Below are 57,671 nucleotides of genomic sequence, written 5' to 3'. Positions count from 1 at the left end.
GCTCACCATCATCTCCAACATCTACGGCAATCCTGCGGTGTCGATCCCTGCCAGGACACTCGACGGGCTCCCGATCGGGATGCAGGTCCTCGCCCGCCACCATCGCGACGCCGAGCTGTTCGACGTGGCGCTGGCCTACGAGCGCGAGATCGGCTGGCCCAAGGTGGCGCCAGCGGTGAGTGGCGTGGCGCCGAGCAGCGTCTGAAGCTCCACCCGGGCCCGAGCGGCGAACCCGCGCCGGCGTCGCCGCGGCGGGTGCACGGCCGCTCGACCCCGGCCGGTACACTCACCAGCCTGTGAAAAGCACCGTCGAGCCCCTCGAGGGCAACAAGGTCAAGCTCTCGGTCGAGGTCGACGAACAGGAGTTCGAGAAGGCGATCGACGACGCCTTCCGCAAGATCGCCCGTGAGGTCCGCATCCCCGGCTTCCGACCGGGCAAGGCGCCCCGCAAGGTGCTCGAGGCCCGCATCGGCAAGCAGACCGCCAGGGTGCAGGCGCTGAACGACGCCATCCCCGACTACTTCGCGCAGGCGGTGGTCGAGCACGACGTCGATGTCATCGCCGCCCCGGAGATCGACATCGTCGACGGCCAGGAGCACGGCGCTGTCGCGTTCGACGCGGTGGTGGAGGTCCGCCCGCAGGTCACCGTGCCGGGCTACGCCGGCCTGCGGGTGGCCATCCCCTCTCCCACGGTCACCAGCGACGAGATCGATGCCCAGCTCGAGCGGCTCCGAGCGCAGTTCGGCGAGCTGGCCGCCGTCGACCGTCCCGCCGCCGCCGGCGACTACGTCACGATCGACATCGCCGGCTCCCAGGACGGCGAGCCGCTGGAGGGCCTCACCGCAGACGACTACCTCTACCAGGTCGGCAGCGGGCTGATCGTGCCCGAACTGGACGAGCAGCTCCGGGGGGCGAAGGTGGGGGAGATCTTCGAGTTCGACGCCCCGCACCCGAGCGGCGAGCTCGAGGGGGACCTGCACTTCCGGGTGCTGGTGAAGGAGATCAAGGAGCGCCAGCTGCCCGAGCTCGACGACGCGTTCGCGTCGGAGGCGTCGGAGTTCGACACGCTCGACGAGCTCCGAGCCGACTACGCCACCAGGATCGGCACGGTGAAGAAGGCCCGGGCGAGCATGGCGCTGCGGGAGAAGGTGGGCGAGGCGCTCGCCGAGCTGGTCGAGGACGAGATCCCCGAGGCGCTCGTCACGGCGGAGATGCGCGAGCGCCTCAACGACCTGCTGATGCGGCTACAGGCCCAGGGCATGGGTCTCGAGCGCTGGCTGGAGCTCAGCGGCCGCACCCAGGAGCAGCTGCTCGAGGAGCTCCGCCAGACGGCCACCGTGTCGGCCAAGGTCGACCTGGCGCTGCGGGCGGTCGCCGACGCAGAGGGCCTGGAGGCCACCGAGGAGGATCTCGACGCCGAGTACGAGGCGGCGGCATCGCGGCTGGGTGTGGACCCGGCCAAGATGCGGGAGGAGTTCGCGCGCGGCGGCCAGGAGCAGGCGGTACGCTCCGACATCAAGAAGCGCAAGGCCCTGGACTGGCTGGTCGAGCGGGTCGAGATCGTCGACGAAGAGGGCCATCCGATCGACCGGGCCGACCTCGAGTACCCCGCCGACGAGCCCACGGACCACGACGGCGAATCCGAAGCGGCCGACACCGACACCCACCGCGACGAAGAGGACGACTCGTGATGGAGCCGATCTACGACTACATGCCCTACGTCGACGAGAAGACGGCGATGGGCGAGAAGCGCTACGACCTGTTCTCCAAGTTGCTGAAGGAGAACATCATCTTCGTGGGCTGGCCCATCGACGACGTGGCTGCCAACCTGATCTGTGCTCAGTTGCTGCACCTCGAGTCGGAAGACCCCGACAAGGACATCTCCCTCTACATCAACAGCCCAGGGGGCAGCATCACCGCGCTGCTGGCCATCTACGACACCATGCAGTTCGTGAAGAACGACATCGCCACGATCTGCTTCGGGCAGGCTGCGTCCGCAGCCGCGGTGCTGCTCGCCGCGGGCACCAAGGGGAAGCGGCTCGCCCTGCCCCACACCCGCATCCTCATCCATCAGCCCTACTCGCAGGCGTTCGGGCAGGGCACCGACATCGAGTTGGCCGCGAAGGAGATCCTGCGCCTCCGCACGCTCCTGGAGGAGATCCTCTCCCGCCACACCGGCCAGCCGGTGGAGAAGATCCACCGAGACACCGACCGCGATTTCGTGATGTCCGCGGAGGAGGCCCGCGAATACGGCATCATCGACGAGGTGATCACGGCCAGGCAGCTGGCCGACAAGTCCGGTCCGATCTCGGCCGTCCGGTAGGGAACGCAGGAATCGCAGGGAACACGGGGGAGGCGAGGTGGCCAAGTTCGGAGACGGCGGTGAGCTCCTCAAGTGCTCGTTCTGCGGCAAGTCACAGAAGCAGGTCAAGAAGCTCATTGCCGGGCCCGGCGTGTACATCTGCGACGAGTGCATCGACCTGTGCAACGAGATCATCGAGGAGGAGCTGGCCGAGTCTTCGGACCTGCGCTTCGATGAGCTCCCCAAGCCGCGTGAGATCTACGAGTTCCTGAACGACTACATCATCGGTCAGGACGCGGCGAAGAAGATCCTCTCGGTCGCGGTCTACAACCACTACAAGCGGGTGCAGTACGGGGCCACCCACAACGACGACGTCGAACTCTCCAAGAGCAACATCATGCTCATCGGGCCGACGGGCTGCGGCAAGACACTGCTCGCTCAGACGCTGGCTCGTATGCTGAACGTACCGTTCGCCATCGCGGATGCCACCGCACTCACCGAGGCCGGCTACGTCGGCGAAGACGTCGAGAACATCCTGCTGAAGCTCATCCAAGCGGCTGACTACGACGTCAAGAAGGCCGAGACGGGCATCATCTACATCGACGAGATCGACAAGATCGCTCGCAAGAGCGAGAACCCGTCCATCACTCGTGACGTGTCGGGTGAGGGGGTGCAGCAGGCGCTGTTGAAGATCTTGGAGGGCACCACGGCCTCCGTGCCACCGCAGGGTGGGCGAAAGCATCCCCATCAGGAGTTCATCCAGATCGACACCACGAACATTCTGTTCATCTGCGGCGGTGCCTTCGCCGGGCTCGACAAGATCATCGAGAGCCGCATCGGCAAGAAGGGCGTCGGTTTCGCCGCCGAGATTCGCTCCGGTGACGAAAAGGACCTGGGCGAGATCTACGCGAAGGTGCTCCCGGAGGACCTCCTCAAGTTCGGGCTCATCCCCGAGTTCATCGGACGGCTACCCGTCCTCGGGGCGGTGAGCAACCTCGATCAGGAGGCGTTGATCCGCATCCTGGTGGAACCCCGCAACGCCCTCGTCAAGCAGTACCGGAAGTTCTTCGAATTCGAGGACGTGGAGCTCGAGTTCACCGACGATGCGCTCGCCGCCATCGCCGATCAGGCCTTGCTGCGGGGCACCGGGGCGAGGGGCTTGCGGGCCATCCTGGAAGAGGTCCTGCTCAACGTGATGTACGACCTCCCGAGCCGCACGGATGTCGGGAAGGTGGTCATCGACCAGGGGGTCGTACTCGAGAAGGTGAACCCGACGCTGGTGCCGCGTGCCAGCGGGCAGACCGCCCAGGCCCGGCCACGGCGAGCGGCATCCTGATCACCGAGCAGCGGGTGGACTACGCCGGCGCGCTCGACTACCTCGATCGCCACATCAACCGCGAGGCGACGGCCGGCCACGTGGAGGGGCTGTCGCTCGAACCCATCAGGCGGCTGGCCGGTGTGCTCGGCGACCCGCAGCGGGCGTTCAAGGTCGTGCACGTGACAGGCACCAACGGCAAGGGCTCGGTGGCGCGGATGGTCTCGGCGCTGCTGGTGGAGCACGGGTTGTCGGTCGGTACCTACAGCAGCCCGCACCTCGAGCGCATCAACGAACGGCTGATGTGGAACCTGGAGCCGATCTCCGACCACGACTTCGCCGCACTGATCACCGACATCGCCGAGCTCGAGCCGCTGGCGGGGGTCACGCCGTCGTACTTCGAGTTGCTCACCGCGGCGGCACTCTCGTGGTTCGCCCACAGCGCAATCGACGTCGCGGTGGTGGAGGTGGGGTTGCTCGGGCGCTTCGATGCGACCAACGTCGTCGACGCCGACGTGGCGGTGATCACCAACATCGGCTTCGACCACACCGACGGGGTGGGGGATTGGCGGGCCGCGATCGCGTCCGAGAAGGCCGGCATCATCAAGCCGGGGTCGTTCCTTGTGCTGGGCGAGACCGAACCGGAGCTGCGGGAGATCTTCGAGCGCGAGCCGCACGTAGGGACCTGGGTCCGGGGCGAGGACTTCGACGTCGAGCAGGACCGGGTGGCGGTCGGTGGCCGCTTGCTCGACCTCCGCACCCCGGGTGGGGTCATCGAGGACGTGTTCGTACCCCTGCACGGCCGGCACCAGGCCGACAACGCCGCGCTGGCGGTGACGGCCGCCGAGGCGTTCTTCGCTCGGGCGCTCGATGCAGAGGTGGTGCGGGCCGCGTTCGCGGGGCTGAGGGCGCCCGGCCGCTTCGAGGTGCTGGGCCACCTCCCGCTGGTGATCGTCGATGGCGCCCACAACCCCGACGGCGCCTCCGCGCTCGCCGACACCATGAACGACGAGTTCGACGTCGGTGGCCGGCGCATCCTCGTGGTCGGCATGCTGGCGGAGCGTGACGTCGGGGCGATGCTCGAGGCGCTCGACGCCGGGCGAGCGGACGTGCTGATCGCGTGCACGGCGCCCTCGCCTCGGGCGGTGCCCGCCGAGGTCATCGCGGAGGTTGCACGGGAGCGTTTCGCTGGTCTCGACGTGGAGGTCGTGGCCGGCGTCGAGGCGGCGGTGAGCCGTGCGCTCGCGATCGCCAGCGAGGACGATGTGGTCCTGGTGACGGGCTCGATCTACGTGGCCGGTGCGGCCCGAGCCCACCTCACCCGCTGACCCCGCCCGCTCGACCCCACGCTTTTCGGGATCGCGTTCTGGCAGGTCGAACGCGTGCTGCGGCACGCGTTCGACCTGCCGGTTGCGAGGTGGCGGCCGGGTTGGGGTCGGGGTCGTCCGCCCCTGTTGCGTTTCGGCCTGTCAAACGCGTGCTGAGGCACGCGTTCGACAGGCCGGTTGCGCGGCTGGGGTGGGGTGGCGTCGGGGCTGGGGTGGGGTGGCGTCGGGGCTGGGGTGGGGTGGCCTGGGGAAGGGCGGTTCGACCGGCCGGCCGGCGTACGCCTAGCCTGCTGCGCTCATGGATCGCACCCTCGTCATCTGCAAGCCCGACGCCGTCGAGCGTGGTCTCGTCGGTGAGATCATCAGCCGCTTCGAGCGACGGAACCTGAAGATCGTGGCCATGGAGCTGCGCCAGGTCGACGAGGAGACCGCTGCCCGTCACTACGCCGAGCATGCGGAGAAGCCCTTCTACGGTGAGCTGATCGAGTTCATCACCCGCAGCCCGGCCGTGGTGATGGTCGTCGAGGGTCCGGAGGACACCTGGCAGGTGGTGCGCACGATGATGGGGGCCACGAACCCCCGCGAAGCTGCGCCCGGCACCATCCGGGGCGATCTCGGGATCCTGTTCACCGAGAACCTCATCCACGGGTCGGACTCGGCCGAGTCCGCAGCCCGTGAGATCGGCATCTGGTTCCCTGGGCTGGGCTGATCCAGGCGAGCCGGGCCTCCGCCACCGGATACCCCACGGCGTGCGGCCTTCCCGGCCCGGGCGGCGACACTGTTGCGATCACGTTACAGAGGGGTAGGCTGACAAGTTGAGAAGGGCCCGGGGCCCACCGGGCAACGGTGGGCAATCTGGCCTAGCCTGCGATCACACCTCGCCCGCCTCTTCCCGGAGCCAGAGCGGAACCAATGGCCGCACAAGTCCTGTCGTCGCTGTCATCCTTCGTGGGTCGCGACATGGCCGTCGACCTCGGTACGGCCAACACGCTGATCTACGTACGCGGGGAAGGCATCGTCCTGAACGAGCCGTCTGTCGTCGCGGTCAACGTGAACGACGGTCGGCCGGTGGCGGTGGGAGCCGAGGCCAAGCGCATGATCGGTCGCACCCCTGCCCACATCCGGGCCATCCGCCCGCTGAAGGACGGCGTCATCGCGGATTTCGACTACTGCGAGAAGATGCTGCGCTACTTCATCCAGAAGGTGCACCGCTCCAAGTGGGCCAAGCCCCGCATGGTGATCGCGGTGCCTTCTGGCATCACGCCGGTCGAGCAGCGTGCGGTGCAGGAGGCTGCGGAGTTCGCCGGCGCCCGCAAGCCTGCCTACATCATCGAAGAGCCAATGGCCGCCGCGATCGGCTCGGGTCTGCCTGTCCAGGAGCCGACCGGCAACATGATCGTCGACATCGGGGGCGGCACCACCGAGGTCGCAGTGATCTCCCTCGGTGGGGTGGTGACCAGCCAGTCGATCCGCGTGGGCGGCGATGAGCTCGACGAGGCCATCATCAACTTCATCAAGAAGGAGTACAGCCTGGCGGTGGGCGAGCGCACGGCCGAAGAGGTGAAGATGGCACTGGGCTCCGCCTGGCCGCTCGAGCAGGAGCTCCACGCCGAGATCCGCGGCCGTGACCTGCTGACCGGGCTCCCGAAGACCATCGTCACCTCGACCGAGGAGATCCGCGACGCCCTCGAGGAGCCCGTATCGGCGATCGTCGACGCGGTCAAGGTCACCCTCGACAAGACCCCGCCGGAGCTGGCTGCCGACATCATGGAACAGGGCATCGTCCTCGCCGGAGGCGGCGCGCTGCTCAACGGCATCGACGCCCGGCTCGAGCACGAGACGGGCATGCCCATCGTCATCGCCCCCAATCCGCTGTACGCGGTGGCGATCGGTTCCGGACAGTCACTCGAGGAGTTCGAAGCCCTGAAGGGCGTGCTGTTCTCGGCCAACGTGAGCGGCTGACGGAGCGGCCGCCGTGGCTGTCTCCCGGCGCACCGGGCGCTCCCGTTTGACGCTCCTGCTGCTCATCCTCACCTCCATCACCCTGCTCACCCTCGACTTCCGGGGCTTCGAACCGCTCGACCGGGCCCGCTCTGCGGTGCTCTCCGCGTTCGAGCCTGTCGGCTCCTTCGCCTCCGACACCTTCGAACCGGTACGCAACGCCTGGAACGGGGCCTTCTCCTACGACGAGTTGGCGAAGGAGAACGAGGAGCTGCGCCAGCGGGTCGACGAGCTCGAAGGGCAGATCACCAGCGGCGAGGTGGCCAAGCAATCGCTGCGCCAGCTGCTCGAGCAGGCCGACATCCAGTTCGTCGGCGACCTCCCCACCGCCCGGGCGCGGGTCATCTCGGGTGCGGTGTCGAACTTCGACCGCACCATCGAGATCGACCGGGGAGAGAACGCGGGGGTGCGTCGGGGAATGCCGGTGGTGACCGGCCAAGGGCTCATCGGGCGGGTGGTGCGCGTCTCCGGTGACCGGGCCGTGGTGGACCTCCTGTCAGGCGGCAACTTCTCCGTCGGCTTCAGCGTCGTGGGCACGAACGTCCTGGGGGTGGCCCGCGGTCGGGGGGACGGGACCCGGCTGAGCGCCACGGTCGACGTCGATCGGGTCGTGCTCCCGGGTCAGATCCTCGTCACCAGCGGCGTGGCGGGCTCCACGTTCCCGCAGGGCATCCCGATCGGCACGGTGGCGGAGGTGGGTGACGGCAAGGGATCGCTGCAGCGCGAGCTGGCTGTCGACATGCTGGCCCGCCAGTCGGATCTGTCGTTCGTGACCGTGGTGTTGTGGGAGCCGACCCAGCCATGAAGAGCGCGGCCCGCTTCGGGCTGTTGCTGCTGACCGCCGCGGTGCTCCAGCGCGGCCTGTTCTCGCAGCTGCGGGTGGCTGACGTGTCAGCGGACCTGTTCCTCCTGGTGGCCGTGGTGGCAGGGATGACCGGCGGGCCCGACCGGGGGGCGGTGATCGGGTTCTTCTCCGGCTTGGTGCTCGACCTGCTGGTGCAGACCCCGCTCGGCCTCTCGGCGCTCGTCTACTGCCTGGTGGGCTTCGGAGCTGGCCGGCTCCAGGGCAGCGTGTTGCGCACCGGCCGGGTGCTCCCCGCGATGCTCGCGGCCATGGCCAGCGCGGGCGGCGTCGGTCTCTACGCCGTGGTCGCCGAGGTGGTGGGCCAGGTGAGCGCGGTCACCGCACGTCTCCCGGTCGTGATGATCGTGGTGGCGGGGACCAACCTGCTCCTGTACCCGCTGGTCCGGCCGGTCGTGGCGTGGGCCTGGGACGATCAACCGGGCTTGCGGCCCGCGACGAGGTGACGGGCCCGATCTGATGGACTGGTTCCGCTGATGGACCGCGAGTCTCCCCGCCTTCGCCTGAGCATCCTCGGTGTGGTCGTGGTGTCCCTCATCGGGACCTTGTTCGCCCGCCTGTGGTACCTGCAGGTCATGGCCGCGCCCGAGTACCAGGTGGAGGCGCAGGCCAACCGGGTGCGCACCATCGCCGAGGAGGCCCCCCGTGGCCGGATCCTCGATGCCAAGGGTCGGGTCATCGTTGACAACCGGACCTCGCTGGTGGTCACCGTGAACCCGCACGACCTGCAGGCAGTCCCCGACAGCGCGGCGCTCAAGCGTCGCCTCGCCGAGACCCTGACCCGCTTTGGGGTCCCCACGAAGGTGTCCACCATCGAACGGCGCCTCGGTGACAAGCAGTACAACCCCCTGCAGCCGGTGCCGGTGGCGATCGATGTGCCCGAGGAGCTGTTCCTCTATCTGAGTGAGCGAGCAGACGAGTTCCCCTCGGTTGGTGTGCGCCGGGAATCGGTGCGCGCCTACCCCTACGGCGAGACCGCCGCGCATCTGCTGGGCTACGTGGGCCGCATCTCGGCGAAGGAGCTGGCCGACAAGCAGGGCACGCCGGAGAGCCCCAAGCCGAACGACAAGCCGTATCAGCCCGACTCGAACATCGGGAAGAACGGTGTGGAGCGCAGCTACGAGGACGATCTGCGGGGGCGTCCAGGCATCAAGACGGTGGAGGTCGACGCCCAGAACCGGGTGGTGCGCACCATCGACGAGCAGCCACCGGTCCCGGGCCATGACATCCAGCTGACGGTCGATCTGGACGTGCAGCGCTTCGCTGAGCAGGCGCTGCGGGACAAGCTCGACTCGATCCGGGGCGGGCGCACCCGGGACGGCCGGCTACGGGCCGCGCCGGCGGGCGCGGTGGTCGTGCTCGACCCCAACAACGGCGATGTGGTGGCGATGGCCTCCGTGCCGACGTACAACCCCGAGGAGTTCGTGAACGGCATCAGCCAGACCCGCTACGACCAGCTCACCGGTGGGGCGGTGTCGGAGAACCCGTTCATCAACCGGGCCATCCAGGGCCAGTACGCCCCGGGCTCCACCTTCAAGCCCATCACCGCCTATGCCGCCCTCTCGCATGGCCTGATCGACCGGACGACCACCTACAACGATCGGGGTTCCTACGATGCCGGCGACCGAGTGTTCGGCAGCCCGTCCGCAGCCGGGCCGGTCAACGTGGCCCGGTCGCTCACCGTGTCGAGCGACGTCTTCTACTACTGGCTCGGCCACCGCTTCTACCGGGAGCGCGATGTCTACGGCGAGCTGGCCATGCAGGATGCCGCCTACGCGTTCGGGTTGGGCCAACCGACCGGCATCCCGCTGGTGGACGAGCGCGCGGGCAACATCCCCACACCGGAGTGGAAGCGCAAGATCTGGGAGTCCCTTCCTCCCGAGGAGCAGGCGATCGGCGATCCGACCTGGTACCCGGGGGACAACATCAACATGTCCATCGGCCAGGGCGACGTGCTCGTAACGCCGTTGCAGCTCGCCAACGTGTACGCCGCGCTGGCGAACGGGGGGACGATCTACCAGCCGAACGTGGTGGCTCGGGTGCTGCGGTCACCGAACGATCCGGTTGACCCGGGCGGGGTGGTGCGGGTGATCGAGCCGGTGGTCGAGCACCAGGTGCCGCTCCCGCCCGAGATCCGCGACCCGATCATCCAAGGGTTGCGGGGGGTGACCGCGGATCCGAAGGGCACCGCCTACGCTCCGTTCCGGGGCTTCGACCAGGCCGCCTTCCCGGTGGCCTCCAAGACCGGCACGGCAGAGGTCAAGGGCAAGGCCGACTCGTCGTGGTTCGCAGCGTTCGCCCCCGTCGACGCCCCCCGGTACTCGATGGTCGCGATTCTCGAGGAGTCCGGGTTCGGGGCCGAGGCCGCCGCGCCGGTGGTGCGCGGCCTGCTCGAGCTGGTGTCCGGGCAGCGGTTGACCGACCCGTCCGAGATCAGCGGGGGTTCCGAGTAGCGGTGGTGCCGTCCCTCGCCCCGTCGGTCGCACGGCCTCGCGCCGATCGGAGCCGCCGTGATCTGTCCGCGCCGTGGCGCCATGTGGACGTCGTGTTGGTCGTGTCGGTGGCCGCTCTCGCGGCGACGGGCGTACTCATGGTGTACAGCGCCACCCGTGGCCCGACCGATCCACCCGATCGTTCGTTCCTGGTGCGCCAAGCTCTGTTCGTCACCATCGGGGCAGCGGTGATGGTGGTGGTCACCCTGGTCGACTACCGGCGTCTGCGTGACTGGGCGTGGACGCTCTACGGCGCCATGATGCTCGGCCTGCTCGGGGTGCTCTCGCCGCTCGGACAGCAGTCGAAGGGAGCCCAGGCGTGGTTCGGGTTCGGGGCGTTCCAGGTGCAGCCGGCCGAGTTCGCCAAGGCGGTGCTGATCCTCACCCTCGCCGCGGTACTCGCCATGTGGGCCGGCGATATCGACCTGCGGCGCCTTGCAGTGCTGCTCGGGGTGTCGGGGGCGCCGATGGCGCTGATCCTGCTGCAGCCGGACCTGGGCACGGTGCTGGTGCTGGTGTCGATCGTGCTCGGGATGCTGCTCGTGGCGGGCCTGCGGCTCCGCTACATCGTGGCGCTGACCCTCGTGGGGCTCATCGGCGTGGTGGGCATCCTGAACTCGAACGTGCTCAAGCAGTACCAGAAGGACCGTCTCACCGCGTTCCTCGACCCCGGCCGGGACACGCAGGGGACCACCTACAACGTCACCCAGAGCCAGATCGCGGTCGCCAGCGGCGGGCTCACCGGGGAGGGGCTGTTCGATGGTCGCCAGACGCAGTTGCAGTTTGTTCCCGAGCAGCAGACCGATTTCATCTTCACCGCCGTGGGGGAGGAGCTCGGCTTCGCCGGCGCGGCGACGGTGCTCGGGCTCTACGGGGTCGTGATGTGGCGGATCTGGCGGACCGCGCAGCTTTCGCGTGACCTGCTCGGCACTCTGCTGTGCGTCGGGGTGCTGTCGATGCTGGCCTTCCAGGTCTTCGAGAACGTGGGCATGGCCATGGGGATCATGCCCGTCACCGGCATCCCCCTGCCGTTGCTGTCCTACGGGGGGTCCTCGACGTTGACGACCTTCGCATCACTCGGGCTGGTGCTGAACGTCCACATGCGCCGCTTCCGCTGAGCCCCGGTCCCGGCCCGCCCGAGCCCCGGTCTCGGCCCGCCGAGTCCCCATCCTTCTCGTTCTGTTCATCGATCCGCGGTCTCGAACCGCGGATCGATGAACAGAACGGGAAGAGGCGGTCGCGGGCAGGGGGAGCCGGGTGGGGGAGCCGGGTGGGGGAGCCGGGTGGGGGAGCCGGGCCGCTGGGGGTGGGCCCGTCCGGTAGGCTGTGGTGCACATGAACGATCTGTGGCCACAGCTCGAACCCCTGCTGGCCAAGGTCCAAAAGCCCGCCCGCTACATCGGTCTGGAGGACGGCGCGATCCGGCCCGAGCACGGGCCCGGAAAGGTCTCGTGGCTGCTCGTCTATCCCGACACCTACGAGATCGGCCTGCCGAACCAGGGCCTGCAGATCCTCTACGAGATCCTCAACGAGCGGGCCGACGCCGTGGCCGAACGGACCTACGCCCCGTGGGTCGACCTCGAGGAGCTGTTGCGCGCTCGCGGGCTCCCGCTGTTCTCGGTCGACTCGCACCGACCCGCCGGGGAGTTCGACCTGCTGGCGTTCAACCTCTCCGCCGAGCTCGTCTACACGAACGTCCTCAACTGCATCGATCTGGCCGGCGTGCCGGTCCGTGCCACCGACCGCCGTCCGGAGCATCCCCTCGTGGTCGCCGGTGGGCACTGCACCTACAACCCCGAGCCACTCGCCGACTTCCTTGATGCGGTGGTGCTCGGCGACGGCGAGGAGGTCGTGGGGGAGCTCACCGAGGTCGTCGGGGCCTGGAAGGCCTCGGGCCGCACCGAGGGATCCCGCGAGCACGTGCTGCGCGAACTGGCCAAGGTGCCGGGGGTGTACGTGCCCTCGATGTACGAGGTCACCTATGACGGCCGTGACCTGGTCGCCATCACGCCGAGGTATCCCGATGTGCCCGAGCGGGTCGAGAAGCGCACGGTGGCCGATCTGGCCGACTGGCCATACCCGAAGCGCCAGCTCGTGCCGCTGACCGAAGTGGTGCACGACCGTCTCAACGTCGAGGTGTTCCGGGGCTGCACCCGGGGCTGCCGCTTCTGCCAAGCCGGGATGATCACCCGCCCGGTCCGGGAGCGCCCCGCGGAGCAGGTGCGGACGATGGTGGCGGACGGCCTGCGCCGCAGCGGGTACGACGAGGTGGCCCTCACCTCGCTGTCCACCGCGGACTACAGCGGCATCGAGGACCTGGTACGTGGGGTGATCGACGACGCGCCCGGTGGCCAGCCCGTGTCGGTGTCGTTGCCGAGCCTGCGGGTCGACGCGTTCACCGTCGGCATCGCCTCGGAGATCCAGCGCTCCAAGCGCACCGGCCTCACCTTCGCGCCCGAGGCCGGCACTTGGCGGATGCGCCGGGTGATCAACAAGTTGATCCGTGACGAGGACCTCTACGCGGCGGTCGAGAGTGCGTACTCGCAGGGGTGGCGACGGGTGAAGTTGTACTTCCTCACCGGGCTGCCCACGGAGACCGACGCCGACACGCTCGGTATCGCCGAGTTGGCCCGCAACGTGGTGCAGATCGGCCGGGCCCACACCAAGCAGGCGTCGGCCACGGTCTCGGTGGGCGGATTCGTGCCGAAGCCGTTCACGCCGTTCCAGTGGTTCGGTCAGAACACCGTGACTGAGCTTCGCCGTAAGATCGGGCTGCTGCGCGACGCGACCAAGCGCGAGCGGGGGGTGCAGCTCAAGTGGCACGACCCGCGGGCGTCGCTGATCGAGGGGCTCGCAAGCCGTGGTGATCGTCGCTTGGGCCCGGTGATCGAGACGGTGTGGCGCAAGGGTGGCACCTTCCAGGAGTGGTCGGAGCGCTTCGACCACGACCTCTGGGTCGACACGATGGCGGCGCACGGCCTGGATATCGACTGGTACGTGCATCGCCACCGTGACGAGCACGAGGTGCTCCCCTGGCAGCACCTGTCCGCGGGTCTGCACCAGGACTTCCTCTGGCAGGACTGGCGTGATGCCCTCGCCGAGGTGGGCCTCCCCGATTGCCGGTGGACGCCGTGCTACGACTGCGGCGCCTGCACCGGCTACTCGATCGAGCACATCGTCGCCTCCGCCGTCCCGCCGGCCGGCGGGAGTCAGGGCACCTGGCAGGACCTGCCCCCCGGAGGCGAGGTGCCGGTCGCCTTGCTGCCGGGGCGCCCGGTGGAGGTGGCGCGCTGGTGAGGATCCGCCTCCGTTTCAGCAAGTTGGGCAAGATCCGCTTCACCAGTCATCGGGACGTCGCTCGCATCTGGGAGCGCACCGTCCGGCGGGCCGGACTGCCCGTGGCCCGCACGGAAGGGTTCGCACCCCGGCCGCGAGTGCACTTCGGCCTGGCGCTGTCCACCGGGTACGAGTCCACGGCCGAGTATCTCGACATCGACCTGGCCGAGCCGGAAGCGGCCGGGGTCGATCTTTCGCTGCTCCCCGAGCAGCTCTCCCACCTGCTCCCTCCCGGGCTCCGTGTCGATGCGCTGGAGGAGCTTCCCCCAGGAGCGACGTCGCTCCAGCAAGCGGTCACGAGCTGTACCTGGCGCATGGAGCTGCCGGGGGTCCCGGCGGCTCACGCCGGCGACCAGGTGCGACGGCTCCTCGATGCGCCGAGCCTGGTCGTGACCCGCGAGCGCAAGGGTCAACCGGTCACCGACGACCTGCGACCCGCCCTGCTCGACCTCACCGTCGAGGCGGCCAGCGATGGCCTGACGGTGCTCGAAGCCGAGCTCGCCACCCAGCCGCGCGGGGTGCGTCCCGCGGAGCTCGTGGCCCTGTTCGACCCACCCCATCCCGATCCGATCGAGGTCGGTGGCCGGGTGTGCCGGACTCACCAGTGGATCAGCGACGACGGCGCCAAGCGCGAGCCCCTGGCCGCTTCGGACGCGACGTCGCCTGCGCATGCCGAGGTGCGTGCGTTGTGAGGAAGGAACGCATCGATGACCGACCCAGCCGTCAACCACGACGGGGAGCCTGCAGCGGGTGGGCCACCGCCGGCGGGACAGACCCTGCCGGCCGCCGACCCCGCGAGCGGCAACCCGGCTCCCGAGAGCCCGAGCGCCACGGCCGCTCGGCCGTCTGAGACCGGCGACCGCACCGCGCCGCGCCGTCGGCGCGGTTCCCGTGGTGGGAAAGGGCGGAGTGGCGGCGGGCGGTCCGAGAGCGCCGGTGCCGCCAGCGAGGCACCGGCGGCGAAGCCCCGAGGGGAGGGGCCCGGCTCCGGTGGTCGTGTCCCCGCCGAGGCCCGCCGGGCCGCGGGGCCGTCGAAGGCCGCGGAGCGCAGCCGGATGCCCGACGAGTTGCCGGAGCGGACGATGGAGGGGCGGCCCAAGTCCCCCGAAGCCGCGGAGCGGGCACTGGTGCGCAAGCCCCGGATCGGCGACACGCGACCGGCTCCGGTGGTACCGCCGGTTGAGGAGCCCGAGCCCAAGCCCAAGCCCCGCCGCCGGCGAGGGGGGCGCGGGCGGGGCGGTGGCAACGGCGCGGCCCCAGTGGTCAAGCCCGTGGAGGCGATCGTCGGTGGTGGGCCGGTGGAGCTGGACGAGGCCGACCTGGAGCGGCGCCGGGGGCGGGAGCGCAAGGGGCGCCCGGTGGGTCGCTACCTGATGGTGGTGAGCGTGCGGCCGCAGGCGACCCAAATCGCGGTGCTGGAGGGCCGCAACCTCATCGAGCACTACGTCTCGCGGCCGGCCGACGACGTCTCGCAGATCCACGGCAACATCTACCTGGGCAAGGTCCAGAACGTGCTGCCGGGCATGGAGGCGGCGTTCGTGGACATCGGCACCCCGAAGAACGCGGTCCTCTACCGGGGTGATGTCCAGTACGACGCCGAGGACATCGAGGAGAAGGGCCCGCCACGCATCGAGCAGCTCCTCCGCCCCAAGCAGACGATCGTGTGCCAGGTGACCAAGAACCCGATCGCGCACAAGGGGGCGCGGCTCACCCAGGAGGTGTCGCTGCCCGGGCGCTTCGTGGTGCTGATCCCGAACAGCTCCACCTATGGCATCTCGAAACGCCTGGCCGACGAGGAGCGCAAGCGGCTGCGGCAGATCCTCGACCGGGTGAAGCCCGTGCAGCACGGGTTGATCGTGCGCACCGCCGCCGAGGGGGTGACCCGGGAGGAGATCGAAGCCGACGTGCTCCGCCTGCTCGACCAGTGGGAGCAGATCGACAAGCTGGCCCGCACGGCCCAGGCGCCCGCCCTGCTGTACCGGGAGCCCGACATGGCGGTGCGTGTGATCCGGGAGGAGTTCAACGACGACTACCGGGGGGTGGTCATCGACGACGAGGCCCTCTACCAGGACGTGCGCGACTACGTGGCGTCGATCTCACCGGCGCTGGCAGACCGCGTGCAGTACTACGACAAGGCGAGCGAACCGCTGTCGGTCTTCGAGCGCTACCACGTGCACGAGCAGCTGCACAAGGCGCTCGATCGGAAGGTGTGGCTGCCGTCGGGCGGCTCGCTGATCATCGAGCACACCGAGGCCCTCACGGTCATCGACGTCAACACCGGCAAGAACGTGGGCACCTCGAGCCTGGAGGAGACGGTCTACAAGAACAACCTGGAGGCGGCGGTGGAGATCGCCAAGCAGCTCCGGCTCCGGGACATCGGCGGCATCATCGTGATCGACTTCATCGACATGGAGGTCCGCGAGAACCGCGACGAGGTCATCCGGGTGTTCCGCGACGCGCTGGCCCGCGACAAGACCCGCACCCAGGTGTTCGACATCTCCGAGCTCGGTCTGGTGGAGATGACCCGCAAGCGCATCGGTGAGGGGCTGCTGGAGTCCTTCTCGTCGTTGTGTCCCAAATGCGACGGCCGGGGGGTGTTGATAGAACAGGCCCTCCTCGAGTAGGGGAGGTTCCTACTCCGGTGGGCTTGGTCGGTGCCGCGCTCGCCCGGTAGCCTGGTGCCCCTATGTACGCCGTGATCAAGACCGGGGGCAAGCAGTACAAGGTCGAGGAGGGCCAGCGCCTCGAGGTCGAGCGCCTCGATGCCGAGACGCCCGAGATCCAGCTCACCCCGGTGCTCGTGGTCGACGGCGACACCGTGCTCGCCACCCCGGCGGACCTCGCCGGTGCCGCGGTCACCGCCCGTATCCTGGGTGAGGTGAAAGGCCCGAAGATCGACGGGTTCACCTACAAGGCCAAGGCGAACCAGCGCCGCCGCTGGGGTCACCGGCAGGGCTACCACACCATCGAGATCACCAGCATCAAGAAGGGCTGACGATGTCCAAGACCAAGGGTGGGGGCTCCACCCGCAACGGACGCGATTCGCAGAGCAAGCGCCTCGGGGTCAAGCGCTTCGACGGTGAGGTGGTCACCGCGGGCACGATCATCGTGCGCCAGCGCGGCACCCGCATCCACCCGGGTGAGAACGTCGGCCGTGGCGGCGACGACACCCTGTTCGCCACCTCGGCGGGCAAGGTGAAGTTCGGCCAGCGGCGCGGTCGCAAGCTCGTCGACGTCCTGCCGGTCTGAGCATCCCTCGACAGATAGTCCCGCCCTCGATCGTCGCCGGTGGTGGCGGGCGGGCTGTCCTAGCCGGCGACGTCGAACCCACGAGGTAACCGATCGACGGTCCAGCCGAGGAGGCGCATCGCCTGCTCGCACGCGAAGCGGTCAGTCATGCCTCCCACGTAGGTGACCGCCGCTTCGATCGTGCTCGTGGCGTCGGCGCTCGCGGGCAGCAGCTCGGGGTGCGCGCCGTAGTGCTCCACCAGGGCTCGGAGCATGTCGATCACCGTTCGAGCCTGCGCGATCGACGCGGGCCGCAGGTAGATGCGCTCGTGGTTGAAGGCCCGGAAGGCTGCGAGGACGTCGGCGTGCTCGTGGTCGAGGCCGATCCGGCCGGTGGTGGTGATGGTGTCGATCATCCGCTGGATGAGCACCGAGATCTGCCGGCTGCGATCGGCGCCGCAGGCCTCGCGGACGACGTCGGGGAGCTCGCCGGGCTGGACGATGCCCGCGTGGACGGCGTCCTCGAAGTCGTGGCAGAGGTAGGCGATGCGATCCGCCCAGCTCACCACCTCGCCCTCCGGGGTGGCGGGCGCGGGCCGTGACCATGAGTGGTTCCGGACGCCGTCGAGGGTCTCCTCGCAGAGGTTGAGCGGGCGGAGCACCACGTCGGCGCCGAACACCGCGTGGTCGTAGCCCCCGGGAAGGAACACCGACAGGGCTTCCTCGCTGGCGTGGCCGCCCGGACCGTGGCCGCAGTCGTGTGCCAGGGCGATGGCCTCGGTGAGGGCGACGTTGAGACGGCAGGCGCGTGCGATGGCGGTGGCCACCTGGGCCACTTCGAGCGCGTGTGTGAGCCGGGTGCGCTGGTGATCGCGGGGGAACACGAACACCTGCGTCTTGCCGGCCAGCCGGCGGAAGGCCTGGCTGTGGAGGATCCGGTCGCGGTCTCGCTCGAAGCAGGTGCGCAGGGGGTCGGGTTCTTCCTCCACGGCCCGACGCCCGGCTCCGGTCGCCAAGGTGGCACCCGTGGCGAGGCACAGGCGCTCCTCGTGTTCCCGCTGCTCACGCCCGCAGGGCTGGGCGAGAGGAGTGACGGATGTCACACAACGTGGGTCGTGGGCGAACCGGAGGGGCTCACCGGCCCCGAAGCCGCGATGCGTTCGGGCCCAGCGCTGGGTCTGCGGGGTCGGTGGGCTGGCGTGTGTGACCAGGGCTTCCATCGCGATCCACCGTACGCAGGCCCAGGGACAGCTTCTCGGACCGCGACCGAGGATCGCCGGAAGCACGCAACGTGAGGGCGCCCTTTCGGAGAGCGACCGTGCGTGGTATCAATGACTAAAGCTATCGCCCGGATCTCCCGATGGGAGATGGGTCGATCGAACCATAGGAGTAGGCCGAGCGACGTGTTTCCATGTCGTAACCGGTCGGGGCGCGAGGGGAGGTGACCGCGTGCGGGTGGATCGAGGCCACAGGCGCTCCTGGCGCGACGCGGGAGCCGCAGCCGCCGAGTATGCGCTGATCTTCGCGGTCTTCGTGGCTGGGAGTGTCGGGGCCTTCGAGTACCTCACCAGGGCCACCACCGCCGAGGTCAACAACCAAGCCGACTGTGTGTCCACTCGGCCCCCACCCCCGAGCTGCAACTATCGGGAGTCCCGGCCGACCACCACGACCACCGCACCACCGAGCACCACCGTGCCCCCGACCGTCACGGTGACCTCGTCGACCACCAGTACCACGACCACCACGCTGCCGCCGACGACCACGACCACGATCCCACCCACCGACGGTGCGTGGGTATCGAGTGGCACGGTGCGGGTCAGCCCCTCGCTGTGGTACGCCCGGGCGGAGATCCAGTTGACCTCGGGCGGTGACCCCGTCGCCGGGGCACGGGTGGTCGGCGCGGTCCGGATCCTCAACCCACCCACAGGCCAGGTGTTCCTCGTCGAGTGCACCACCGCTGCCAACGGGCGCTGCGAGCTGCGCTACGACGTGCCCTACACCGACGTGACCCGCATCGAGCTGAGCGTGCAGTCGGTCGAGTCGGTGCCGCCGGCGGGCACCCTGCCGATGCCCCTGGAGTTCTACCGCCCATGATCCGCTCGGCTCGGCGCGCCCCGTCCTGCCCGGCGCCTCGGCGCTGCCGTGGCGATCGGGGCACGGCGCTCACGGAGTCCGCTTTCGTGGCCCCGGTCGTGCTGCTGCTGATCTTCGGCATCCTCGAGTTCGGCCCGCTGTTCCGCGACTACTTGACCCTCGGTGATGCCGTGGCGGACGGGGCGCGCATCGGCGGCGCGCTCGGGCCCGACACGGCCAAGATCGACCCGACCAACCCGGCCTCGGCCACGGCGACGGCCGACTACTTCATCCTCCGAGCGGCGCTGCAGTCCACGTCGTCGCTCAACGTCGACGATCTGGACCGCATCGTGATCTTCGACGCCGGCCCACCCAGCTCCGGCGCCCCGCTGGATCAGGTTCCCAAGGCATGCAAGACCAGCACCGCCAACGGGGTGATCTCCGGCCGGCGCGAAGGGTCCTGCAACATCTACAACCCGAAGATCGCGCTGAACCAGCTCGCGCTCCCCGACGGCTACCGGTACTTCGACTGCTCCCAGACGCCCGGGAGCCCGGCCTGCTACTGGAACCCGCTGACCCGCAAGAACGGGCCCACCATCGGTGACATCGAGTACCTCGGCGTGTACATCAAGGCCAAGGTGCCGCTGATGACCGGCATCTTCGGCAAGGAATTCACGGTCGAGCAGGCCGCGATCGTCCGCCTCGAGCCGGGGGGCATCAAGTGAACGCCCGGGCGACCGGTCGAACCGGGACGCGGCGTCTGCGGGGTGACGGCGGCGCGGTGATCGTGGAGGCGGCCCTGGCGTTGCCGCTCATCGTGATGCTCGTGCTGGGCACGATGGAGTTCGGGATGCTCTACCAGGACGCGAACCACCTGGAGCGGTCGGTGCAGACCGCCGCCCGAGTGGGGGCCAGCATGGCCACCAACGGCTTCGCGGACTACGAGATCCTCCGCTCGCTGGATTCGTCGCTCTCCAAGCTCAACAAGGCTGAGGTCAAGAAGATCGTCGTGTACCGGTCCACCGCCTCCAACGGAGCGGTGCCACCGGCGTGCCTCACCGCCTCGACCACACCGGCCGCCAGCGCGCACGGGGTCTCCACCTCGAGCGTCCGATGCAACGTGTACGTGCAAGCGCAGATGGTGCAGTCCAACCCGACGGTCGGGTTCCCCTCGACCAGCATCACCCGCCCGTCGTGCGCCGGGGGCTGGGACGTGAACTGGTGCCCGAGCACCCGCCGTCGGAACATCCCTCCGGACTTCTTGGGCGTGTACGTCGAGGTGGAGTACGAGCCGGTGACCAACCTGCTCCATCGCTCCAAGGTCACGATCGCTCGCAAGGCGGTGTTCCAGGTGGAGCCGTGTGCGGCGGGTGACCCGGTCTGCCAGTGAGGAGCCAGTGACATGACCAACGTGAGGAGGTGTGAGCCGGTGAACGATCCCCGCCGTGTCCCCCTGTGCACGTGGCCGCCGCGTCGCCGGCGCATCCGTGGCGAGCGTGGCTACGTCCTCGCCCTCACTGCGCTGCTCATCATCCCCCTGCTCGGGGTCACCGGCCTGGCGGTCGACCTCGGGGCCTGGTACGCGCGTGCTGCGCAGATCCAGCGTGCGGCCGACGCGGCTGCGCTGGCGGGCGTGGTGTACCTGCCGGACGAGTCTGCTGCCAGGTTCCGGGCCCGCGAGGTGGCGGCGCAGAACGGGTTCCCCCACGGGGTGAACGGCATCACGGTCGACGTCCGGCGGGGCGGCGTGCAGAACAATGAGCTGATCGTGACCATCCACGATCCGAAGGTGTCCCAGTACCTCACCACCCCGCTGCGCAGCAACGACGTGTGGGTCGAGCGAGCGGCAACGGCCCGCTACATCGAAGCGGTCAAGATGGGTAGCCCCCGGAACTTCCTCGGCACCGGTGACCTGTCGGGCATCCTGCCGTCGGTGATCGACACCCCCGCCAACCGGCCCGGGTTCTGGCTGGCGATCAGCGGGCAGTGCGCCAGCAAGGAGAACGGCGACCGGATCATGGCCCGCACCACCCGCAACTACACCCAGCAGACCTCCAACCCGCGCCCGGTCGGCGGTAGCGCCGGGTCGTTCCGGTGCGCGATCAACAGCATCGTGCAGAACAATGCCGAGTACGACCCCCGCGGCTACTTCTACGGCATCAAGGTGCCGGTCGGCTACAGCGGCGAGGCGATCTCCATCGAGGTCTACGACGCGGCGGCGTGCAGCAGCAGCTCGATCGATTCCACCGCGGTGTTCCGGACCATCTACGTGATCCGCAACAACGACAATCCGTACCCGCCGGACGCCACGGTGCTGAACACGGTCCCCATTGCGGGCGGGGACAGCAGCGGGACGTGCGGCAGCGGCGGTTACCGTGGCGCCTGGCGGCAGCTCTACAGCATCGCCAACCCCACCCCCGGCACGTACTACGTGCAGATCTTGACCGACACCGCCGGGGATACGAACACCCGGCACGGCTCCAACTCGTTCGCGCTGCGCGCCAATGTGGGCGGCGGCGCCTGGGAGCCCTGCACCAGCGATCCCACCGACCCCGTGAACGGGAAGCCAGGCACCCTGCCGGCGGCGAACTGCCCGAACGTGTTCGGCATCGACAACATGGGCGTGTACGCCAACCTCAGCGGTACCTCCGCGACCTTCCACTTGGCGCAGGTCGAAGCCGAGCACCAGGGCAAGGAGCTCCAGATCGACCTGTTCGATCCCGGTGAGGGCTCCCGCACGCTCGAGGTGCTCGACCCCAACGGCAACCCGGCGGCGTTCGACTGGCAGGTGCTCTGCTACGACGGGACCGAACCGGTGAGCGGGGGCTGCCCGGGCGGCGACGCCGCCCCGACCGGTGGGTGGCGGAGCACCGTGCCCACCACCTCGCTCGACCTGTGGGGCAACCAGGCCGGTTCACCGGCCCAGTCCTGGAACCCGCAGCCCGGACCCTACCGGGTGTCCACCTCGAAGTACTCCGACCGCACGCTGCGGCTGACGGTGCAGCTCCCCTCGGACTTCGCCGCCGTGTACGGCTCTCGGACGTGGTGGAAGATCCGCTACACGGTGGGCGACGCACCGACCGATCGCACGACCTGGGGGGTGTCGATCAAGGGCAATCCGGTCCGGCTCGTGCGCTGAGCGGCCCCTCGCCCGGCGAGGCGCGCCCCCGGCCGTAGGCTTTGGGGTGTGTCGGGGTTCGTCGACGAGTGCCAGATCAACGTGCGGGGCGGCGACGGCGGTGCGGGTTGTGTGTCGTTCCGCCGGGAGGCGCACGTTCCCCGTGGCGGCCCCGACGGCGGCGACGGCGGCCACGGCGGTGACGTGTGGCTGGTGGCCGACCGCAACGTGGCCTCGTTGCTGGCGTTCAAGGACCACCCCCACCGCCGGGCCGCGAACGGCGCGCACGGCCAGGGCAAGCGCCGCCACGGCGCGAGCGGCGCGGATCTCGAGGTCCCGGTGCCCGAGGGCACGGTGGTGCTCGACCGCGACGGCACGGTGCTCGCCGACCTGGTCCACGCCGGCGACCGGTACCTGGCGGCGGCGGGTGGCCGGGGTGGCAAGGGCAACGCCCGGTTCCTCTCCAACCGACGCCGGGCGCCGTCGTTCGCCGAGCAGGGCGAGCGGGGTGAGGAGCGCTGGCTGCGCCTGGAGCTCAAGCTCATGGCCGACGTGGCCCTCGTGGGCCTGCCGAACGTGGGCAAGAGCACGCTGATCTCGCGGATCTCCGCCGCCAAGCCGAAGATCGCCGACTACCCGTTCACCACCCTGGAGCCGCACCTGGGGGTGGTGCGGATGGACGACGGGTTCGAGTTCGTGGTGGCCGACATCCCCGGGCTCATCGAGGGTGCGAGCGAGGGGCGAGGGCTCGGGCATCGCTTCCTGCGCCACATCGAGCGGGCGCGGGTGCTCGTGGTGTTGGTGGATCTGGCGGGTGGCCCCGACGGGACGCTGGCGCCGGCCGACCAGCTCCGGGTGCTGCTGGACGAGCTGGGCCGCTACCAGCCGGAGCTGTTGGCCCGGCCCCGGGTCGTGGTCGGCTCCCGGGCGGACCTCGCCCCGGCAGCCCCCGGCGGAACGGGGGGCGAAGAGGCAGGGGCGGGCGAGGGTGTGGTCGAGTTGCGGATGTCCGCGGTGACCGGCGAGGGTCTGGCGGTGCTCGTGGGGCGGATGGCCGATGCGGTGCGGTCGGCCCGGGAGGCCGAACCGCTGCCCGTGGAAGGCTTCGTCGTGCACCGGCCGGTGGCGGAGGGAGTCATGGTGGAGCGCGAGGCCGACGGCAGCTTCCGGGTGGTGGGCCGCCAGGCCGAGCGAGCGGTCGCCCTGTCGGATCTCACGAACCCCGACGCTCTGGACGTGGCGCAGCGCCGGCTCCGGCGCCTGGGGGTGGACCGGGCATTGGTGCGGGCGGGGGCCCGGGAGGGCGACACGGTCCACATCGGGGAGCTGTCGTTCGACTTCGATCCGGAGGGCTGAGCGGTGATCGTGGTGGCGAAGATCGGCACGTCGTCGATCACCGACGACGAGGGCGACATCGCCCGGGAGGCCATCCGGAAGCTGTGCGGGGAGGTGGCCGAGCTGCGGCGTGCCGGTCACCAGGTTGTGGTGGTGTCTTCGGGCGCGATCGCCGCGGGTCTGCCGGCGCTCGGTCTGGGAGGGTCGAAGCGGCCGCGGGACGCGGTGACGTTGCAGGCGGTGGCCGCGGTGGGCCAGAGCCGCCTGATGCAGGTGTATGGCGAGGAGCTGGGCGGGCACGGCGTGGTGGCCGGCCAGGTGCTGATCGCGCCGCTCGATTTCATGGAGCGCCGCCAGTACCTGCAGGCCCGGGGGACGCTGGCCCGGCTGCTGGAGCTGGGTGTGGTGCCGGTGGTGAACGAGAACGACGCCATCGCCGACGACGAGATCCGCTTCGGGGACAACGACCGGCTGGCTGCGCTGGTGGCCCACCTGGTGGACGCGGAGGCGCTGGTGCTGCTCACCGACACCCCGGGAGTGCTCACCGCCGATCCCCGCCTGGACTCGGCTGCCTCGTTGATCGAGGAGATCGTGGAGGTCGACCACGAGCTGGAGGCGGTGGCCGGCGGCCCGGGGACGGTGCGGGGTAGCGGGGGCATGGCCACCAAGCTGGCGGCGGCGAAGATCGCCTCGTGGTCAGGGGTGCGCACCGTGATCGCCGATGCCCGCCGCGAGCACGTGCTGGCCGACGCGGTGGCGGGGGCGCCGGGTGTGGGCACGGTGGTGGTGCCCCACGATCGCAAGCTGGCGGCCCGGAAGCTGTGGATCGCCTTCGCGGTGGGCTCGTCGGGCACCCTGGTGGTGGACGACGGTGCTCGGGCGGCGCTGCTCGGGGGCAAGGCGTCGTTGCTGGCGGCCGGGGTGCGGGCGGTGCACGGGGATTTCGACGAGGACGACGCGGTGGAGATCGCGTCGGCGGACGGGCGGGTGTTCGCCAAGGGCCTGGTGCGGGTGGACGCGGCCACCGCCAAGGAGATCGCTGGCCGCCGCACCGCGGAGCTGCCGGAGGGCAGCCCCCGCCATGTCGTGCACCGCGACGACCTGGTGATGCTGCCTTGAGCCTGACCACTGCGCCAGGTACCGCTGATGAGGGTGCGGTGGATTTCGTTTACAACCGTGCAGGTTGCTTGGAGGCGGTGTCTGACGCGAACGGGAACCGCACCGGCTATGTGAACCGCCCGGGGCCTGGTGGAGATTGGGGCTATCGGTTTTTGACCCTGGCAGGGGAGCGGCTCGGTGGGCCTCCGTGGGGGGTGCCCATTGTGCGGTCATCCGATCACCCGTTGTCGACCCGAGTGTCCCAGCCTGCCGGATCACCTCGTCGTCAGCCAGTCTGATGACAAGATGCATATCGGTGATGCTAAGATGTCGTCATGCGGACGACGATCCGGATCGACGATGATCTGTACCGCCGAGCCAAGGCCGACGCCGCGCGACGCGGGCAGACCGTCGGCGAGCTGATCGAGGACGCACTCCGGCTCGCGTTGCGCCGACCGGGCGGGACCACCCGGGAGATCCCCGAGCTGCCGACCTTCGGCGGCAGCGGCACGATGCCCGGCGTGGACCTCGCCGACAGTCGTTCCTTGCGCGACCTCATGGACGCGGATCGCGATTTCGATGCGCTGCGTTGACGTCAACGTCCTCGTCGATGCCCACCGCCCCGAAGCACCTCATCACGACACCGTGCGAGCGTGGCTCGACGCCGCGCGCCGGGGACGGGAGCCGCTCGGCGTGCCCGGTGTGGTCTCAGCGGGCTACCTGCGTGTCGTCACCCATCCCCGGGTGTTCCGCGAACCCACGCCGGTCGAGCTCGCCTTGCGGTTCCTCGATGCCCTGCACGCGTCGCCGGCGGTGGTCACGGTCGATCCGGGCGAGCGGCACCGATCGATCTTCCAGGAGCTCTGCCAGCGGCTCTCGTTGCGCGGCAACGACATCCCCGATGCCTACCTGGCGGCGATCGCCATCGAGCAGGGCGTGGTGTGGGTGACCTCCGACCGGGGGTTCGCTCGCTTCCCAGGCCTTCGACTCGAACACCCCGCCGACCGGTGATCCGCCGGTGGCGCCCGGCGCGATGGGGGCTCGCTCGACCTGGCGGTGGCGGAGATCTGCGCTCGAACCGTGATGGCAGGAGGACAACCGCTGCCCTCATGCCATCAGGGTGCCGTCACGAGCCTCCCGCTCCGGACGGCTCGGCCGGGTCCGCCGCCGGCGTGGGAGCAGCCGCCTCGGCCTGCTGGAGCTGCTCGGCCTCCTTCAACAGCTCCTCGCCGCTCGCCGGCGCCAGACCCAGCTCGGCGCGGATCTGCGCCAGGCGGGCTTGCGCCTCAGTGTTCAGCGACGCCTGCTCCACCTCCAGCATGCGAGCCTCGACCGACTCGCCGGTCAGCTCCGCCATGCCCTTCGCCTTCGCGTAGCGGGCCTCGATCTTCTGTTGTACCTCGGCGAAGGTGGGCACATCCTGGCCGACGGTCTCGCTGAGCGTGGCCATGGCCTTGTTCATCTCTTCCTGCATCTTCGCCTGGTCGAGCTGCGAGAGCAGCTTCTGGCGCTCCGCCAGCTTCTTCTGCAGCGCCGCCGCGTTCTGCTGTACCGCCGCTTTGGCCTGCTCGGACGCCTGCGTGGCCCCGAGCACCAGCGTCTTGGTGTCCTCCACCTCGCGCTCCACTGCGATCAGCCGGTTGGCGAAGGACTCCGCGGCCTGCGTGTACTCGGCGGCCTTCTTCTCGTCACCGGCCCGGCGGGCCTCCTCGGCCATCAGCACCGCCTGGCGAGCGTTGGCGTTCAACCGCTCGAACTCCTCCATCGAGCGGTTGAGCCGCATCTCGGCCTGCTTCTGGTTGGCGATGACGTTCGCTGCCTGCTCCTTCAGCCGGCGGTGCTGCTCCTGGGCTTCGGTGATGGCCTGCTCGAGCTGCACCTTGGGGTCGGCCTTCTCGTTGAAGGCCAGGTTGAGCTTGGCGGTGAGGTACTTCCACCAGCGCTTCAGAGACTTGAGCATGGGTCAAGCCTAGGGCATGGTCGTCGAGTCGGGCCTGGTGCCGATCCGGGCGCCGAGCGCCCGCAGCGCCCGCAGGTCGTCGGAGCGCACCAACGCCAGCACCCCCAGATAGGTGAGCCCCCCGGCGGCTCCCCCCACCAACGCCTGGGTCACGTACTCGCCGCTGCCGCCCGGGGTCACCACCCGGATCACCGCGACCATCGCCGCGGCCATGGCCGCCGCCGCCACCCCCTGGCGGACCACCGCCGCCCACAGTCCGTCGACGCCCACCGGGCCGGCCCGCCGGGCGAGCACCGCTAGCGCCGCGACCGCGGCGGCGCTGTACGCCAGGGCGAACGCCGAGATCACCCCCGGCAACCCGAACGTGCGCACCAGCACGACCGCTAGCCCCACCTGCAGCACGTTCTCGCCCAGGTTCAGCAGGAACGGGGTACGAGTGTCGCGAAAGGCATAGAAGCCGCGCATCGTGTAGAGGAACACCGCGAACCCCGGCAGGCCCGCGGCGAACCACACCAGTGCCGAGGCCGTCAGCTCGGTCGACGCTTCGGTGAACGAGCCCCGCTGGAGCAGGAACCCCACGATCGGGGTGGCCAGCACCAGGTAGGCCGCCGCCGCGGGCAGGATCACCAACAAGCCCAGGCGGAGCCCCTGCGCGAATCGGGACCGGAACGCCGGCAGGTCGCCGCGGCTGGCGTGCGTCGCCAGCTCGGGGGTGAAGGTGGTCATGATCGACACCGTGAACAGCCCGTAGGGGAGCTGCACGAACAGCCACGCGTACGTGTAGGCGGACACTGCGCCCTCGCCGGTGCCGTTCGCCAAGGTCAGCACCGCGAAGAACACCACCTGGTTCGCGGCCACGTAGCCCAGCGTCCATCCTGACAGGCGGGCCACGGTCGACACCGCCGGGTTGCGCCAGTCGGGGTTCCAGCGCAGCCGGATGCCCGCCCGGCGCATCGCCGGCCACAGCACCAGCGTCATGGCCACGATGCCCGCGGTGGTGCCGATCCCCACCAATACCAGCAGCCCTGGGTCGTCGCGCACCTGCTCGAGGGTCGGCTTGCCGCCCGCCAGGCGAGGCAGCGCCAGGAACAGCGCGATCACCACCACGTTGTTGAGCACCGGGGCGAACGCCGGCACGGCGAAAGAGCGCCGGGCGTTCAACAGCGCGGTCCACAACGTGGTCAGGCCGTAAAAGAGCACCTGGGGCATGAACATCACCAGCAGCGGCACGGCCAGCGACGCCTGGCGCTGCGCCTCCTCGGCAGGCAGGTCCAGGGTGTAGAGGCGGATGATCAGCGGTGAGGCCGCGGTGGCCAGCACGGTCACCGCCACGAGGGCGATGGTGACGACGGTGGCCAGCGCGTCCACCCCCGAACGGTCGTCGTGCTCATTGCGGTCCACGATGACCGGCACCAGCGTCGCCGCCAGGATCCCGCCGAGCACCAGGTCGTAGACCACGTTCGGGGTGGTGTTGGCCAGGTTGTACGCGTCGGCGAGCACCCGGGTACCGAGCGCGTAGGCGATGGCCATGATGCGCAGCAGCCCGGTCACCCGGCTGAGCCCCGTGCCGGCCGCCACCAGCACGCTGGAGCGCAGCAGGCCACCCGACGAGCGGACCCGGTCGGGCTCGTGGTCGCTCACGCCGACCCGGGCGCGGCGAGTCCTTGCCCCCCGCCCGCCTCATCGGTCTCGGCCAGCCCCAGCCGGAGCGCCTCCAGCTCGTTGACCAGCGAGTCGACGTCCTGGCCGAGCCCGCCCAGCTCGTCCACCCGCTCGGCCCGCGCCGACAGCTCGATCGCCCGGGTCACCGCTTCGTCCAGGCGAGCGTCGAGCAGCCGCAGCCGGGCCCGGGTCTGCTCGATCACCTCGTCCATCCGGCGAGCGGTGTCGATCTGGGCCTCCAACGCCTGGATGGTCTCGTCGAGCGTGCGGTCCGCCTGGCGGCTGCGGTTGCGGGTGTCGTGCAGCTCGATGAGCTGCGCGCCGGCCTGGGCGACGTCGATGCTGCGGCGGGCGTCGGTGAGCGCCTGGCCGGCCCGCGCGATCCGCCACGACTCCTCGACCCCCGTGCCCAACCGCTCGCCGATCTCCGCCAGCCGATCCCGCAGCGGCCCGCCCCGGGCCTGGCGAACCGCCTGTGCGAACTGGTTGCGGGACTGGAGGGCCTCGCGGACGAACTGGCGCCACGGGTCCTGGAGGGTGAAGGGATCGATGCGCTCCGGGCGCGGGTTGCGGGGCACGGCCACCGCCACCCGGGCCGCCCACGCGGCCGCGCCCAGCGCCGCGGCCCCGGCCGCCGGAAGTCCCACCAGGATCCCCGCGGCCACCCCGGCACCCGCCAGCAGGATGCCCGCGGGGGAGGTCATCGCCCGGGCTACCGGCGGGGTGAAGAAGCGGTCGCGCAGCTTCAGGCGGGCCATACGACGAAGACGTTAGGGCGTGGGTGCCCGGCGGCGGCGCAGCGCCGGTCCGGCCAGCGACGCTCGGAGATCTCAGAAGTTGCTGACGACCGCGGTGAAAACCTTGTTGATGCTCTTCGGGTCACTCGCGTTGTACGCGGCGGCGTTGGTCGCCTCGGCGATCTGCTTGAGCACGCTCAGGTCGGCGTCGTTGCCGTAGGCGATGGTGAACACCCGGATCGGGCGCCCCAGCTCGCCCTGGCTCAGTCGCCGCAGCTCGCTCACGGTCCGCTCGAGCTGCGCGGCGTCGTCGGTGACGTTGCCGTCGTCGTTCTTGCCGTCGGTGAGCAGCACCACCGCGTTGATCAGGCTCGGGTCGTACTGGTCGTACATCGTCCGGAACGAGTCGAGGACCACGTCGTAGAGCGGGGTCCCGTTGGTGGGGAAGAGGCCCTCGATGCGTTGCTCCAGCGCCCGCTTGTTCTGGGACATCGGCCCAATCGGCACCAGGTCGTTCCAGAACGCCGTGCCGTCCCCGAGACCGGTGGAGAACTCCCGCAGGCCTACCAGGTCGCTGCTCTTGAACTCCTCCAGCGAGCCGAGCGCGGCCGCTTTCGCCAGGTCGAGCTTGGTGTCGGCGGTATCGCGGGTGGCGCGGTCCTTCATCGAGCCCGATACGTCGACCACCAGCAGCACCCGAGCGCCCTTGCGTTGCTCGCCCCAGCGGCGGAGCAGCTCCACCATCACCGCGGGCTGCGGGGTCTGCAGCAGGGTCTGCGGCTGGTTCGCGTCGACCCCGTTGCTGGCCACGATCGGCGCCTCGATCGGCACCTCGGGGTTGCCTGGCCGGAAGTTGTATTCCAGCACCCGCCGTTGGTTCTCCGGCTGCTGCACGAAGTCCTGGAAGGCCTTGGCCCCCTCGCGGTGGGCTTCGGTGACCCAGGGGGCGTCGAGGATGAAGAACGGGTTGTCCGAGTAGAGGGTGCCTTCCTTCGGGTAGATGGCCACCAGCGGCACTCGCGGGGGTCGCAGCTCCTCACCCGGATCGAGCACCCCGTCGGGGTTGCCGGCGTTGTAGTCGATGACCGACTTCTCCTCCACCGCAGCCGCCGAGACGTACTGGAGTCCGGTGCCCTCCTGGTCGGCCCGGTACCAGTTGTTGAGGAAGGTCAGCGTGGTGTCGCCGTAGTGCACCACCGACGACTCCACCGAGCTGTTGAAGGCCACCACGTCCCGGGTGGCGAGATCCTCGACGGTGAGGTCCCGGGTCTTGCCGGTGGCGGCGTAGTTCTGCGCGATCAGCGCGGACAGCCCGCTGGTAGAGAAGTTGGGGTTGGTCTTGCCCAGCTTGAACGTGCCCCACTCGGGGTGCCCGTAGGCCGCCCAGCCTTGCGCGCTGCGGGCGAGCTGGAGGATGTCGGACCAGCCGATCGGCGTGTCGGGCCAGCCCAGCGCCTCCGCCATCGGCCGGGGCATGGCGATCACCAACGGCGTGTTCATGAACGGCGTGCCCTGGTTGGCCATCGGCGGCTGGCCCGCTTCGGCCCGCCGCTGGTCGAGGATCGCGCCCCAGGCGCTCGACGCCGGCGACCACACGACCGGTAGCGGCCCGTCGCTCTTCTCGTTCCAGCCGTTGGCCAGGGCCTGCATCGCGCCGCCCGACGCCTTGCTCTTCGGGTTGACGAAGATGCAAGTGTCGCCAACCTTGATCTTGGATTGGTTGAAGGTCTGCGCCAGGCTCGTGAGCAGGTCGATCTTCTCCGGGGAGACCGCCATGTCGATCACCAGGCAGTCCCCGGGGTTGCCGAGCCCGCTGTCGGCCTGATCGGTCGACGTGGTCGACGCGCATGACGCGGCGAGCAGCGCCACGATCGCGAGCCCGATCAGCCGGCGCAGGGTTCCGCTCACCGGATGACCTCGATCCACAGGGTGCGCAGGGCCTGGAGCACCCCAGCCCGGGGCAGCCCGCTGTCGGGAGGCAGGGGCGGCTCGCCGGGTACGCCTCCGGCGGGCGGCTGCCCATCGACACGCCAGCCTTGACCCGTCAAAGCGTCGGCGGCGTCATGTGATTCGACCAACCTGCGCAACCGCGCCTCCCCGTCCGATCCGGCCACCGGCGCCAGCACGACGTCCGCGGTGGACAGAGGGGAAGGGTAGATGATCGAGAGTTGGTCGTTGACGCGGCTGCGCGCGATCGGCCCCGCGGCCGCCGCTTCGGTGCTTGCGGCCATGTCGAAGGTGGCGGGGCCCTTGGACAGCATCTCCTCGAGCGCGGTGCGAGGTGGGGGAGGGTAGGACGGCACGCCTCGTTCGAGCTGCTCGAACCACCGGCGGAACGCCGGGTCCTGGAAGTCGTTGGCCGCGAAGTCGGTGCGGCCGAACCACGACCCCGCCGCCTGCGCGAGGGCCAGCCAGCCGGCCGCGGTGCGGTCCGGCGTGGGCTGGCCGGGCTTCACCGCCCCCCACGCCGCGCCCCCACCGAGGTCCACCCACGGTCGCCCCGCCAGCTCGCCGACGCATCGCCAGGTGATCCCACCGGCCGGGCAGGCCGTCTCCAGCACGGCTCGCCGGTCGTTCCACACCGCCATCACCAGTGGGGAGCGGGCCAGCGGCGCGGTCGGGTCGGCCAGGATCGGCTGCAACCCGGCCCGGGCCCGCTGCTCGTCCACCAGCTCCGGGAACGGGGCGAAGGTGAGCCAGCCGTCGACCGCGGAGGCGTCGGCGTCGCTTGCGCTGAGGGAGGCGATGGTGGTGGCCACGTCTTCGGTGCGGACCTGGATGCCCGGTTGGTTGCGGGCGAGTTGGACGCACACCGCCTCCAGCTCGGTGACGCACACCAGCGTGAGCTGGTCCCCCGACGCCGGGCTGCCCCCCCCGCCGGGCTGGTCGCGCTGGTCGAGCCAGCCGCGCACCAGCATCGCAGCCGCGATCATGCCTGCCGCGGCGAGGAGGGCGGCGACCCGCTTCACGGCGCCCGCCCAGCAGTCGGGCCCGCGGTGCCGGGGCCTTCACCGATCGCGGGGATGTCCGCGGCGACCAGCCCGACGAGCTGGTCGTCGGTGGGTTGGTCGATCGCCACCACCCGGGTGGCCTGGCGAGCCACGGCTGCTTCGAACAGGTTGCGCACCAGCCGGCCGTTACCGAAGCCCTTCACCCGGGGCTGGGCGTCGAGCCACGCTCGCACCGCGTCGAGTGCCTCCTCGTCGGGCCGGTAATGGGAGCGGTCGCAGAGGCTCTGGAAGATCTGGACCAGCTCGCCGGTGGTGTAGTCGGGGAAGAAGATCGTCTTCGGGAATCGGGATCGCAGGCCGGGGTTGGCGTCGACGAACGCGTCCATCTCGTCGGGGTAGCCCGCCGCGATCACCACGATCCGATCCCGGCGGTCCTCCACCAGCTTGACGATGGTGTCGATCGCCTCCCGGCCGAAGTCCTGCTCGCTGCCCCGCACCAGCGCGTACGCCTCGTCGATCAGCAGCACCCCTTCGTCGGCCTGGTCGAACACCGCGGTGACCTTGGTCGCGGTCTGGCCAACGAACCCCGCCACCAGCCCGGCCCGGTCGGTCTCCACCAGATGGCCCCGGGCCACCACCCCGAGCGTGCGGTAGATCTGGGCCAGGAGGCGGGCCACGGTGGTCTTTCCGGTGCCCGGGTTGCCGGTGAACACGAGATGGCGGCTCTGCTCGAGTACCGGGAGCTGGCGGGCCCGGCGCAGATTCTGGACCTGGATCAGCGCCGCGACCAGCTTCACCTCCTCCTTCACCGCGTCCATGCCCACCAGCGCGTCGAGCTCGGCGAGCAGCTCCTCCAGCGGGCGGGGTGGGGGCAGCTCCTTCCGCTCGGACTCGGTGTCTCGCTCCTCGCTGCCGGACCGGGGGGTCGACGTTGCGGGCCCGGTGACTGTGGGCTGCGGTGCGGGCCGGGACCGGGCGATGGCATCGAGGAGCATGCCCCGGAACCCCTCTATGGCCACCAGCTCGGCCCGGCTGGGGTGCAGGTCGAGCGACGCCACGATGTGGGCCAGCGCGATCGCCCGCTCGTAGTAGGCGCGGGCGTGCGCGCTGCCCTCGCGGGCGTCCACCCCGAGGAGGATCTCGAACATCGTGGAGGGCTCGTCGAGGAAGGCGCGGGCACCGGCGGTCAGGCCCGCTTCCCGCACGTCCGCGGGAGTGGCCCGCAGCAGCTGGGTGTCGAGCCGGGGCGAGAACGCCTGGATCAACGCCCACAGCTCGTCATCGGTGGCCAGGCCGTCGGCGTCGATGAAGGCCCGGCACAGGTTGTACGCCTCGAGCGTCACGTCCTGGCGGGCGGTGCCGGGGTCGCCGCCGTCGAGCCCCGCCACGATGGCCTCGAGCCGGGGGGTGAGCTCGTCGACGAAGGCGCGCACGGCGGTGTCGAGGCCGGGGTCGATCCGCACGGCGGCGAGGTTAGTGGCGGGTAGCCTGGCTGCTCGTGGCGTCCCCTGACGAGTCGAGCGTGACGATCGCCGAGCTGGGTCGGCGGGTGAAAGCCGCGTCGCGGGTGCTGGCCCGGACGGCGACCGCGGTCAAGGACGACGCCCTGCGTAGCGCGGCCGACCTGTTGGTAGCCCGGGCGAATGACGTGCTGGCGGCCAACGCCGCCGATGTGGAGCGGGCCCGCCGCTCGGGTGCGAGCGCCACGGTGATCGACCGGCTGACCCTGACCGAGGCCCGGGTCGAGTCCATGGCCGAGGGGTTGCGGGACGTGGCTGCGCTGGCCGATCCCGTCGGGGAGGTGCTCGACGGGTGGGTGCGCCCCAACGGGCTGCGCATCGAACGGGTGCGGGTGCCGCTCGGGGTGATCGCCATCATCTACGAGAACCGGCCCAACGTGACCAGCGACGCGGCGGCACTGTGCCTGAAGTCGGGCAACGCCGCGTTTCTGCGAGGCTCGTCGGGGGCGATCGGCTCGAACGTGGCCATCACCGCGGTGCTGCGCGAGGCGATCGGCAAGGCTGGGCTGCCCCCGGACTGCGTGGTGCTGCTGGAGGACACCAGTCACGAGGCCGCGGTCGAGTTCATGCGCCAGCGGGACACGATCGACTGCCTCATCCCCCGGGGAGGCCCGGCGCTGATCCGGTCCATCCTCGAGCACGCCACGGTGCCCTACGTCATCGACGGTGACGGCAACTGCCACGTCTACGTGGACGAGTCGGCGGATCTCGACATGGCCCTGGCCATCGTGGTGAACGCCAAGATGCAACGCCCGTCGGTGTGCAACGCTGCGGAGAGCCTGCTGGTGCACGAGTCGGTGGCCGAGTCGTTCCTGCCCCGGGCGGCCGAGGCACTCGAGGGCGTCGAGCTGCTCGGCGACGAGCGGACCCGGGCGCTGGTCCCCCGCGCCGGGGTGGCCGACGACGGGGCGTACGCCACCGAGTTCCTCGACCTGAAGCTCGCGGTGCGGGTGGTGCCGGATCTCGACGCGGCGATCGACCACATCGCCAGGTTCGGCTCGGGGCACAGCGAAGCCATCGTGACCCGCTCGCTGGAGGCCGCGGAGCGGTTCTGCCGCGAGGTCGACGCGGCGGCGGTGCTGGTGAACGCCTCGACCCGGTTCGTCGACGGGGGCGAGTTCGGCTTCGGCGCGGAGATCGGGATCTCCACCCAGAAGCTGCACGCCCGGGGGCCGATGGGTCTGCGGGAGCTGACCACCGCCAAGTACGTGGTGCGGGGCAGCGGCCAGGTCCGGGGCTGACCCGCCCGCCACGGCGCTGCTCCTGGGCGGTGGCTTCTACCTTGACCGGGCGGTCAAGAGCACCGGTAGGCTCGCAGGATGGACTATCGCTTCGAGTCGCCGGCGTCCGTGCGCGAGCAGCTGCGCGAAGTCAACTACCTCGCGGATGAGGGCATTGCCGGGGTCGTGTACCTCGCGGACCGGCTCGCCAAGCCGGTGCTGGTCGAGGGCCCCGCCGGTACCGGCAAGACCCAGCTCGCCAAGTCGGTGGCCGAGATCCTCGGCGCCCGGCTCATCCGGCTGCAGTGCTACGAAGGCCTCGACGAGTCCAAGGCTCTCTACGAGTGGAACTACAAGAAGCAGCTGCTGCGCATCCAGGCCGACCGCAACCTCGCCCAGGGCGAGACCACCTGGAACGACATCGAGACCGACATCTTCTCCGACGAGTTCCTCCTCACCCGCCCGCTGCTGGAGGCCATCCGGGCTGAGGAGCCGGTGGTGCTGCTCATCGACGAGGTCGACCGGGTCGAGATCGAGACCGAAGCCCTCCTGCTCGAGGTGCTCTCGGACTACCAGGTCTCCATCCCTGAGCTGGGCACCCTGGCGGCCACCCAGATCCCGCTCGTGTTCCTCACCTCGAACAACACCCGGGAGCTCTCCGAAGCCCTCAAGCGCCGCTGCCTGTTCCTGCACATCGACTACCCCGACCTGGAGCGGGAGAAGGAGATCGTGCTGGCCAAGGTGCCCGACATCACCGAGAACCTCGCCGACCAGGTGGCCCGCATCGTGCGCTCCATCCGCCAGCTCGAGTTGAAGAAGGCACCCTCGGTGTCCGAGACCCTCGACTGGGCCCGCACCCTGGTGCTGCTCGGCATCGACTCGGTCACCGAGAAGGAAGCCACCGAGACCATCAACATCCTGCTCAAGTACCAGACCGACATCGCCAAGGCGGTCAAGGAGCTCACCGACGACAAGGACGGCGGCCGGCGCTCCCTCGGCAAGGTGGCGCCGTGAGCGTGATGCGCCCGAGGATCCGGTGAGCGACGTCGCCGTCTCCGCCACCAGCGGCCGGCCGATGCTCGAGCTGCTCGAAGGCTTCATCCGCGAGCTGCGCGAAGCCGGCCTGCCGGTGAGCCTGACCGAGAACCTCGACGCCATGGAGGCGGTCAAGCACATCCCGCTCGAGGACCGGGCCGCGTTCAAGTACGCGCTGGGCGCCACCCTGGTGAAGAACGACGCCCATTGGCGGGCCTTCGAGACCGTCTTCGAGGTGTACTTCTCGTTGCGGGGCAGCCAGTACCGCCTACGCCCCGACAAGGAGGAGGGTCCCGAGGGGGAAGCGCGGCCGGCGGAGATGGCGGGTGCGGGGCAGCTCGCGGGCGCGGGGGGCGAGGCGCTGTCGCCCGAGGAACTGGCCGAGATGCTCTACCAGGCGCTGCTGCACGGCGACGACGCGCTGGTGCGGGCCCTGGCCCGGCAAGCGGTGACCCGCTACGCGGGCATGGAACCGGGACGCCCGGTGGGGGGCACCTACTACCTGTACCGCACCCTGCGGAACCTCGACCTTGACAACATGCTCGAGCGGCTCATGGAGCAGACCCGCCGCGACGCCCCCCAGCCGCTCACCGCCCTGGAGGAACGGCTGGAGCGCGACGAGCTCGAGGCGCGCATCGACCTGCTCAAGAAGGAGGTCGAAGCCGAGATCCGCCGCCGCCTGGTCGCCGACCGCGGCGTGGAGGCGATGGCCAAGACCCTACGCAAGCCGCTGCCCGAAGACGTCGATTTCATGCACGCCTCACGGGAGGAGATGGCCAACCTCCGCAAGGCGATCTACCCGCTGACCCGCAAGCTGGCTGCCCGCCTGGCCCGTAAGCGCAAGCACGGGCGCCGAGGACCGCTCGACTTCCGGGACACCATGCGCCACTCGCTCAGCTACGGGGGGGTGCCCGCCGAGCCGAAGTTCAAGTACCCGCGGCCGGCCAAGCCCGAGATCTTCGTGATCGCCGACATCTCCGGCTCGGTGGCCGCGTTCGCCCGGTTCACCCTGCAGCTCGTGTACGCCATCTCGAACCAGTTCTCGAAGGTACGGGCGTTCGTGTTCATCGACGGCATCGACGAGGTGACCCGCTTCTTCGAGGGCACCGACGACATCGGCGAGGCGGTGCACCGGGTCAACACCGAAGCCGACGTGGTCTGGGTCGACGGACACTCCGACTACGGGCACGCCTTCGAGGTGTTCTGGAACCGCTGGGGCCGGGAGATCGGGCCCAAGACCACGGTGATGATCCTCGGCGACGCTCGCAACAACTACCACGCCAGCCAGGCCTGGGTGATCAAGGAGATGCGCAAGAAGGCCCGCCACGTGTACTGGCTCAATCCCGAGCCGCGGGCCTACTGGAACACGGGCGATTCGATCGTCGGGGAGTACGGCATCCACACCGACGGCACCTTCGAGTGTCGCAACCTCCGCCAGCTCGAGCGATTCGTCGAGAACCTGGCCTGAGGCGCTACGGTCGCCCCGATGCGTGTCACCGTCACCGGCCATGCCGGCCTGTTCGTGGAGACCGAGCACGGGTCGGTGCTGTGCGACCCGTGGTTCGTGCCCGCGTTCCACGGCTCGTGGTTCGTGTTCCCCCGCAACGACGGCCTCGACAAGGAAGGGTTCCGCCGCCCGGACTACCTGTACGTGTCGCACCTGCACTACGACCACTTCGACGCCCCGTTCCTCAGCGAGTGGGTCGACAAGGACACCCCGGTGCTGCTGCCGGAGTTCCCCACCCCCGATCTGGAGAAGGCCCTGCGGGAGTTGGGCTTCGGCAACGTCGTGCACTGCCCGAACGGCGAGCAGCTCGACCTCGACGGCTTGCAGGTGGCGATCTTCGCCGAGACCGCCCCCTCCGACGGGCCAATCGGGGACTCGGCCATCGTGATCGCCGACGAGACTGCCCGCATCCTCAACATGAACGACTGCCGCCCCAGCGACGTGGCGGTGATCCGCTCGCTCGGGCCGATCGACCTGGTTTTCCTGCAGTTCTCGGGCGCGATGTGGTGGCCCGTGGTCTACGAGATGCCCCCGGAGGAGCGCTCGGCGGCGGCTCGGGCCAAGCGTGAGGCGCAGCTCGCCCGGGCGGTCGGCTACGCCCGGGCGGCGGGTGCCCGCCACGTCGTGCCCTCCGCCGGTCCGCCGTGCTTCCTCGACCCGGAGCTGTGGGAGTTCAACGACTTCGACCGGGCCCCCGACAGCATCTTCCCCGACGCCACGGTCTTCCTCGAGCGGCTCGACGCCGAGGGCATCGAAGGAGGAGTGTTGGCCATCCCCGGCACCACCCTCGACGTGCACCACGAGCCCCCCTCGCTCACCTTGACCCACCCGATGCCCGACGGCGAGGTGCGGGCGATCTTCACCGACAAGCGGCGCTACCTGGAGCGCTACCAGGCCGATTGGCTGCCGTGGTTGGAGGTGATGAAGCAGGGCTGGCCTGCACCGCAGCCCGATCTGGCCGACCGGCTCGCCGCCTGGTGGGAGCCGCTCATGGCCCGCGCGCCGAAGACCTGCGCCACCATCGGCCGGGCGGTGCTGATCCGCGCCGGCGACCAGGAGGTGCTGGTCGACTTCGTCAACCAGCGGATCGTGCCCTGGGACGGCACCACCGAGTACCAGTACCGCCTCGATCTGCCGGCCCCGCTGCTGGAGTGGTGCATCCAGAACCGGGTGGTCGACCTGTCGAACAACCTGTTCCTCTCGCTGCGCTTCCGGGCCTGGCGGCCGGGGGAGTACTGCGAGGAGCTGTTCTCGTTCCTCAAGGCCCTCTCACCGGAGCGGGTCGACGTGCTGGAGCGTTCCGTGGCGGCTTCCCACGGTGAGATCGACGAGATGATCCGCCTTGGGGACTGGCTGGTGCAGCGCTGGTGCCCCCACCGCCAGGCGGATCTGTCTCAGTTCGGGGAGATCGGAGAGGACGGCTGCACGCTCACCTGCCACCTGCACGGCTGGACCTTCGATCTGCAGACTGGCGCGTGCGCCAACGCCGCCAACCGCCGAATCGCGGCTCGGCGGGTGGACTGACCGCCAGCGGGCCGACCGGGCGCTCGCTCAGCTCGCCGGCTGCACCCGGGTGTCGCTGCGGCCCATGGGCCGCACGCCGGTGGCGCCGTTGTCCTCACCGTCGATGAGGAACTTCACCCTGGCCACGCCTCGCAGCTCGGTGAGGGTCCACACCACCTGGGCCACCTGGGGCTGGGTGTCGGCGGTCTCGAAGGCCCGGTCGAAGTCCACCACCACCGTGTCACCGTCGACCGTCGCTGATCGGAGTCGCACCCGGGACGAGATCCCGCTGCCCAGCCCGAAGAAGCGGTCGGTGTCGGTCGGCCCGGCGAGGAGCTGCTCGAGCGTCGAGGCCAGCACGTCGGGGCCCTGCACCAGGCGCTCTTCGCCTTGGACCAGGCCGGCGCCGGTCACGAACCACGGCCGGATCGTGAACGTCGCGCCCTCGGGGGCCGCCACCGGTGGCGGCGGGGCCGTCGAGGGCGTGGCGATGTCGGTGGTGGTGGTGGTGGTGGTGGATACCTCGGGCTGGTCGCCGGCCCGTTCCCCGCCCGCGCACCCGCCGGCGAGCACAGCCAGCAATGCCAGCACGGCAACCGGGGGTGCGATGCGACGGCGGTTCACGGGATGGTGTCGAGGACGTCGTCCCAGGGGGCGAAGAGCTGGGGCTTGTTGTGCTCCTCCCGCAGCAGGATGCCCAGCCGGCGGCTGCGAGCCAGCAGCTCCCGGGCGCGCCGCCCTGGCCATGGCCGGGGGAGCAGCTCAGGCGGCAAGAGCGGGTCGAGGTTGAAGCACTCCTGGAATTTGATGCCGATGATCAAGGCGCCCGGGAGGAACTCCGCTTCGGTGAGCCGGCGGCGCTGGCGGCGCATCTGCTCGAGGTCCTCCGGGATTCCCTCGTAGATGTCGATGAAGCGTTCGTAGCGGGCGGCCACCTCCTCGATCGGCCACAGCTTCGCCGCCAGGGCCCGCGGGTCGCGCTCCCCGCCGATCTCCAGATCGTCGGTGGACGCGGCGGTCACGTGCTCGGCCACCCCGAGCCGGCGGGCTTCGCGGAGCGCATCGTCGTGCCAGCGGTGTGGCGAGACGTACAGGCCGTTCTGGATGGCCGCGCCGCCCAACTCGAGCAGGTGGTCACGGAAAGCGTCGCGCGCCGCCCGCTTGGTCTCCGGGATGGCGAAGGCGATCAGGCGCCAGGTGCGGTCCCAGCCCTTGCCCGCCGCGTCCTGGGCGTAGGCCAGGCGAGCCTTCTCCAGCGAGGCCCCGAGCGCTCGCAGTCCCGCGTCGGTGGCGGCAAAGACTGCGTCGCGGCCCTCGCCGCTGCGGACGAAGAGGCCTTCGGCCACCAGGCGGCGCAGGCAGGAGCGCACCTGGTCCGCGGTCTGCCCGCAGGCCTCGGCCACGGGGTAGAGCTCGGAGGCGAGGATGGTCCCGTCGTGATGGGCCATGCCCAGCACGAGCACCCGGGTGGGAATCTCCAGCTCGTCCGGGGTTCCCGCCCGCTCGGCGGTCGATCCAACACCGGTCGATCCAACACCGGTCGATCCAACACCGGTCGTTTCCGCCACGATCGTATGCTGCAACGACTACGACCGGGCCCGCAAGTCGCGCTCGTCGCCCGCCTCTCCTGTCAGAGATGCAGGCCACACTCCGTCTTGTCCCGCCCCGCCCAGCGACCCGAGCGAGGATCGTCTGGGTCGGTCGGGAGCTGCGTGCACGGCATGCAGCCGATCGAGGTGTAGCCCCGCTCGAGCAGCGGGTTCACGATGATCCCGTGATCGGCGATGTAGCCGGCCACGTCGTGGTCGGTCCAGGTGGCGATCGGGTTGACCTTCACCAAGCCCCTTAGATCCCGAGCGACGATGGGTGCGTTGACCCGGGAGTCGGCCTCCGCCCGGCGCAAGCCGGACATCCACGCCGTCTTGCCGGCCAGGGCCCGGTCGAGTTGGCCGACCTTCACCGCCGAGCAGCAGTTCTCCGGGTCCGCCTGCCAGAGCGCCTCGTCGTGCGGCGGCACGGTCATGATGCGCAGGTTCAGCCCGTAGTGGCGCCGCACCCGCTCGACCGTCTCCAGGGTCTCGGGGAAGTGGTAGCCGGTGTCGATGAACACCACCTCGATCGCCGGGTCGACCTTGACCGCCAGGTCGATGAGCACCGCGTCGGTCATCGAGGCGGTCAGGGCCAGGTGAGGGGAGAAGTGGTCGACCGCCCACTGGATGATCTTCGACGCGGGAAGCCGTTCGAACTCGGCGCTCAGCTCCGCGAGCTCCGCGTCGGTGAAGGTGGGGATGTCGGAGGGTGCTGGCATCGTGGCCTCTCGGGTGGGTCGTCCGCTCGTTGCGCTGGTGCTTCCGGGTTCTCGGGCCCTCAGGTCGCGCATTCCGACTCGCCGACCTCGGCCACGTACGGGCCGGTCTCGCCGTAGTCGACGTAGAAATCGGGGTTCTCCTCGGGGGTGGGGAAGCGGTCCAGCTCCTGGAGCTCGGTCGCCACGGCCTTGGCGCCCCCGGAACGATCCAGCCACTGCCGGAAGGTCTCGCCTGCCTCACGCTCGGCGGCGAAGCGCCTCACCACCCGCACGGCGGCCTCCGGGGCGTTCTTCGCCGGCAGCCGCAGTGCCCGGTCACCGAAGTGAATGCGCTCCTGGCCGACGTAGCCGCCGAGGAGCATCTGGTAGCCGGGCGCGGCCTGGCCGTGGGCCCGGCGCTCTGCGCCCGAGAAGCCGATGTCGGCGGCGTGGTGCTGGCCACAGGAGTTGGTGCAGCCGGAGATGTTGATCCGTATTCCGCCCACCTCCGCCAGCCCGGCGGCCTCGAGCGCGGTGCCGATAGCGTCGGCCAGCCCCCTCGACTGGGTGACCGCCAGGTTGCAGGTGTCCGCACCCGGGCAGGCCACGACGTCCCGGGCCAGCTCGGCGCCCGGCTCGGCCATGCCGATCGCCTCCAGGCGGGCGAACAGGGTGGGGAGCTGCTGGTCGGTGAGGCCTCGGAACACGAAGTTCTGCCGGTTGGTGATCCGTACCTCGAGCCCGAGCTCGCGCACGATCGCCGCCAGCGCCCGGAACTGCTCAGCGGTCACGTCCCCCAGCCGGGCGTACGCGTAGGCGGACACCGTGCCCTTGGCCACGCCGCGCACCACGTTCGCGTCCACCCACCGTTCGTAGGGACGGGTGCCCCGGAGGGCCACCGGCGTGCCCTGGCCGATGGTCGTGGGGGTCACCCCGACCGCCGCCCCGGCGGGTGCGTCACCGAGCTTCTCGACCTCCTCGGGGATGCCGCCGGGCCAGCTCGAGGAGGCGAGCAGGAACTTGCGGGTGGTGAGGATGCGCCGTTGCACCTCCTCGAAGCCGAGGGTGTCGATCAGCCACTTCATGCGGGCTCGGAGCTTGTTGTCGCGGTTGCCGGCCTGGTCGAACACCCGTAGGCAGGCCTCGATCGTGGGCAGCAGGTCCTCCCGGGCGGTGAACTCCTCGAGCGCCAGCGCCGGATGAGGGTTCGCTCCCAGGCCACCTGCGATGTACACCCGGAAGCCCGCTTCGAGCCGGCCGTCGTCGAGTCGGCGGGTCACCGCCACGACGCCCACGTCGTTGAACATGGCCTGTCCGCAGTCGGTGCTGCAGCCCGAGAAGTTGATCTTGAACTTGCGGGGCAGCCGCTGGCTGAGGGGGTTGCGCAGGAAGTGGCGGAACGTCGCCTCGGCCCAGGGGCTGATGTCGAGCACCTCGAAGGGGCAGGCGCCAGCGAGGTGGCAGCCCTGGACGTTGCGCACCGTGTCGCCGCAGGCCTCCCGGCTGGTGAGCCCGACGGTGGCGAGGTCGCGCATCAACGCCGGAACCCGCTCGAGGGGCACGAAGTGGAACTGGATGTTCTGCCGGGTGGTGAGGTGGCCCCACCCGCGGGAGTACTCCTCGGCGATGTGGGCGCACAGGTCGAGCTGCTCGGCGGTGATCGCGCCGTAGGGGGCCTTGACCCGCACCATCTGGTGGTGGCCGCCTTGGCGCTGGCCGTAGATGCCGTTGTTCAGGCGGAACACCCGGAACACGTCCTCGGGCAGCTCGCCACGCAGGTAGCGGTCGAGCTGCTCCTCGAACTTGGCGATATCGGCCGCCATCGCGGGGTCGATCTCTCGTTGCAGCATCTCGCTCCCTCAGCTCGGACGCCGGTGCGCCGGCGCAACTTGGACCGGTGCGGGTGATGTGCAGAGGACCCAGGTGGGCAAAAACCCGACTAATCCGATCGGGATTTGACCGTATCAATCCCGACTTGTTCGGTCAACATTCAATCGGCCGCCAGCCGTCGGGCGCACGAGTGCCGAGCCGACTGTTCGATCAGGCAGGTCGCGGTACCTGGGCAGCGCACACACCGTGAGCCTCACGGGAGCTGGGACCGCCGGGCGCGCCCGGCGGTCGCCCTCAGCGCCGGAGCAGCGCCGCCACCTGGAAGGCCAGGTCGAGCGATTGCCGGGCGTTCAGCCGGGGGTCGCACATGGTCTCGTAGCGGGTGTCGAGGTCGGTGTCGAGGATCTCGTCGGCGCCCCCGAGGCACTCGGTGACGTCCTCGCCGGTCAGCTCGATGTGGACCCCGCCGGGCCAGGTCTGCGCGACCTCGTGCGCTCGGAAGAAGCCCGCGATCTCCGCCAGCACCGCATCGAAGTGACGGGTCTTGCGTCCGCTCGGTGAGGTGAAGGTGTTGCCGTGCATCGGGTCGCACGCCCACACCACGGGGTGGCCCGCCTCCTTCACCGCTCGCAGCAGCGGTGGGAGCTGCGACTCGATCTTGTCCGCTCCCATGCGGGTGATGAGCGTCAACCGGCCCGGCACCCGCTGCGGGTTGAGTGCCTCGCACAGTGCCAGCACCTCGTCGGCGGTGGCGGTGGGCCCGATCTTGCAGCCGACCGGGTTGCTGACCCCGGAGAGGAAGTGCACGTGCGCGCCGTCGAGCTGCCGGGTGCGCTCACCGATCCAGAGCATGTGCGCCGAGCACGCGTACCAGTCACCGGTGAGCGAGTCCTGCCGGGTGAGCGCTTCCTCGTAGCCGAGGATCAGCGCCTCGTGGCTGGTGTAGAAGTCCACGGTGTGCAACTGGGGAACCGCCTGGGTGTCGATGCCGCAGGCGGCCATGAACCGCAGCGCCCGGTCGATCTCGTCGGCGACGAACTCGTAGGAGCGGCCCTCCGCGCTGGAGGCCACGAACTCCTGGTTCCAGGCGTGTACCCGTGACAGGTCCGCGAATCCCCCCTTGGTGAAGGCCCGGAGCAGGTTCAGGGTGGCTGCGGACTGGTGGTACGCGGTGATCAGGCGGTCGGGATCGGCCTGGCGGGCGGCTGAGGTGAAGGCGATGTCGTTCACCATGTGCCCGCGGAACGAGGGAAGCTCGACTCCGTCGACTCGCTCGGTCGGCGCGGACCTGGGCTTGGCGAACTGGCCGGCGATGCGACCCACCTTCACGACCGGCACCCCCGCCGAGTACTGCAGCACCACCGCCATCTGCAGGATGACCTTCAGCTTGTCGCGGATCGAGTCGGCCGAGAAGGCGTCAAAGGATTCGGCGCAGTCGCCCGCCTGCAGCAGGAACGCCCGGCCGCCGGCGACCTCGGCGAGCGAAGCGGTGAGGCTTCGGGCCTCACCGGCGAAGACCAGTGGTGGGAGTGCCGCGATGGTCTTGACCGCGTGGTCGAGCGCGCCGGGGTCCGGCCAGTCGGGCTGCTGCATGGCAGGCAGGTCCCGCCAGCTGCTCGGGGTCCAGGTCGCAGGGGTCGTCACCGGTCTCCACGTTGCCGGACGAGCCGGCCGGGCCGCAACGTCATATCTGCCCCGGCCGGCTCGGTCGGCGAGTCGTCAGGCAGCGAAGAACGCGTTCTCGGGTGCCTGGTCACGAACCGTGTTGACCGCCCGCTTGACGAGGCGGCGGGCAGCCTCGGCCGTGACCCCGAGCTCCTCGCCGACCTCGCGGTAGCTGCGCTTGCGGCCGTCGGTGAGGCCGAAGCGCTGCTCGACCGCGTAGCGGGCCCGGGCGTCGAGCACGGAGAGCAGATCGGTGACCATCTGCTCGTCGGCGCGAGCGATGACCTGGGCCTCGGGGCCGGGGTTGGAGTCCGGCAGCAGGTCGATGAGCTCGTTGCTGTCGTCGTCGCCGATGGTGCGGTCGAGCGACGTGGGCGTGGTCAGCCGGTGCAGCCGGGCGTGCTCGTCGTCGAGCTCGTCGCCATCGCCCGACACCTGCCGGAGGGCGGCCCGCAGGCTGGCCGAGCGGTCCCCCGGGAGGCGCACCAGGCTCGCCTTCTGGTCCAGCGCCCGGCCGATGGCCTGCCGGATCCAGAAGGTGGCGTAGGTCGAGAACTTGAAGCCCTTCCGCCAGTCGAACTTGTCGACCGCGTGCTCCAGTCCGAGGTTGCCCTCCTGGATGAGGTCGAGCAGCTCCATGCCCGGGGGCAGCGGGTAGCGGCGGGCGACGCTCACCACCAGGCGCAGGTTCGCCCGGATGAAGCGGTCCTTCGCCGCGGCGGCCTCCCGGACGGCACGCTGCAACTCAGGTCCACGCTCGCCGGCGTCGAGGCGCGCCTGGGCTTCGCGCCCCTTCTCGATGATCTGGGACAGCTCACGCTCCTCGTCCGCGGTGAGGAGGGGGACGAGGCCGATCTCGTTGAGGTATTGGCCTACCGAATCACTCATGGATGATCTCCGTCGGGAGCGGAGCTCCCGGTGTCTGCTGTACCCGCCTCGGCAGCACCGCGGCGGGCGCGGGGGAATGACACACGTGTAAGCGTCGCCTCTACCCGAAATGTTCCACCCCGCGATCGTGACTTCGGTCACCGCAAGGAGGCGTGACCGGCCACCGTCGCTCTGGGGCGTTCACCCAGGCTAGGGCGCCCGCACCGGCAAGTGTCGCGTCGGAGACCGAAAAGGTCGATCGAGATTCGCGGTCGTCGCCGGGTGTCGCTGGCCTGATTGGGCGCCTGCCTGCGACCCGGCCGGGATCGCCCCTGGCCGTACACTGCGCCACGGTGTCGAGCGGGGGTGAGCGACTGGGGGTGTTCGGCGGGACCTTCGATCCGCCCCATACCGGGCACTTGGTGGCCGCGGTCAATGTCCGCTACGAGCTCGGCCTCGACCGGGTCCTGCTGGTGGTGGCCAACGATCCGTGGCAGAAATCGGCCGACCACCCGGTGACCCCGGCTGCCGACCGGCTGGCCATGGTGGAAGCGCTCGTCCGGGACGTCGAGGGCCTCGAAGCATCCGCGCTCGAGATCGAGCGGGGCGGCCCCTCCTACGCGGTGGACACCCTCGCCCAGCTCGCCGCAGCGGATCCCGGGGGGCGGCGGTTCCTCATCGTGGGCTCCGACGCGGCGGCTGGCCTGCTCACGTGGGATCGCTGCCATGAGCTGCCCGTGCTGGCCACCCTCGTGCTCGTCGACCGGCCCGGCGTGGCGAGCGCCTCTCCGCCCGCGGGCTGGGAGTTCGAGCGGGTCGAGATCCCCCGGCTCGACATCTCGAGCACCGACCTACGCCGGCGCGCTGCCCACGGCCGGCCGCTCGACGGCCTTGTCCCGCCGGGGGTCGTTTCCTGCATCCGGGAGCGTCGCATCTATCGTGAACAGCCATGACACCGCCGTCCTCCATCGCCGGTTCGCACCGGGGAGTGGTCTGTGACGGCACCCACTGACGAGGTGGCGGACACGCTCGCCGAGAACACCAGCGCGGCGATGCCGGCAGTAGAACCGCCCGAGGGTCGGCATGGCGCGCCAGCCGATCCGGCTCCGCCGGGCCGCCCAGGCGCGGCGAGCGCCTGGTGGCGGTACGGCTTTCCGGCCGCGCTGGCGGCGTGCATCCTCGCCATCCCGATCCTGGTCGTCTCCGGAGCCCGGGTGGTGCTCGACAGCCGAGAGGGCCGGGAGATCGTCACGGTCACCGATCCCGCCGCGCCCGGGTGGGAGGCGACGGTGGACCCCACCCCGGTCATGGCGGTCGCGGTGGAGGGCGACGGGGGCGCCCTGGATCACCTGGCGGTGCTGACGCTCACCAGCGACGGGAACGGTGCGGTCATCGTGCTCCCGCCGACCACCCTCATGCCGGTGCCGGGAGCGGGCACCATGCCGTTCGACGCCGTCTACCAGTTGCGGGGCGCCAATGAGGTTCGGGACGGTTTGGCAGCGATCCTCGCGGTGGGCGTTCCGGAGATCCGGGTGATCCGACCCGGCGAGTGGATCGACCTGACCAGTCCGGTCTCGCCCCTTACCGTGACCAACACCGACCCGGTCACCGCGCCGAGCGGCAGCTCCGTCGGGCAGGTCATCTTCCCCCGCGGGGCCATCGACGTGCCCGCCTCACAGGTCTGGACCTACATCGGCACCAAGAGCCCGGGCGAGAACGAGCTGTCGCGGATGGTGCGGACCGGGGCCTTCTGGCGAGCGTGGATCCAGGCCATCGCGGCCAAGCGCGACCTCGAGGGGGTCGTCCCCGGCGAGGTCGACTCGGGTCTCGGACGCTTCTTGCGCGGCCTGGCGGAGAAGCAGGTGGTCGTGGCCACGCTGCCGGTGGTGCGCTTCTTGATGCCCGATGGCAGCGGCGAGGTGTTCGACCCGATCCGTGAGGAGGTCCCGTCCTTCGTCTCGCAGTACGTGCCCTTCCCCGCCGGGCCCGAAGGTCGACGGGTGCGCCTCCGGGTGCTCGACGGCACCGGGCGGCTGGGTCATGGCTTGGCTGCTGCCAGGCTCCTCGCGGCCAGCGGCGGCCAGATCGACAAGGTTGGCAACGCCTCCACCTTCGATGTCGAGACCACCACGATCACCTACTACGACGAGGCGCTGCGCGGGGGCGTCGAGGCGCTCCGTGACGCCCTCGGGGTGGGGGAGGTCGTCAAGAGCGACGCCTTGAACGTCGCCGTCGACGCCACGGTGGTGCTCGGCGCGGACTACGCCGCCGGGCAGGGCGCCGATCCGCCTGGTGGCACGACCATGCGTCCTCCCGGCAGTGGCGGTGGCTGAGGCGTCGGGGGTGGCACGGGGGGTGTCACCGGACGAGCTCGAGCGATGGGTGCGGGAAGCCGCCCGCGCCGCGTCCTCGAAGTCGGGCGAGGACATCGCGATCCTCGAGGTCGGCCGGGTCGCCTCGATCACGAGCTGGTTCGTGATCACCAGTGGCCGGAACCCCCGCCAGGTGAAAGCGCTGGTCGAGGAGATCGAGAAGCGGGTGGCGGCGATCGGGGGGCCCAAGCCGTTGCGCATCGAAGGACTCGATGCGCTCGAGTGGGTGCTCATGGACTACGGGGACTTCGTGGTGCACGTGTTCGTGGACGCCGCTCGCCGGTTCTACGAGCTGGAGCGGTTGTGGGGCGACGTGCCTCGGCTCAACTGGGCCGACGCCGCCGCCGAGCCGCGACCCCACCCGCGGGCCTGAGCGCACGATGCGCAATCTCGGATCGCCGTTCGCGAAGGCTGGCAGCTGGCTGGTGATGACGAAGGAGCCCTCGTCGGCGACGAAGCCACCCAGGGAGCAACCGACCTGCGAGAGCACGTCGCCCAGCACCCGTAGCTCTGTTGAGTGGAGCTAAGCGGAATCGAACCGCTGACCTCTTCCATGCCATGGAAGCGCTCTACCAACTGAGCTATAGCCCCGCGTGAGAGGTCCACGTTATCAGTGGCCCTCCGGCGTTCGAAATCGCTGCAGGTTCTGCACACCCCCGGACCCATACGCAGGAGGACCGCCAGCAACCGGCGGCGCACGTGTTTCGGGTGCCCTCGGGGCCGTCGGTACGATCGCCCCATGGCTGAGCGGCCGGACGAGGCAACCCAGGCGGCGTACGAGCCGCAGGTCATCGAGGCGAAGTGGCAGGCGTACTGGCGTGACCAGGGCACCTACGAGGTCGACAACGACGATCCCCGGCCGCACTACTACACGCTGTGCATGTACCCCTACCCCAGTGGGGCCGCGCACATGGGCCACGTGCGCAATTACACCTTCGGCGACCTCATCGTCAGGTACCGCACGATGAAGGGCTTTGCGGTGCTCTCGCCGATGGGCTTCGACAGCTTCGGCCTGCCGGCCGAGAACGCCGCCATCCGTACCGGCGTGCACCCTCGGCCCTTCACCGACGAGCGCATCGAGGAGCTGCGGCGGTCGATCGACCGGATCGGTGCGGTGTACGACTGGCGCCGAGAGGTGCGCAGCCACGACCCGTCCTACATCCGCTTCACCCAGTGGATCTTCCTGCGGTTCCTCGAGGCGGGCCTGGCGTACCGCCGCAACGCGCCGGTCAACTGGTGCCCCGGCTGCCAGACGGTGCTCGCCAACGAGCAGGTGCTGGCCGACGGCACCTGTGAGCGCTCGGGGGACCCGGTCGTCAAGCGTGACCTGGAGCAGTGGTTCTTCAAGATCACCGACTACGCCGACCAGCTCCTCGACGACCTTGACGGGCTCGACTGGCCCGAGCGGGTGAAGGTGATGCAGCGCAACTGGATCGGCCGCTCCGAGGGCGCCGAGTTCGACATGGCGGTCACCGACGCCGACGGCAACCCGGTCGCCGATGGCGCCACCGTGCGGGTCTTCACCACCCGGCCCGACACCAGTTTCGGCATGACCTACGCGGTGCTCGCCCCCGAGCACCCGCTCGTCGAGCGGATCGTGCCCGACGAGCGGCGTTCTGAGGTCGAGGCGTTCGTGGCCGAGGCCCGCAACACCAGCGAGGTCGATCGCCTGTCGTCGGAGGGCTCGCTGGCCAAGCGCGGCATCTTCACCGGGGCCTACGTCCGCAACCCGTTCACCGGCCGGCCGGTGCCGCTGTACCTCGCGGACTACGTGCTCATGGGCTACGGCACCGGGGCGATCATGGCCGTCCCAGCCGAAGACCAGCGCGACTGGGATTTCGCCGAGGTCCACGGGCTGCCGATCGTGCGCACCGTGCAACCCCCCGATGACTGGGACGGGCAGGCCTACTCGGGGGAAGGTCCGCACATCAACAGCGACTGGCTCGACGGTCTCGGCAAGCAGGAGGCGATCGAGCGAAGCATCGAGTGGCTCGAGCGCGAGGGCATCGGCCAGCGCAAGGTCAACTACCGGTTGCGCGACTGGCTCGTGAGCCGTCAGCGCTTCTGGGGGTGTCCCATCCCGGTCGTGTACTGCGACGCGGACGGCATCGTGCCGGTACCTGACGACGAGCTACCCGTGCTCGCCCCCGACGACGTCGAGTTCCTGCCGACGGGGGAGTCGCCGCTGCGGCTGCACGAGGGGTTCCTCCACACCACCTGCCCCCGTTGTGGCGGGCCGGCGACGCGGGAGACCGACACGATGGACACCTTCGTGGACTCGTCGTGGTACTTCCTGCGCTTCACCGACCCCTGGAACTCCGAGCTGCCCTTCGCCCGGGAGGCGGCCGAGTCGTGGATGCCGGTCGACCAGTACATCGGTGGGGTGGAGCACGCCATCTTGCACCTGATGTACGCCCGGTTCTTCACCAAGGCCCTCGCCGACCTGGGTGTGGCCCCCGAGGACCTGCGCGAGCCGTTCGCCCGCCTGTTCACCCAAGGGATGATCCGCCTGGGCGGCGACAAGATGTCCAAGTCCAAGGGCAACCTGGTCGCGCCGGAGGAGATCCTCGACGCCGAGGGAGCCGACGCGCTCCGCCTCGCCCATCTCTTCGTCGGTCCACCTCAGGACGACGTCGACTGGGAAGGGGTGGGCATCGAAGGCTGCGCTCGGTTCCTGCAGCGGCTCTGGCGCCTGGCCACCGGCGCCGCGTTGCCCACCGAGCCCGCTGATCGTGAGCCCACCGAGGCCGACGAGCAGATCGACAAGGCGACCCATCGCCTGATCGCCCGGGTCACCGGCGAGTACGAGCGCTGGTCGTACAACACGGCGGTGGCGGCGTTCATGGAGTTCACCAACCAGCTGTACCGCTACGTGCAGGCGGAAGGAGCGCCTCGCCGGGAGACCCTCGATGCGGCCATCGACACCCTGCTGCTGCTCATGGCCCCCATGACCCCCCACATCACCGCGGAGCTGTGGGAGCGCCGGCGCGGCGGCCACATCCACGAGCAGCCATGGCCGCAGGCCGATCCGTCGAAGCTCACGGTGGACACCGTCACGCTGGTGGTGCAGGTCAACGGCAAGGTGCGCGACCGCCTGGCGGTGCCGGCGGGGATCGACGCCACGGAGGCCGAACGGCTCGCCCTGGCCTCACCCAAGGTGCAGTCCAACCTGGCAGGACGCTCCCCGGCGAAGGTGATCGCCCGCCCACCGAAGCTGATCAACCTCGTGGTGTGAACCACGTAACCCGCCCGTGCGCGGCCTGGTCGAAGCGACATGCTGAGTCTTCTCTCGCGCCTCGAGCGCGCCGCTGATTCGGGCGGGACCGTCACCTTCGTCTCCGGCGACACCTCGATCGCGGTCCCCTGGTCCCAACTCCACGACGAGGCCCGGGCCTCCGCGGCGGCGCTGCAGCACCGTGGCATCGGCCCCGGGCGGCATGTGGCCATCCTGGCTCCGACCACCCGGGCCCTGGTCACCGCCATCCAGGCCACCTGGCTGGCGGGCGCCACCATCGTGGTGCTGCCCCTGCCGATGCGGTTGGCCTCCATCGAGGAGTTCATCGCCCAGACCCGCGAGCGGGTGCGCCGGGCCGACACGGACCTTCTGCTGATCGACCCGGATCTCGCACCCTACCTGGAGTCCCGGCCGGGCGATCCGCCCTCGCTGGTGCTCACCGAGCTCATCGAGGTCGGCACGCGGCTCGGGGCCGGCGCGTACCAGCGCCCGGCCGACGACCTCGACGCTCTGGCGATCCTGCAGTTCACCAGCGGCTCCACCTCCGAGCCGAAGGGGGTGATGCTGCCCCAGCGGGTGCTCGGCGCCAACCTCGACGCCTGCATCGAAGCCGGCCAGCTCCAGGACGACGACGTGTTCGTGTCCTGGCTGCCCCTCTACCACGACATGGGCCTGGTGGGGATGCTGAGCATCCCGATGACCACCGGGCGTGACCTGGTGCTCGGCGCGCCGCAGGACTTCCTCGGCTCCCCGGCCCGCTGGATGCGATGGATCTCCGACCACCGGGGCACCGTCACCGCGGGGCCGAACTTCTCGTGGGTGCTGGCCACCCGCGCGCTGCGTCGAGCCACCGATCTCGACCTGTCCTCGCTGCGGATCGCGCTGAACGGCGCCGAGCCGGTCGACCCTCGCACCGTGGAGGCCTTCGTCGAAGCGGGAGCGCCGTTCGGCCTGCGTCCCGGGGCCATCTTCCCGGCCTTCGGCATGGCCGAGCTGGCCATCGGCGGCACCTTCCCCGAACCGATGCGCGGCCTGCGCACCGACGCGGTGGACCGCCGGGTGCTGGAGTCGGAGCGCTACGCCGCGCCCGCGGAGCCTGCCGCTGAGGGCACCCGGGAGTTCGCCTTGCTGGGCCGGCCCCTGCCCGGGCTGGAGATCCGCATCGCCGACCCCGACAGCGGCCGGCCGCTCGCGGAGCGGGAGGTGGGCGAGCTCGAGATCCGTGGCACGTCGGTGACCCCTGGCTACTACCGCAACCCGGAGGCCACCGCGGCGATGTTCCGGGACGGCTGGCTGCGCACCGGCGACCTCGGCTACCTGGTCGGCGGGGAGCTGGTGCTGTGCGGGCGCATCAAGGACGTGATCATCATCGGGGGCCGCAACATCTTCCCCGAGGACGTCGAGCGGGCCGTGGCTGAGATCGACGGGGTCCGGGCCGGCAACGTGATCGCCTTCGGCGTGGAAGGGGCCAAGGGCAAGGAGCAGATGGTGGTCGTGGCCGAGAGTCGCGCCGACGATCCCGATGGCCTGCGCCGGCTGGTCCACCACCGGGCGATGGAGGTGGTGGGCGCCCCGCCCCACGACATCGTGCTGGTCACCCCAGGGACCTTGCCCAAGACCTCCTCGGGCAAGTTGCAGCGCAGCCTCTGTCGAGCGAAGTACCTGAGCCGGGAGCTGCAACCGGTTCACTGAGCTGCCGGCGGCCGGTGCGGTCGCCGGCAGTACGCTCGGCGAGGTCATGCGCTACCACACGGTGCTGTTCGACCTCGACGGCACCCTCACCGACCCTCGCGAGGGGCTGCTCAACGGGCTCGAGCGGGCCCTGGCGACGATCGGCATGACCGTCGAGGACCGGGACTCGCTCGACATCCTCATCGGGCCACCGGCACACGACGGCTTCGCCCGCTACCTCGGTCTCACGGAACCGTCCCTGTCGGTGGCGGTCGCCGCCTACCGGGAGTACGTCGCGGAGCGGGGGGCCTTCGAGAACCGGGTCATCGACGGGGTGCCCGAGCTGCTCGCCGAGCTCACGGGGGCCGGTGCGTCCCTGGCGGTGGCGACCTCCAAGCCCACCCCCACGGCGATGACGGTGCTCGACCACTTCGGTCTCACCTCGTGGTTCGCGTTCGTGGCCGGCGCCGACTACACCGGCGACCGCCAGACCAAGCGGGACGTGATCGAGCACGCGCTGAGGGAGCTTCGGGTCCGCTCCCCGGAGGGGGTGGTGATGGTCGGTGACCGCGAGCACGACGTCATCGCGGCCCGGCACCTCGGCGTCGCCTCGATCGGCGTTCTGTGGGGTTACGGCCCCCGCAGCGAGCTCGAGGACGCCGGCGCCGACCACGTGGTCGAGACCGTGGCCGAACTGCGAGAGCTGCTGCTCAGCCGGCCTTGAGCGCCGCGATCACCGGCAGCCAGGTCTCCGGCGCGGCCTTGTAAGGGGCGTAGAAACTGATGCGGTCGACCAATCCGCCGTAGCGGGCGAGCAAGCCCGCGGCGAGCTGGTCCGGTTCGGCCACCACCGCGAACGCCTGCAGGATCTCGTCATCGATGAGCTCGCCCATCTCGACCCACTCTCCCTGCTTGGACAGCGCGTTCAGCTCGTCCTGCAGATCACCCCAGCCGTGGAGGGCTAGCACTGGCCGGTAGGCGGGGGTGGAGCCGTAGAAGGCGATCTGCTGGCGGACCCCCTTGGCAGAGGCGGCCATCTCCTCCTCGTTGGTGCCGGTCACCACGAACGCCGGCAGCGACAGCTCGAGCTGCTCCCGGGTGCGGCCACTACGGGCCAGGCCCCGATCGAGCGCGGGGAGCGTGACCTCCTTCAGGTAGCGCTCGGTGGTGAAGCCGTGACAGAGCATCCCGTCGCACACCTCGCCCACCACCTCGGTCATCTTCTCGCCCACGGCGGCGAGGAACACCTTGGGTGGGCCGTAGGGGTTCGGACCGGGGTTGAAGAACGGCGTCATCAGCGTATGGGTGTAGAAGTCGCCTCGGAAGTCGAGCTTGCCGCCGGTGTCCCAGCTCTCCCAGATGGCGCGCATGGCCTGGACGAACTCGCGCATACGAGCGGCGGGGTGTGACCAGGGCATGGAGAAGCGCTTGGTGATGTGGGGCTTGATCTGCGAGCCGAGGCCGAGCAGGAACCGGCCCTTCGAGTAGACCTGCAGGTCGTAGCCGATGTTGGCGGTGATCATCGGGTTGCGGGCGAACGCCACCGCGATGCCGGTGCCGAGCTGGATGCGCTCGGTGTGCTCGGCGGCGAGCAGCAGCGGGAAGAACGGGTCGTGGCTGGTCTCCGCCGACCAGAAGCCGTCGTAGCCGGCCGCTTCCCCATCCTGTGCCTGCTGGACGATGTTGTCGAGTGTGAGCGCGAGCCCGAGTCCTCCGTCGACCTTCATGGAACGCACGCTACTGCGGCGCCGGCAGCGGCTCGACCGCCGTGCACCCGGCGTTCCCGGCACGCCCGGGACAGTCCGGGTAGCGTGGCGAGCACGTTGCACGTGCTGTGCAAGGTCGGGGGGGCCGAAGGGGGCATGGCTGCGGCTGAGCTGATCGACGCGCCGATGCTGCGGCGGGCTGCGGTCGCCGCCGGTCCCGCCGCGGCGATCATCGCGGTGCAGCTCGCCCTGTTCCCCGCGCCGGCGGGGGTGTTCCTCGTGGGTGCCGTGCTCGGCCTGCTCGGCGCGCTGGTCGCGGTGGGGATGGCGCTCGTGTACCGGGCGAACCGCATCTTGAACTTCGCCCAGTCGGACCTCGGGTTCGCACCGGCTGTGCTGGCCGCGAACCTCATCCTCTATTCGGGGCTGAACTACCTCCTCGGCGCCGCCATCGGCCTGGCCGCCGCGGTCGTGCTGGGCGCGGTGGTGGAGCTGGCGATCATCCGCCGGTTCTTCCGCGCCTCGCGGCTGATCCTCACGGTGGCCACCATCGGTCTCTCCCAGATGCTGTGGGTCATCGCCATGCTGCTGCCGCGGCTGTGGGACCAGCGGCCCAACACGCTCAAGATCGAGATCCCGCTCACCTGGAGCTTCGAGGTGAGTCCGCTGCTGTTCTCCGCCGATCACCTCGTCGCCCTGGTGGTCGCCCCCGTGGTGCTGGTCGTCGTGGCGCTGTTCCTGCGGTACACCGCGGTGGGCATGGCGATCCGGGCCAGCGCCGAGCGTGCCGATCGGGCCAGCCTCCTCGGGGTTCCCGTCCGGCGGCTCCAGACGCTCGTGTGGGCGATCTCCGCCCTGCTCTCGTTCACCGGGTTGTTCCTGCGGGCCGGCGTGGTCGGCCTCCCCGCGCTCGGGGTGGCGAGCTTCGGGGCGCTGCTCTTCGCCCTGGCCGCGCTGATGCTCGGCCGGCTCGACCACCTGCCGGCCGTCGCGCTGTCGGCCGTGGCCCTCGGGATCCTCGAGCAGGGTGTGGTGTGGAACCACCCCCGCAACCCCGAGTACGTGTACCCGATCGTCGCCGCCATCGTCATGGTGGCGCTCGCCGCCCGGCGCACGGGCAGCACCCGGGCCGAGCAGGACGGCTCGTCGAGCTGGCAGGCCGCGGACGAGATCCGACCGATCCCCCACGAGCTACGACTCCTGCCGCAGGTGCGGGCCGTGAGCTGGGGAGGGTTGGCAGTGCTGAGCCTCGTGCTGGTCACCGTCCCGGTGTGGCTCGAGTGGCTGCCCGGCGATCGGGGCAGCGCGGACCTCCGGAAGGCCGCGGCGGTCGCCATCTTCGGGCTGGTGGCCCTGTCGGTGATCGTGCTCACCGGGTGGGCCGGCCAAGTCTCGCTCGGTCAGATGGCCATCGCGGGCTACGGGGGTGCGGTGGGCGCCCTCGCGGTGTCCTCCTGGGGGGTCGACCTGGGGATCGCGATGCTGGCGAGCGCGCTCGCCGGTGGTGGCATCGCGGTGCTCGTCGGGCTCCCGGCGCTGCGCCTGCGCGGGCTGTTCCTGGCGGTGGTCACCTTCGCCTTCGCACTCGCGAGCTCGTTCTGGTTGCTCAGTCCCAAGCACGTCCGCTGGATACCCGACCGGCGCTTCGAGCGCCCGGCACTGTTCGGCTTCATCGACACCTCCGCCGACCGCACGCTGTATCTCGTCGCGCTCGCCACCTTCGGGCTGGCATTGCTCGCCGCTCGGGGCATCCGCCGGAGCCGCACCGGTCGGGTGCTGCTCGCCCAGCGGGAGAACGAGCGGGCGGTGCAGGCCTACGGGGTCAACCTGACCCGCACCAAGCTCACCGCGTTCGCGCTCTCCGGCGGCATCGCCGCGGTCGCCGGCTGCCTGCTCACCGTGCTGCAACAGCAGTACAGCCCCGCGCTCTACGAGCCGGGCACCAACTTCGCCGTGTTCACCTCCGCGGTGGTGGGTGGTCTCGGCTCGCTCGCCGGGGCCTTCCTCGGTGCGCTCTTCCTGCAGGGCGGCACGTGGTTCCTGCCGGTGCAGTGGCAGCTGCTGCCCTCCGCCATCGGCGTGCTGTTCGTGCTCATGGTCTTCCCGGGCGGCTTGGCTGGGCTGGTGTACCGGCTCCGCGACCTGTGGTTGCGGGCGGTGGCCCGGCGCCGGGGGATCGTCGTGCCCAGCCTGTTGGCCGACGTGCGGCAGGATCGGGTACCGGTCGAGCACGCCGAGCGGGCCGTGGAGCAGACGGCGGAGCGGGCCGACGCACCCGGCGCCGCGGCGGGACCGGTCCTGGTCCGCGACCCGGCCGGTGTCGTGTCCACCGGTGAGCCCGCCGGGAGCGGCTCGTGATCCCTGTCCCGCCACTGGCCACCCACGGTCCCGGACCGTGGCCTCAGCGGTTCGCCGCTGCGCTGCGCCACCCGGTGCACTGGCTCACCGACCTCACCGGCAACGGGCCCGTCTACGCGTTGCTGGTGCTGTTCGGATTCAACATGGTGGACGAGTTCGACCGCACCGGCTTCGGGCTGCTGCTGCCAAACATCCGTGACCACTTCGAGCTCACCAACACCGGCATCCTCTCGCTGGTGGCGGCGGCGTCGCTGCTCGGGCTGGCGCTCCAGGTGCCCATCGCCTGGCTCGCCGACCGCCAGAGCCGGGTGCGGCTCATGCTGGTGGGGGCCTCGGTGTTCGCCCTGTTCACCGTGGGCACCGGCCTGTCGGTCGCGGTGTGGATGCTGGTGCTGATGCGGGCCGGCTCGGGCGTCGGGCTGGCCACCGTGTGGCCTACCCACAACTCGCTGCTCGCCGACTGGTTCCCCATCGCCGCCCGGCCCCGGGTGTTCTCCTTCCACCGGGCGGCGAACGCGATCGGGGCGTTCATCGGGCCGCTGCTCGCGGGGGTGCTCGCCGCCTGGGGCGGGTGGCGGGTGCCGTTCCTGGTCTTCGCGGTGCCCACGGTGATCCTGGTCCTGGCCGGGCTGCGCCTGCGGGAGCCGATCCGTGGTCAGCAGGAGCGCGCCGCCATGGGCGCGTCGGCCGAAGCGGTCGTCACCGAGGAGGTGCCACCCTCCTTCGCCGAGGGCTGGCGCACGGTGTGGAAGATCGAGAGCCTGCGGCGGATCTTCTGGGCCCTGCCGTTCCTGGCCGCCTCGCTGATCGGCTACGCGTCGTTGGCTGCCATCCTCTACGAGACCCGCTTCGGGCTGGACGAGGTGCAGCGATCTTGGATCGCGGCCGCCGCGGAGCCCGTGCAGCTCGTCGGGCTGGTGGTGGGTGCCCGGGTCGGCACCAGGCTCATCCAGCGCGACCCCGGCCTGGTGATCCGCTTCGTCGCTTACGTGGCGTTCTTCACCGCGGGACTCGCTGCGTTGTTCGCGCTCGCGCCGTATCTCTCCGTCGCGGTGGTGGTGAACATGGGCTTGTCGGCTGCGCTGGCCATCATCGGG

Annotated in this window: 50 protein-coding genes and 1 tRNA gene (2 of these 51 only partly in view); 36 read left to right on the top strand and 15 right to left on the bottom strand. The window is 70.2% G+C overall.

Going from position 1 to position 57,671, the window contains the following annotated elements:
• The 16 genes from HZF19_RS07815 to rpmA form a co-directional block, all read left to right on the top strand.
• Positions 1-205 carry the 3' portion of an amidase gene (locus HZF19_RS07815; protein WP_208028205.1) on the top strand. It extends 1,331 nt beyond the left edge of the window, so only the last 205 of its 1,536 coding nucleotides appear in the window; its start codon lies off the left edge, out of view; its stop codon occupies positions 203-205.
• Positions 206-296: 91 nt separating this feature from the next.
• Entirely contained in the window at positions 297-1,691 is a 1,395-nt protein-coding gene (gene tig / locus HZF19_RS07810; protein WP_208028204.1) for a trigger factor, read from the top strand.
• Positions 1,691-2,323: an ATP-dependent Clp protease proteolytic subunit gene (locus HZF19_RS07805; RefSeq protein ID WP_208028203.1), complete on the top strand. Its 633-nt coding sequence runs from the start codon at positions 1,691-1,693 to the stop codon at positions 2,321-2,323. The genes tig and HZF19_RS07805 overlap by 1 nt, the downstream gene beginning before the upstream one ends.
• Before the next feature lie 37 nt (positions 2,324-2,360).
• Positions 2,361-3,638 (top strand): ATP-dependent Clp protease ATP-binding subunit ClpX, encoded by a 1,278-nt coding sequence (gene clpX / locus HZF19_RS07800; RefSeq protein WP_208028202.1) that lies wholly within the window; start codon positions 2,361-2,363, stop codon positions 3,636-3,638.
• Positions 3,639-3,652: 14 nt separating this feature from the next.
• Positions 3,653-4,945, top strand: a complete 1,293-nt coding sequence (locus HZF19_RS07795) for a bifunctional folylpolyglutamate synthase/dihydrofolate synthase (RefSeq protein WP_208028201.1) — start codon at positions 3,653-3,655, stop codon at positions 4,943-4,945.
• 298 nt (positions 4,946-5,243) lie between these two features.
• Positions 5,244-5,654 carry a nucleoside-diphosphate kinase gene (gene ndk, locus HZF19_RS07790; protein WP_208028200.1) on the top strand — a complete coding sequence of 137 codons (411 nt, stop codon included), beginning with the start codon at positions 5,244-5,246 and terminating at the stop codon, positions 5,652-5,654.
• Between the two features lie 218 nt (positions 5,655-5,872).
• On the top strand, positions 5,873-6,907 hold the full coding sequence (locus HZF19_RS07785; protein WP_372443444.1) for a rod shape-determining protein: 1,035 nt from the start codon (positions 5,873-5,875) through the stop codon (positions 6,905-6,907).
• 13 nt (positions 6,908-6,920) lie between these two features.
• Complete coding sequence (gene mreC, locus HZF19_RS07780; RefSeq protein ID WP_208028198.1) at positions 6,921-7,751, top strand: rod shape-determining protein MreC; 831 nt, start codon at positions 6,921-6,923, stop codon at positions 7,749-7,751.
• On the top strand, positions 7,730-8,254 hold the full coding sequence (gene mreD / locus HZF19_RS07775) for a rod shape-determining protein MreD (RefSeq protein ID WP_208028197.1): 525 nt from the start codon (positions 7,730-7,732) through the stop codon (positions 8,252-8,254). Before mreC ends, mreD begins: the two co-directional genes overlap by 22 nt.
• A gap of 30 nt (positions 8,255-8,284) precedes the next feature.
• A complete protein-coding gene (gene mrdA / locus HZF19_RS07770; RefSeq protein ID WP_208028196.1) occupies positions 8,285-10,261 on the top strand; it encodes a penicillin-binding protein 2 in 1,977 nt (658 codons plus the stop codon).
• 83 nt (positions 10,262-10,344) lie between these two features.
• Positions 10,345-11,418, top strand: a complete 1,074-nt coding sequence (gene rodA, locus HZF19_RS07765) for a rod shape-determining protein RodA (RefSeq protein WP_208028195.1) — start codon at positions 10,345-10,347, stop codon at positions 11,416-11,418.
• Positions 11,419-11,635: 217 nt separating this feature from the next.
• Positions 11,636-13,597, top strand: coding sequence for a TIGR03960 family B12-binding radical SAM protein (locus tag HZF19_RS07760; protein WP_208028194.1), 1,962 nt, complete (start codon positions 11,636-11,638; stop codon positions 13,595-13,597).
• Positions 13,594-14,328, top strand: coding sequence for a TIGR03936 family radical SAM-associated protein (locus HZF19_RS07755; RefSeq protein ID WP_208028193.1), 735 nt, complete (start codon positions 13,594-13,596; stop codon positions 14,326-14,328). Before HZF19_RS07760 ends, HZF19_RS07755 begins: the two co-directional genes overlap by 4 nt.
• 363 nt (positions 14,329-14,691) lie before the next feature.
• Positions 14,692-16,260, top strand: coding sequence for an Rne/Rng family ribonuclease (locus HZF19_RS07750; RefSeq protein ID WP_208028192.1), 1,569 nt, complete (start codon positions 14,692-14,694; stop codon positions 16,258-16,260).
• Positions 16,261-16,322: 62 nt separating this feature from the next.
• Positions 16,323-16,631, top strand: a complete 309-nt coding sequence (gene rplU / locus HZF19_RS07745; protein WP_208028191.1) for a 50S ribosomal protein L21 — start codon at positions 16,323-16,325, stop codon at positions 16,629-16,631.
• 2 nt (positions 16,632-16,633) lie between these two features.
• Positions 16,634-16,885, top strand: coding sequence for a 50S ribosomal protein L27 (gene rpmA, locus HZF19_RS07740; protein ID WP_208028190.1), 252 nt, complete (start codon positions 16,634-16,636; stop codon positions 16,883-16,885).
• 59 nt (positions 16,886-16,944) lie between these two features.
• Here rpmA and HZF19_RS07735 read toward each other — a convergent pair whose 3' ends face one another.
• Positions 16,945-18,084: an HD domain-containing protein gene (locus HZF19_RS07735; protein WP_208028189.1), complete on the bottom strand. Its 1,140-nt coding sequence runs from the start codon at positions 18,082-18,084 to the stop codon at positions 16,945-16,947.
• Between the two features lie 229 nt (positions 18,085-18,313).
• Here HZF19_RS07735 and HZF19_RS07730 point away from each other — a divergent pair, with 229 nt between their 5' ends.
• The 8 genes from HZF19_RS07730 (at position 18,314) to HZF19_RS07695 (ending at position 25,499) form a co-directional block, all read left to right on the top strand.
• Positions 18,314-18,958, top strand: coding sequence for a hypothetical protein (locus tag HZF19_RS07730; protein WP_208028188.1), 645 nt, complete (start codon positions 18,314-18,316; stop codon positions 18,956-18,958).
• Positions 18,955-19,662, top strand: a complete 708-nt coding sequence (locus HZF19_RS07725; RefSeq protein ID WP_235979595.1) for a TadE/TadG family type IV pilus assembly protein — start codon at positions 18,955-18,957, stop codon at positions 19,660-19,662. Before HZF19_RS07730 ends, HZF19_RS07725 begins: the two co-directional genes overlap by 4 nt.
• The gene (locus HZF19_RS07720) at positions 19,659-20,327 is read left to right on the top strand and encodes a TadE/TadG family type IV pilus assembly protein (RefSeq protein ID WP_208028186.1); all 669 of its coding nucleotides are present in this window, start codon (positions 19,659-19,661) and stop codon (positions 20,325-20,327) included. The genes HZF19_RS07725 and HZF19_RS07720 overlap by 4 nt, the downstream gene beginning before the upstream one ends.
• A 39-nt stretch (positions 20,328-20,366) precedes the next feature.
• A complete protein-coding gene (locus HZF19_RS07715; protein ID WP_208028185.1) occupies positions 20,367-22,076 on the top strand; it encodes a pilus assembly protein TadG-related protein in 1,710 nt (569 codons plus the stop codon).
• Between the two features lie 48 nt (positions 22,077-22,124).
• Entirely contained in the window at positions 22,125-23,411 is a 1,287-nt protein-coding gene (gene obgE, locus HZF19_RS07710; RefSeq protein WP_208028184.1) for a GTPase ObgE, read from the top strand.
• Between the two features lie 12 nt (positions 23,412-23,423).
• On the top strand, positions 23,424-24,509 hold the full coding sequence (gene proB, locus HZF19_RS07705) for a glutamate 5-kinase (protein WP_307781166.1): 1,086 nt from the start codon (positions 23,424-23,426) through the stop codon (positions 24,507-24,509).
• Between the two features lie 314 nt (positions 24,510-24,823).
• A complete protein-coding gene (locus HZF19_RS07700; RefSeq protein ID WP_208028182.1) occupies positions 24,824-25,081 on the top strand; it encodes a ribbon-helix-helix protein, CopG family in 258 nt (85 codons plus the stop codon).
• Positions 25,068-25,499, top strand: a complete 432-nt coding sequence (locus HZF19_RS07695) for a type II toxin-antitoxin system VapC family toxin (RefSeq protein ID WP_208028181.1) — start codon at positions 25,068-25,070, stop codon at positions 25,497-25,499. The genes HZF19_RS07700 and HZF19_RS07695 overlap by 14 nt, the downstream gene beginning before the upstream one ends.
• A gap of 115 nt (positions 25,500-25,614) precedes the next feature.
• Here the strand turns inward: HZF19_RS07695 and HZF19_RS07690 are convergent, their stop codons facing one another.
• From HZF19_RS07690 to HZF19_RS17105, 6 genes are all read right to left on the bottom strand, one after another.
• Positions 25,615-26,448, bottom strand: coding sequence for a PspA/IM30 family protein (locus HZF19_RS07690; RefSeq protein ID WP_208028180.1), 834 nt, complete (start codon positions 26,446-26,448; stop codon positions 25,615-25,617).
• Positions 26,449-26,457: 9 nt separating this feature from the next.
• Complete coding sequence (gene murJ, locus HZF19_RS07685) at positions 26,458-28,089, bottom strand: murein biosynthesis integral membrane protein MurJ (RefSeq protein ID WP_208028179.1); 1,632 nt, start codon at positions 28,087-28,089, stop codon at positions 26,458-26,460.
• Positions 28,086-28,868 (bottom strand): hypothetical protein, encoded by a 783-nt coding sequence (locus HZF19_RS07680; protein ID WP_208028178.1) that lies wholly within the window; start codon positions 28,866-28,868, stop codon positions 28,086-28,088. Before HZF19_RS07680 ends, murJ begins: the two co-directional genes overlap by 4 nt.
• A gap of 72 nt (positions 28,869-28,940) precedes the next feature.
• Positions 28,941-30,755, bottom strand: coding sequence for a vWA domain-containing protein (locus tag HZF19_RS07675; RefSeq protein ID WP_208028177.1), 1,815 nt, complete (start codon positions 30,753-30,755; stop codon positions 28,941-28,943).
• Positions 30,752-31,816, bottom strand: coding sequence for a substrate-binding domain-containing protein (locus tag HZF19_RS07670; RefSeq protein ID WP_208028176.1), 1,065 nt, complete (start codon positions 31,814-31,816; stop codon positions 30,752-30,754). Before HZF19_RS07670 ends, HZF19_RS07675 begins: the two co-directional genes overlap by 4 nt.
• The gene (locus tag HZF19_RS17105) at positions 31,813-33,261 is read right to left on the bottom strand and encodes an AAA family ATPase (protein ID WP_208028175.1); all 1,449 of its coding nucleotides are present in this window, start codon (positions 33,259-33,261) and stop codon (positions 31,813-31,815) included. Before HZF19_RS17105 ends, HZF19_RS07670 begins: the two co-directional genes overlap by 4 nt.
• 35 nt (positions 33,262-33,296) lie before the next feature.
• Between HZF19_RS17105 and HZF19_RS07660 the strand changes: the two genes are divergently transcribed.
• From HZF19_RS07660 to HZF19_RS07645, 4 genes are all read left to right on the top strand, one after another.
• A complete protein-coding gene (locus HZF19_RS07660) occupies positions 33,297-34,559 on the top strand; it encodes a glutamate-5-semialdehyde dehydrogenase (protein WP_307781165.1) in 1,263 nt (420 codons plus the stop codon).
• A gap of 78 nt (positions 34,560-34,637) precedes the next feature.
• Positions 34,638-35,552: an AAA family ATPase gene (locus HZF19_RS07655; protein ID WP_208028174.1), complete on the top strand. Its 915-nt coding sequence runs from the start codon at positions 34,638-34,640 to the stop codon at positions 35,550-35,552.
• Between the two features lie 22 nt (positions 35,553-35,574).
• On the top strand, positions 35,575-37,041 hold the full coding sequence (locus HZF19_RS07650) for a vWA domain-containing protein (RefSeq protein ID WP_307781164.1): 1,467 nt from the start codon (positions 35,575-35,577) through the stop codon (positions 37,039-37,041).
• 18 nt (positions 37,042-37,059) lie between these two features.
• A complete protein-coding gene (locus HZF19_RS07645) occupies positions 37,060-38,604 on the top strand; it encodes a Rieske 2Fe-2S domain-containing protein (RefSeq protein ID WP_208028173.1) in 1,545 nt (514 codons plus the stop codon).
• Positions 38,605-38,631: 27 nt separating this feature from the next.
• On the opposite strand, the gene HZF19_RS07640 is transcribed toward HZF19_RS07645, so the two are convergent.
• The 6 genes from HZF19_RS07640 to HZF19_RS07615 all read right to left on the bottom strand — a co-directional run bounded on the left by HZF19_RS07640 (position 38,632) and on the right by HZF19_RS07615 (position 45,253).
• Entirely contained in the window at positions 38,632-39,207 is a 576-nt protein-coding gene (locus HZF19_RS07640; RefSeq protein ID WP_208028172.1) for a GerMN domain-containing protein, read from the bottom strand.
• Positions 39,204-40,151, bottom strand: a complete 948-nt coding sequence (locus tag HZF19_RS07635) for a PaaX family transcriptional regulator C-terminal domain-containing protein (protein WP_208028171.1) — start codon at positions 40,149-40,151, stop codon at positions 39,204-39,206. Before HZF19_RS07635 ends, HZF19_RS07640 begins: the two co-directional genes overlap by 4 nt.
• A gap of 62 nt (positions 40,152-40,213) precedes the next feature.
• Positions 40,214-40,891, bottom strand: coding sequence for a phosphoadenylyl-sulfate reductase (locus HZF19_RS07630; RefSeq protein ID WP_208028170.1), 678 nt, complete (start codon positions 40,889-40,891; stop codon positions 40,214-40,216).
• 59 nt (positions 40,892-40,950) lie between these two features.
• Positions 40,951-42,720 carry a nitrite/sulfite reductase gene (locus tag HZF19_RS07625; protein ID WP_208028169.1) on the bottom strand — a complete coding sequence of 590 codons (1,770 nt, stop codon included), beginning with the start codon at positions 42,718-42,720 and terminating at the stop codon, positions 40,951-40,953.
• Between the two features lie 274 nt (positions 42,721-42,994).
• On the bottom strand, positions 42,995-44,344 hold the full coding sequence (locus HZF19_RS07620; RefSeq protein WP_208028168.1) for a class II 3-deoxy-7-phosphoheptulonate synthase: 1,350 nt from the start codon (positions 44,342-44,344) through the stop codon (positions 42,995-42,997).
• 75 nt (positions 44,345-44,419) lie between these two features.
• The gene (locus HZF19_RS07615; RefSeq protein ID WP_208028167.1) at positions 44,420-45,253 is read right to left on the bottom strand and encodes a sigma-70 family RNA polymerase sigma factor; all 834 of its coding nucleotides are present in this window, start codon (positions 45,251-45,253) and stop codon (positions 44,420-44,422) included.
• 332 nt (positions 45,254-45,585) lie between these two features.
• On the opposite strand from HZF19_RS07615, the gene nadD reads away from it, so the two are divergent.
• From nadD to rsfS, 3 genes are read left to right on the top strand one after another with little or no spacing between them, the layout of a single operon-like run.
• Positions 45,586-46,185 carry a nicotinate-nucleotide adenylyltransferase gene (nadD, locus tag HZF19_RS07610; RefSeq protein WP_208028166.1) on the top strand — a complete coding sequence of 200 codons (600 nt, stop codon included), beginning with the start codon at positions 45,586-45,588 and terminating at the stop codon, positions 46,183-46,185.
• 42 nt (positions 46,186-46,227) lie between these two features.
• Complete coding sequence (locus HZF19_RS17100) at positions 46,228-47,565, top strand: LytR C-terminal domain-containing protein (protein WP_208028165.1); 1,338 nt, start codon at positions 46,228-46,230, stop codon at positions 47,563-47,565.
• Positions 47,558-47,977: a ribosome silencing factor gene (gene rsfS, locus HZF19_RS07600; protein ID WP_208028164.1), complete on the top strand. Its 420-nt coding sequence runs from the start codon at positions 47,558-47,560 to the stop codon at positions 47,975-47,977. Before HZF19_RS17100 ends, rsfS begins: the two co-directional genes overlap by 8 nt.
• Before the next feature lie 145 nt (positions 47,978-48,122).
• On the opposite strand, the gene HZF19_RS07595 is transcribed toward rsfS, so the two are convergent.
• Positions 48,123-48,195 (bottom strand) — tRNA-Ala (locus HZF19_RS07595).
• Positions 48,196-48,343: 148 nt separating this feature from the next.
• Between HZF19_RS07595 and leuS the strand changes: the two genes are divergently transcribed.
• From leuS to HZF19_RS07580, 3 genes are read left to right on the top strand one after another with little or no spacing between them, the layout of a single operon-like run.
• Positions 48,344-50,839, top strand: a complete 2,496-nt coding sequence (leuS, locus tag HZF19_RS07590) for a leucine--tRNA ligase (protein WP_208028163.1) — start codon at positions 48,344-48,346, stop codon at positions 50,837-50,839.
• A gap of 39 nt (positions 50,840-50,878) precedes the next feature.
• On the top strand, positions 50,879-52,531 hold the full coding sequence (locus tag HZF19_RS07585) for an AMP-binding protein (RefSeq protein ID WP_208028162.1): 1,653 nt from the start codon (positions 50,879-50,881) through the stop codon (positions 52,529-52,531).
• 46 nt (positions 52,532-52,577) lie between these two features.
• Positions 52,578-53,234 (top strand): HAD-IA family hydrolase, encoded by a 657-nt coding sequence (locus tag HZF19_RS07580; RefSeq protein ID WP_208028161.1) that lies wholly within the window; start codon positions 52,578-52,580, stop codon positions 53,232-53,234.
• Here HZF19_RS07580 and HZF19_RS07575 read toward each other — a convergent pair.
• Positions 53,221-54,237 carry an LLM class F420-dependent oxidoreductase gene (locus tag HZF19_RS07575; protein ID WP_208028160.1) on the bottom strand — a complete coding sequence of 339 codons (1,017 nt, stop codon included), beginning with the start codon at positions 54,235-54,237 and terminating at the stop codon, positions 53,221-53,223. The two genes, HZF19_RS07580 and HZF19_RS07575, sit on opposite strands and share 14 nt — an antisense overlap.
• An 84-nt stretch (positions 54,238-54,321) precedes the next feature.
• Between HZF19_RS07575 and HZF19_RS07570 the strand changes: the two genes are divergently transcribed.
• Positions 54,322-56,574, top strand: a complete 2,253-nt coding sequence (locus tag HZF19_RS07570) for an ABC transporter permease subunit (protein WP_208028159.1) — start codon at positions 54,322-54,324, stop codon at positions 56,572-56,574.
• Positions 56,571-57,671, top strand: the 5' end (the start) of a protein-coding gene (locus tag HZF19_RS07565) for an MFS transporter (RefSeq protein WP_208028158.1). 1,953 nt of this gene lie beyond the right edge of the window; only the first 1,101 of its 3,054 coding nucleotides appear in the window; its start codon is at positions 56,571-56,573; its stop codon lies beyond the right edge, outside the window. Before HZF19_RS07570 ends, HZF19_RS07565 begins: the two co-directional genes overlap by 4 nt.

The organism is Rhabdothermincola sediminis (assembly GCF_014805525.1).
Taxonomy (GTDB): Bacteria; Actinomycetota; Acidimicrobiia; order Acidimicrobiales; family Acidimicrobilacustridaceae; genus Rhabdothermincola; species Rhabdothermincola sediminis.
This window is presented reverse-complemented; position numbering and strand designations above follow the sequence as displayed.

Coding starts and splice junctions, on each gene's coding strand:
- HZF19_RS07735 (WP_208028189.1), bottom strand. CDS start 18,084: ATGGAAGCCCTGGTCACACACGCCAGCCCACCGACCCCGCAGACCCAG.
- HZF19_RS07760 (WP_208028194.1), top strand. CDS start 11,636: ATGAACGATCTGTGGCCACAGCTCGAACCCCTGCTGGCCAAGGTCCAA.
- HZF19_RS07580 (WP_208028161.1), top strand. CDS start 52,578: ATGCGCTACCACACGGTGCTGTTCGACCTCGACGGCACCCTCACCGAC.
- HZF19_RS07805 (WP_208028203.1), top strand. CDS start 1,691: ATGGAGCCGATCTACGACTACATGCCCTACGTCGACGAGAAGACGGCG.
- rplU (WP_208028191.1), top strand. CDS start 16,323: ATGTACGCCGTGATCAAGACCGGGGGCAAGCAGTACAAGGTCGAGGAG.
- HZF19_RS07725 (WP_235979595.1), top strand. CDS start 18,955: ATGATCCGCTCGGCTCGGCGCGCCCCGTCCTGCCCGGCGCCTCGGCGC.
- HZF19_RS07680 (WP_208028178.1), bottom strand. CDS start 28,868: ATGGCCCGCCTGAAGCTGCGCGACCGCTTCTTCACCCCGCCGGTAGCC.
- HZF19_RS07630 (WP_208028170.1), bottom strand. CDS start 40,891: ATGCCAGCACCCTCCGACATCCCCACCTTCACCGACGCGGAGCTCGCG.
- HZF19_RS07690 (WP_208028180.1), bottom strand. CDS start 26,448: ATGCTCAAGTCTCTGAAGCGCTGGTGGAAGTACCTCACCGCCAAGCTC.
- HZF19_RS07645 (WP_208028173.1), top strand. CDS start 37,060: ATGCGTGTCACCGTCACCGGCCATGCCGGCCTGTTCGTGGAGACCGAG.
- rpmA (WP_208028190.1), top strand. CDS start 16,634: ATGTCCAAGACCAAGGGTGGGGGCTCCACCCGCAACGGACGCGATTCG.
- HZF19_RS07615 (WP_208028167.1), bottom strand. CDS start 45,253: ATGAGTGATTCGGTAGGCCAATACCTCAACGAGATCGGCCTCGTCCCC.
- HZF19_RS07625 (WP_208028169.1), bottom strand. CDS start 42,720: ATGCTGCAACGAGAGATCGACCCCGCGATGGCGGCCGATATCGCCAAG.
- mrdA (WP_208028196.1), top strand. CDS start 8,285: ATGGACCGCGAGTCTCCCCGCCTTCGCCTGAGCATCCTCGGTGTGGTC.
- HZF19_RS07585 (WP_208028162.1), top strand. CDS start 50,879: ATGCTGAGTCTTCTCTCGCGCCTCGAGCGCGCCGCTGATTCGGGCGGG.
- ndk (WP_208028200.1), top strand. CDS start 5,244: ATGGATCGCACCCTCGTCATCTGCAAGCCCGACGCCGTCGAGCGTGGT.
- leuS (WP_208028163.1), top strand. CDS start 48,344: ATGGCTGAGCGGCCGGACGAGGCAACCCAGGCGGCGTACGAGCCGCAG.
- HZF19_RS07575 (WP_208028160.1), bottom strand. CDS start 54,237: ATGAAGGTCGACGGAGGACTCGGGCTCGCGCTCACACTCGACAACATC.
- HZF19_RS07655 (WP_208028174.1), top strand. CDS start 34,638: ATGGACTATCGCTTCGAGTCGCCGGCGTCCGTGCGCGAGCAGCTGCGC.
- HZF19_RS07695 (WP_208028181.1), top strand. CDS start 25,068: ATGCGCTGCGTTGACGTCAACGTCCTCGTCGATGCCCACCGCCCCGAA.
- HZF19_RS07700 (WP_208028182.1), top strand. CDS start 24,824: ATGCGGACGACGATCCGGATCGACGATGATCTGTACCGCCGAGCCAAG.
- HZF19_RS07750 (WP_208028192.1), top strand. CDS start 14,692: ATGCCCGACGAGTTGCCGGAGCGGACGATGGAGGGGCGGCCCAAGTCC.